Genomic DNA, 57,671 nt, shown 5'->3' on the forward strand with positions numbered 1-57,671 from the left:
TTCTGGACACCAAACAGAGAAAGCTATATTGGACTAGGTCAAATGTATCTTGAGCATCCGGAGTTTAAAAATTTCTACAATCAATTTCATCCTGATTTAGTGATGTTTTTAGTTGACGCCATGAAAATTTATGCGAAAGAACAATTGAATTAGCAGATGAAGATTTGAGAGATTCTCTACAAATTGACTCAGTGAGACTCTCTTTATTTTATCAACGTAGACAGGGCTATTTTAGCCCTGTCTGGACTTGTTTGTTGCGCGGGACACAGAAAAACGCTTTGATTACTCCTTTTTGATGCTCAATTTTTCCCTATACTGTTCTTGACAGTGCCATTATGAATCACAATAATTCGATGGATTTATCGAAAATTCAGTTGCTGCACGGATTGCCGGCCCTAACTAGGAAAAAAAATGAAAAATAAAATAGTTATGTTGGCACTAACCTCTTTACCCCTTACGTTTTCGCTCGATACTTATGCCGATGAGTACCATTTGAATGGTTTGTCGTTAAGTACTTCAGTAGGAATTCTGTCAGGTATGGCCCACGAATATGTTTATTATCCAGATACAGAGAGTAAGTTAAGCCAGCTCGATTGGCGTATAAAAAATGCGGCAATAATCAATGGGGAATTCAATTATGATTTCCTCAATTGGTTGAGCATCAATGGAAGAGGATGGACAACTCTGGCAAAAAATAAGGCGGCCATGGATGATTATGATTGGTTCAATCCAAATCAGGAAACCTGGACTGACTGGTCACATCATGATAACACGCATCTTAATTACGCGAATGAATTCGACCTGAGCTTAAGAGCCTGGTTGATGCAAAAACAAGAGTACAAGCTAGGCCTGGCGGCTGGTTATCAATGGAACTCCTTTAGTTGGCGGGCAATGGGGGGGTGTTACCAATATAACAATGGGGCCTATACCGGTTGTTTTTCTAGCGATCAGCCTGGAATTGGATACCAACAAAAATTCACTACGCCCTATGTGGGTCTAGCCGGAAAATATTCCATCAATAATTTTGAGTTTAATGCGCTTTTAAAATTTAGCGATTGGGTGTCAGCGCGCGATCATGATGAGCATTATGCCCGCAACTTAACGTTCAATGAGCATGGGAATAACTTCACCTATTATGCTGCAACCCTCAATTCAGGCTACTTTTTAACACAAAATGCGAAAATTTTTGTTGAAGCTTCCTACAATCATTATTCTAATGGACATGCTGATACTGAAATAATTGATAACGATACAGGAGAACGCGGCTATGAAAGCAATTCAGCCGGTTTATCCAACAAAAATTATACTGTCTCTCTTGGCATGCAGTATCTTTTTTAAGTATGGCTGAATCGATTTGAATTAGCCATCATGCATTTGCAAGGACAAGTTGGGCCAAGGCCCAACTTACACTTATGGTGCTAATTGATACATCTTTCTGGAGATGTGATACGGCTAAAGACAGTTGGGACTTGATGATTTCAATCGCGAGCAATTTCTATTTTATATTAGGGTTCGGTTGTGGTTGTTGTGGCATTTCTTGGAAAACTTGACTCACAAAATAATTCATTTTTCCTGATTCAGCTTTTTTTCTAAACAACATATTAACAAAGTCATCGGCTACAAGCGGCCAATGATCTTCAGGATTGGACTCTTTCTTATTTTCTTCATCGATAAGTGCTTCATTTTCTTTTAAAAAAGCATTTACTGCTTCTTCATCATACGCTACAAGGGCTCCTGAACGAATGCTTGCAAAGCCACCCTTGGGAATTACTTTGTATTCCTTATTATCTGCAACATGCACGTATATATTTTTAATGGAATTATAAGCATATAACTCTTCATGAGTAGGATTCGGAATCATAAAAACTTTTAGCCCCTTTTTTTTCAATAATTGATAAACTTGAAATGACTCAAACCCAGAACCACGAATTGTCTCCAGTGGCAAATAACCCAATGCTTTTGTTTTACCAACCTGAGCTAAATCGCTCATTTCTGGATGGGAGAAAAAGTCATAAGATGGTGGCGGTGTAAACAGTGGCTTACTCATCGGTGCTTCATCTTGAGAACTCACTTCTTTAGAGGTTGATTCACTTTTTTTTTGTGACGAGAGTTTTTTAAAAAGTTCTTTGAATGATTTCATAACTTGCATACCGATTGATATTTATTCAAATTATATGCAAAATATTCTGATGCAGCAAAAAAGTAGATTAAAATTTCTTAAAACATACAAATCATTACTCAAACTTGAGGATCGAGTTTTACTTTAATTTGGTTCAAGATCAAGTTACATCAAGCATAGACAAATTAAGTATTCATAATAAACCGATCGATCTAATACAAATCCCGGAGAAAAGTACTCTTTCTACTTTGCAGGATCTTAAGTTATTTCCTCAGGGGGCACTCGCTATTCCACGATATATTTATCAGCTCATGGACACGGGGAATTAGATTATTGTGTTTTAGACAAGCGGACAGAGGATGCAAATCTATATGAATTAGATGAAGTTGCCGCATATTTCTCAAAGATATTGGTGGATCAAGAATTTAAAAATCCTGACATCAAGCCGCGGTTAACTTTGGTGATGAGTGTGCGTGAGGGGCTAGGTTTTGCAAAGAAATTACAGCAAATGTTATTGTAAAACTATGGGATATACATTGATGTGATTGCTAATGAAAATGTGATACATGAACAGTTTGAATATAATGCAATTAGCAATTAAGCGAATATTTCTCATAAAGAAACCTCTATCAAAGGATCTGGTAGAGAGCATAAGAGACAGCATAGTAAAGTATTATTGGTAATTGATGCTTACGAATTGAAATGAAGAACCCGAAGAATTGATAAAGAAGAAGTTATTGAAATCAGAGGTGATGTCGAATATCGATCACTGAAAGCAGAGTATGCTGCATTACTCATAGAGGCATCGGTTTTTGGTATAGACAGCGCTCTAGATAATTTAGAAAAAGTGCAAGAACAAATAGATAGTATAAAATCGCCTAACTAGGGTGTGTTGACAATTAACAACACGACCTAATAAAAATAAGATAAATAACTAGGAATAGAATACCTATAAAGAAATAAACTACTTTTTTAGGCATTCTGATATCTTTTACTAATACCCATAAAAATGCCTTCTTTAAAGGGCCCTAAATACCATGCTGAGCAGGGACGTTGCCAAACTGGTTTTTCGAGAACGCCCACCTGTCGTAAACAGCTGTCTTCCACAAAGACTGTCAATAAAAGGTTTGTTGGTCAGTTGTTACCAGTCTTTTATCTATCTCTATCGTTGGTTTCATCCGTTTACGACAGAATGGGCATTGCATTTTCATGGCTTCCCTCTATTTCGTTCAGGCTATCATTGGGAAATAGCCTGAAATCCTGCTTCATCAATTATAGTTTTAGCAAATTGAGCAATTAATTGATGGATGGGCCCTGTTGGGTGAACATGATCCCAGAATAGATATCCAGAACACGAATTAGAGTTTGCATTAAGTCGGCGTAGGGTTTGTTCCTGATACCCCACTAACAGAGCTTCTTTTAGAACGGGGTTAGAAAGAATAGCTTGCTTCTTCTTTTCATCCAGCACTAAATGATGTTGTTTGGCTTGAGTTTTTAAATAGTTGTCCAAAAGCTCAGTATTATTAGCCATCGCTCTTAATGAAAACCCTCCAGAGTAACAAGGCTGGGTGATATTGGTGACATTGAATTGATTTGGCTCACTGATTAATTGATTAAATAGAGAGTACACATCAAAATAAGCAATATTCACATTAGGGTATCGTTCTTTTAGTTGATTGTATTTAGCTAAAAGTTTTTCATTATGCTTGTTGGTTAATTCACTTAACAAGGCCTGATTATTGTTCTGGGCTGCTTCAGGTGTTTTCCCTAAATCGGGAATATTAACCATTAAAACCATTACCGCTCCGTTATTAATCAGGGATTCAATATCAGTCCCAATGGCATCAACGACAGAACTAGTGATATCTTCTACATTAGTAGGACCATTAAGGTAGTTGTTACTGCCAATCCAGACTATATATAGAGTAGTATCCTTATTGGTGTATTGATGTAGATAAAGATAATCATTGATTTCCGCATCAAGGGTGTAAGGTAAATTTTCTTTGTAAGATAGAACAGCCCCAGCACCTCCGACAGCAAAATCTTGAAAGTTATCGCTTGAGCCGTTGGGGAAATAGTATTGATAAAGATTTTCAACCCAGACAGGGCCATTGCTGAAGCGTCCTTGATAATAAGGCGGAGACTTAGGAATAAAATGAGCCATGTAGGTGTATAGATTTCCATTATCTGACAAGCTATCTCCAAAAACGGTTATAGTATCAAATTTGTAACTGTAGGAATTGATGGATAACGCTAAAAGCACCAAGAGAATAATCGTTTTTTTTATCAATTTCGTTCTCCGTAATAGCTAAATAATAATTTAGTATATAGAATAATTATTACTGTAATATTAAGAGCCAAAAGGATAAGTTATATTTTCATATTGATTTACAATGCACACAGTAATGGCTGTATGCGCATTAGATTAAGTGATACTCGGTCCTCAAGTTTTTAATTTGACATGTCAGATAAAATTAATTAAGTAGCCCTCCCATATTTCAAAGAGTCTGTTGGCTCTAATCGAATTGGAGTTCTATTACTAAGGTGTTTACTATAGGGAGCAAGTAGAATCACTTTTTTAATTTGTTCCGTGCACTGCTCTAACTCATCACAAGGGTCGTGACAATAAATAAGCTGACTAATGAACTGAACAATAGCATCAAAACGCATCTTTTTAAGGCCAATAAAATGCGCGCAAATCTAACAGAGTGTGTTGATTTATCAGAGAGTTATAGTAGTTGTCAAATTAAAAAAACTTGAGGATTGAGTAAAAGGTGTTCTGCTGACTATAATTTAAACTATGTTCAACCGAGGAGTAATTGTAATGCCTAAACATAAAAAGAAATTACTTCAAGATACGTTTCTCCAGAATGGTGAGGTTCAAGGATATAAATTTCAAGAGGATGATTACGCCAATCAAATGGCTTATCTTTTTGGCGGTGATAAAGGAGAAAAAGCCGCAAAAAAAATATTAGACGATGCGAATGCGCAATTCCCAAATCCATTAGACCTTTTAAAGAAAAAGAAATTTATCGAAGATCAGGTAAAACAAAGAGCCACTGAGGTTGATAGCGGTTTTCATGCTGGAATAAAAAACATTTTTGAGGGCTTAAAGAATATAGATCATCCAGTCAAGGGTGAGGAAGCAGGGAAGGAGGCAATGCTCAGTCTCATGAAGGGTCTTGGATTAAATGTCGATGATGATAATGTGCAGACTCATTATTCACCCGGGCCACCTCAGGTTTTCCAAGTTACTTGGGTCAATCGTCCCACTGAAAATCTCGCAAAAGAAGACTCTAATGTAAATAAGCTTGCCCAATGTTACTCAGAATGTTTGTCACCGAAGACAGGAGAAAAACAAGAGTTCGATACTGCTTGGCAAACCCATAAAGCCCATGCGTTGCAGGGTGGACCAAAAATCGAAAAATCCGAATTTCTAAGTCAGGCTGATCAATCGTTTGAAGCTCACTTAGATTCCCTAAAAAATCCAATAAAACAAACTGCACCTCAAGAAGAAGTGGTCAGCGATTCTAGATTAACCCATCATTAATCGATGGAATATTGGCTCCTAAGTTCACTAGAGGCCTAGATGCTCATAGTCGCTGGGTTAAGAAGAGTTCACCATGTTGCTGTTAAGTTTAGAATCCTCTCTCCCATTCGGGGGAGAGGGGCAGGGTTGAGGGTATCCTCAACTCTCATTGGCCCTGATGGGCAACTTCTCCCCAAGGGGAGAAGTGATTTTCCTTTTGTGTTACATATTCGCCATGGTGACAACAAAATTTGGAATATTAGGCGAACCAACTCCAACGCCATCGTTCCAAAATTGATCTTCAGGCTCAAGAGTAAGCGCTGAATCCCAGCCAAACGTTTTATTCTTAATGCTAAATGCCGATGCGGGAGCAGGAATCCCCTGGATCGTTGTCGATGGTGGCGGGGTTGCGCCACTTATTATAAGCGATGGTGGAATAATCAGATTAATTGCTCTATTTGAAAGTAAAACATCATTCATCTGATACAAATAAGGTGCTGCATGGCCTATAGGTGTTCCTTTATTCAATAGGCTTCGTGCTTGATTGACTAAAATTAAAGTTGCCGAAAATAAAGGACACGCTAAACTGGTGCCCCCATCCTGCACGGTTACGTCATCGGCAATAATCAGTAAACCTGTTTGCGGATCGCCCAACATGGCGATATCAGGTAGCGCACGATGCTTTCCGTAATTATTAATTACTCCATAACCACCAGCCGTATAGTTGCTAATGGAGTTCTGCCAAGTCACTGGTCCATAAAAGCGGCTAATGCCCCCACCGGTACCCCCATCAAAGGCATAGCTCCCACTATCGTTTTTCACTGATCCCCAGACTGTTTCAAATGCATAACGGTAATTTGTATCTACAAATAAAGCAGTCGCCCCAACTGCAGTGACGTAAGCCGAGCTGGAAGGATAATCAACTGTTGGTGAGGGAGGGCGGGGTGGGGTGCATTTTTTTTCGGTGATGTAGGTATTGTCACCACAATCGCCAGAAGAAAAGTTAACACTGATTCCCGCCGCCGCGGCTAATTCCAAGGTGTGTTCGAACGAAGGATCCAAAGTTTCTTCGCCACTCCAACTATTAGAAATCACATAAGCATTAGAAAAACCTGCAATGGTAAATTTATTCTTAATCAGCGTGTGAATCACATCCGTTAATATGCTCTTTTGATCCTTACCTAACACCAAAACGGTATTATCTCCAGGTGCTATTGTATGGGATGATTCAATGTCTAGGGCGATTTCATTACTAAAAGAGGATGCATTAGGGCATTTTGTAAAGGGCGTGCCATCCGGATTAATGATCGCAAAATTTTTCGCTGCTCCTGAGGTTACGAAAGGCTTGATATTATTCGCATTAAAATATTTATTGGCATCATGTAAAATTTGATGGGGCGTATTCGTGCCACATGCATCAACGACAACTAAAGTTTGCCCCGTTCCATCGAGACGTTTGCCATTAATGCGTGGGATGTTTTTCAAATTGTAAGTTTTTTGCAAATTGGCTCCTGTAAAGCCTTGCAATGAAATGTCTGTAGGAATTGCAAAGGGAACAAAAGAATTCCAGATAAAATTTAAATCATGAACTTCTTTAGCGTCATGTTGAAGATTTTCTATGTTTGAGTGAAATTGTGGAATAGTACTAAGGCCAGTAATTTCAGTAATATATTGAGCAATCTCCCGATTCAGTTGGGGAGGGTTTGTATTTGCATGAATGGTTTCGTTTTGATATTGATAATAGTTCATTTGTACATGAAGAGCTTGCTCAATTTGCGCCACGGTTCCTGTGACACGCACGCTGTGGTTAACCACTTTTGTTTGCATCCCTTGAGAAGAAAAAAATTGTTGTACCGTCTTTTCTGCTTCTTTGCTTGGTGCAAACTCTTGTTCATAAAGGTTTGCACTTAAAAATTGATGATAACGGGGGCTATTGGGATCATAAACCTCTTGAACAAGCCTATCTAATTCTGCCTTATTCCGTAATTTTAACCAGACAATAAATGAAATTTTTTTCTCAGAGGGCACTGGTTTTATCCAGGTTGCCTGCTTGAGTAAATGTAACCCTGGATTGGGTAAACTCAATAAATCATTTTCTGGTTTTGCATAGGGAGTTGATGTGACAAAATTCAATGACAATAAAAGAACTACTGCTTTTTTAAGTTTTAACATAATGATCTCCCTATGTTACCCGAAGAAAAATAAACTAGTGATTGGGCTGGATGTGATAAATCCCAAGTCATCGCCAGTGGTCAAGGAGAAAACATGACCGTTTTGTGTCCCGGCGTGCATCAAGCTTGCATCCGAATTAACAAACAAGGTGTACGTTATTTGGGACAAAAGGGTCCAAGTTGGATTTGGATCCGTCAAACTGTTGGCGAAATAGGCATATTCAAAATTGATGGTTCCAGGGGGTAAAGTACTGTTCGTTGAAGTTTGTCGTGTATTGACATAAAGTTGACCATTCACCGCAAAAACATTTTGCACTGGTACAGGAACACTCGATTCGGGACCACGGATTTGATTCCAGTTCGTTCCATTATCCGTTGAATAATAGACATTCCCATCATTGCTTCCTACATAAATCGAAGAAGAGCTCAAGAATATGCTGTTTATGGGACCGGTACCTGGATTTGTTGTGGTTGCAGTCCATGTCACTCCATTGTTACTTGAATAATAAACTTTTCCTTCTTGAGTTCCGGTATAAATTCTGGAAGCAGTGGTAACAAAAACACTATTTACTGATGAAGTCCCTGGTGCATTTGTCGCAGTCCAGGAAGTACCATTATTGGTTGAGTAATATACTTTACCATCTGCGCTGCCTACATATAAAGCGCTTGGTGTTGCAAAGACACTATTCACCGCATTACCTGTCGATGGCACAGAGGTCGCAGTCCAAGTTAAACCATTATCAGTAGAAAAGTAAACGAAACCTTTTGCAGTTCCTGAATATATTGTGCCGACACGTGTAAAAGTTACTTCCACGGTATGATTGTCATCAATATTGGCGAAGGTAAATGTCGTTCCCCCTTTTTGGGCGCTACCGCCGTCGACTACCCATTCATCCACTTGATAACCGGTGTTAGGGGTTGCTGTAAAAGTCACACTGCTTCCTGCAATAACGGTTTGTGGGGTATTGGGATTAATTGCCCCATTGGCACCAGCACTTGGTGTAATCATATAGGTTGTGATTGGAATGAGAGTAATGTTTAAAATGTTAGCTAAAGCAGGTTGATAGCACTCCAGTACTCCTCCTTGCTCACAGACAACAGGGCCCTCTTTAATATTATTTTGTAATGCGCTCCCATTGACGAACAAATTAAGCGTACAGGATTGATGGCCTTGCAATGTAAATGGATTAGGACAATTTCCCGCTGAAGTAACCTGAGTAATCCCCGTAATGGACTTCATAGACAAGGTATGTGTTCGGCGAGATTGATTGGTAATCGTGTACTTAATCGTTGCCGATCCAATTGATGTGACCGAAACTGTTGGTGGATAATTAGGATCAGGTGTGAAAGTCCATACGGGTTTAACTGCATGACTTAGTGTAAAGAATAAAAAAGCAATCACCGCGATGAACAGCTGGGGCAAAGTCATTTTAAATCGTTGCATCTTCAAATCCATTTTCAGGTACATTTTTAGTGAACTTTATCTTAAATTGAATACTTAATAGAGATCAATAAGATAGAGGGATAAAAATACTTTTTTTTCAATGGGTTAAAAAATGAAAAATCATACACAGATTCTCAATTGGGCCACTGATTATCTACTCTCTAAAGGATATTCCTTAACTCGTTCACCCGAAATTGTATTAGAAACACCTTGGTCTAATGTGATTCGATTTCCAACTTCAAAAGGCAATGTCTATTTAAAACAGCCGGCACTCTTAATCGCTCAAGAGCCAAAAATCACACAACTATTGGCCACTCAATTTCACGCCAATGTACCGATTGTGATCGCAATGAACGAAGAGCTGCATTGTTTTTTGATGCATGATGCTGGGCAATCACTGCGTGACTATCTAAAAAATGAATTTCAGCCGGTTCTATTACGTCAAGCCATTAGGCAATATACCGCGATGCAGCGAACGACAGAAAATCATCTAGAATCTTTATTTGCCCTGAGAGTCCCTGATTGGCGATTGGATAAATTACCCCAACTCTATGAGTATCTAATCAACCAGATAGCTTTTTTAAAAGCTGAGGGTATGAACGACAACGAACTGCAAACTTTGCACGATTTAAGACCACAAATCGCATCAGAAATTGAATCTTTATCCCGGTTTCAGATTCCTGAAACTCTAGTTCAATCTGATTTTCACACGAACAATATTTTGATTCATCCGAAAACCAAAAAATTAACTTTCATTGATTTGGGAGAGATAGTTGTCACCCATCCATTTTTTTCCTTACATCCTTTTCTGCGTCAAGCCATCATGCACCATGGCCTAGACGAGCTCGATCAAACCTATCATCAACTTCAAGAAACGTGTTTCGAAAACTGGCTGGACTTGGCATCAAAAAAACAGCTATTTGAAGGATTTATGTTAGCCAAAAAATTATGGCCCATTTATTCCGCGCTTGTTTTTTATCGTATCCTACATAGCGTGGATCGACAGTCCTTTAAATTGTTTTACGCCAATAGACCTAATCGACTTACAGGCTTTTTTAGAGAATATACGGCAGCTAGTGGTGCTTAGGTTTATCTGATCTTGGGGCTGAAGAATTAAATAAATTTTAATATGTGACGTTTGTCAAAATTATTGGTAATGTGGAAGGCTTTTAAAAGTAGGAAAAAATTTTACATATTTTCATGTTGCTAAAAGTAATAGTACTGACGGTGAAAATTACCGAAAACCCGAAGTAACTATTTATGGCAGGAGCTAGATAGACTATAGGAGTAGTAAATGAAAAAAATCACTATAAAAGAAGCCCTAGATAACTATGATAACAGTAAGGGTTATAGAAGAACCTATATCAAAGAAGAGCCTCATATTAAAGAATTGCGAAGTTTTTATGAGGACTTGGAGGAGGACGATTTATCTCCTTCCTCGTTACTTAAATTAGCGCTGGTTTTAATTGGTAAAAATACACGAACTGAAGAGAGCGCAAGCGGTAAAACATTCGAAGGACTGGTTAACAAACTAGGAGGATATGAAGCACTTGACACTTTATACGCTGCAAAACAATTAACTGAAGATAATGTCGTATTTTTGGAAAGACACCCCAATGAAGCGAAAGCTTTAGCCCCTTTCATCGTATCTATCGCTAAGAACCCAATAGGCGCCGATTTAAAAAAGATAATTTCTATAGCCGAAAAAATAAAAAGTCCACAAGAATTAATGGCTGTCTTTAAAGAGTTGGCATTAGTTGCACACTCTAATTTTACCATTAATATTTTATATCTATTAAATCAACACAATTTAAATACTGATGAGGTAATGCCCCTACTCAAAGGATCTGAGCAACATTTGATAATTATTTACCAAATACTGGAAACATTGGCAATAAATCCATCGCTGATTACTCTACCTAATCTGATTAATATTTTAAAAATACAACACCATTATTATCTCCATGCTTTATTAAAAATCCTGCCGCCAGATCAGGAAACCCTGGATAGCTTATTTCAATCAGGCGTTTCCTATACCTTGGGACAATATTGTTTGATTGAAGAACTCGTTACCCAATTTAAAAACGCAAGTTGGGATCTTCACCCCTATTTAGGGATCATTCTAAGTGGGAAAATCAATGGCGGGGCAGTAAAAAAAGCCATAACAGAATTAATTGAATTGAAAGTAAATTCTGAACTTTTACCCCTAATCATACCTACTATTTTTAACAACTCTCATGAAAGTGCCCAATTAATGGAGGCGTTGAAAACACTGCATAAAGAGGGTTTAGATGAAGGTTTTCTTAAAATTGCATTTGCAATACCTAAATTTTCCAACGAGCTTGCGGCAGCTCTTGTGATGCTGCAAAAAGCAAAATGTTTTAATGAGGCAACAAAAGTATATATTGGTTTAAGTCCAGAATATGCTTTGGGTTTGGCTCAATTTTGGATTCAATTCTCGAATGCAAGATGCGTCGACTTATCCCATCGCGCCGCGATGTTGAAACAACCACAATGTGCTTCCTATACTGCTGAAGTGATCGAGTTTTTACAACAACATAAACTTCATGATGAAAAGAATATTATTGCTGTTTGTAAAGCAAAATTAACGAGTAAAGCATTGCTTAATTTGTTGAATCTTATGCTTGAAGCAAAAATTTTAAATCAGGACAGTTTAGATATCCTCTTGCCAAGATTATCTTGGGTTAAAACCTTGCATCATGGGGCGCAGTGTCTGGCGAATGGTGATAAATTAAATGCATTGAATTTTGATTCCCTGGTTTCTGATCCTATTAATGCAGTTGCCTTAGCGGGAAATTTAGGGGGGAAACTTTATCCTAAAGACAAACCTTCCTTTAAAAATCCCGGAGCTCAGGATTTTGCCACCATTCGTAGAAATACCTTAGTATTGTGTCAAGGTTATCGACAAGGGCTTTTTTCCACCGGAATGTCTTCTGAGCAGAGACAGGATTTCGAAACGAAGCGTGGTAAGACTGTCGAGCAAGCACAAAAAGAGGTTTTAGTAAAAATTGCTCAATATACAGGTAACCATGCATTAGAAGGGGCAACCGAACACAACATTGCTCAAGAAACTTATTCCTCCATTTTAAAAAACAGATAAATAGTCGTTATTAGACGCTCCATATATATCAGCCGCTCACAGAGGTGAGCGGTTTCTATCTGAAGATCCCCCACAATATGGAACAATTTTAGTCTTAACCCAGCACCTATCGTCCCCGCACACCCTAAGCCGCGTTCAATGAGACCAGTTGCGCCGTTCTTGTGCGATTAACCTGCTTTAAATAGACATTCAGGATAAGAATTTTCGTTTGGTTATTTCAATCCTACTATTTTTATAGTAGGATCTACTAAAAAAATAGTAGAGAATGCTCTATTTCGTTACTGGAGAGGAAAATGTCCGTAAAAAAAGTATCGTCAGCCCATGATCGTCTGCTTACAGAAGTAGAGCTTGAATTAATGAATATTATTTGGAGTCTTAATAAAGTAACGATTAAAGAGGTTGTGTCGCATCTGTCACAACAAAGGCCTTTAGCTTACACCACCGTGGCGACGGTGGTAAAAGTGCTTGAACAAAAAGGGTTTCTTGAATGCCAAAAAAACTCCTATGCCCATGTGTTTGTGCCAATTGTTACAAAATCTGACTATGAAAATACCTGTCTTGATCATCTTGTTGCAAATGTTTTTGATGGAGAGCCTGTTGCTCTTGTCCAAAGACTCTTGATGGCCAAAAAATTACAACACGATGACCTGCAAGCCATAGAGGAGGCACTGAAACAATTAACCCCGGACGCCCAAAAAGAAGGGGTGGAATAATGTTATTCATAGAAATTTATTTGAGTATTCATTGCTTACTCTTAATCAGCTCATACTTTATCGGGGGGCGTTGGTTAGCAAAACAGCCTTCTTTCAAACTGAAACTGGCCCGTTTTTTATTAGTCAGCTGTGTGGTTTCTCCATTAATTGTTCATTGTGTGAACTTTAATCAAATGCCGGAGCGCCTTGGCGCTGTTTCATTTGATACGCTGCAAGAATATATGAATCAGCCAATTTTAAAGCAAGAACCGGCAAAACGCGTCAACGAATCTGCAGCTGCGTTACCCCTGGAAAATGTTAGTTATTGCCAGCTGTTTTATTTAATATTAGGTTTCATTATCTTATTTCGTGGTTATCACCTATTATCAGGTTTGGGTAGCTTACGCGCATTGTTGGATGAAGCAATTCATTATCGACGCTCTGGAAAACTGATCATTAAAGTCTCTGCTCGCTGCCATATTCCTTTTTCAGTGTTTTTATTAAACAAAGCTTATATTGTATTGCCCGTATCCTTATTCTCTTCTCCCAAAAATGTGAGCATTGCGATTGCGCATGAAGGGCAACACCATCGTAATGGAGATTGCCTATGGTCCTATTTTATTGAAACCTTGCGCATTATCTTCTTTGGAAATCCTGGTGTTACTCGATGGCATAACGCTTTAAATGAATTACAAGAATTTTCATGTGATGAAGTACTGGTTGGCCACCCAAAAATTTCGGCACATGACTATGGCCACTGTCTGTTCCAAGTGATTCAGACAGTATCTCAAAGTTCTCAGTCATCTAATCAAGAATTTGCATGTGCGGTGGGCATGGCTTTGAACAATGAAAACGAAGACTGTACTTTCATCATAAGGAGAATTTCAATGTTACCAACTTATCCATTTAATGCATCTAAGCCGCTGTGGTTAGGGATTGCATTTGTTGGGTTATCTATTTTGGCACCCATGTGTGTGGCTTATTCAGCAGTAGGGTCCTTAAACAGTCCTAAGGTAAAAGGTGTGGATACAACTCATTTAGATCCTAAAATGCAAAACATCGCAGAGAAAGAAATTAGCGCAGCGGTCAAACGCTATCACGCAAAATCTGGGGTTATTGCTATTGCTGATCCCAATACGGGCAATATCATTGCATTTGCTGAATCAAATCAGCAGGGGCAAAACAGTTGGAGGTCACGTTTTTTTTCACCTGGCTCGACAATAAAACCTTTTATTGCAGCCGCGGCAATCGATTCTGGTACAAGTTCCGCAACCAAAAACTATGATTGTCATTCACCTTATTCCCTAAAAGGTAAAACATTTGCAAACTACAATTCTGATGTAGGTTCTGCTTCTCTAACAGAGGCGATTGCACAGTCGATTAATGTTTGCCTTATTAAGGTGTCACAAGAGACTGGAGCACCAATAATCCGAAAAAAACTTGCTGAATTTGGTTTTGATATGAATTCGTGGTGGCAAGCAAATCAGGATGACGAGGTGCAACTGGCAATGGCTTCGCTGGGTGAGAATATCCCTGTCACCATTGAGTCGTTAACAAAATCCTATGCTGTTCTTGCGAACAAAGGACGTCCATTTGCTCGAGGAGATAAACCTGTTATCTCAGAAACCACGACAAATTCAGTGAATCATATTCTTAAGTACGCCGTCGATAATGGTACAGGGAAACGTGCAGTGATTCCTGGTGTTGCCGTGGCAGGTAAGACCGGAACGGTTATCGAGAATGGGAATAAGCATCTTGCTTTATTTGCTGGGTATGCGCCAGCTGATAAACCTCGTTATGTCATGTTAATCCTGATTGAAGACGGTCATTTAAACATGAAGGGCAAGACATTGACCTCGGGCGGGGAATTAGCCGCCCCTGTATTTCATAATGTCGCGATGAATAGTCTGTATGGGGCTAGCCGATAGCTGGCTCTATGGAGCACTGTTTTTTACTTCGGTTTAGTCGTGAGCTTAATGCAGATCAGATGAGGGTTGGGCCAAGGCTCAACCTACTGGACTGCCTATACCTTTTCCTCTTGAGAGAGGAGAAAAATTTCCTAATCTAATTAAAACAATTTTGAGGTTGTGATGAAAAAAAATAGTGTATTCCTATGTATGGGGTTGTTTTTTTGCAGTCCGATTTGGGCTCAAGGTACCTGCTTCTTGGCCTATGAAAATCAAACTGTGTTAAAACATGAAGGTGATGAGTGTAATCAGCGTTATGCCCCTGAATCGACCTTTAAAATTGCATTAAGTCTTATGGGTTTTGATTCAGGAATATTAAAAGATGCCCTTCATCCTGAATGGCCTTATAAGAAAGAATATGAACTTTATCTCAATGTATGGAAATACCCTCATAACCCGCGCACTTGGATAAGAGATTCTTGTGTTTGGTATTCACAGGTATTGACACAACATTTAGGTATGAAGCGATTTAAAAATTATGTAGCGGCATTTCACTACGGCAACCAAGATGTAACCGGCGATAAAGGTCAGGACAATGGACTAACCCATGCTTGGCTTTCAAGTTCGCTTGCCATTTCGCCCACAGAGCAAAATAAGTTTCTACAAAAAATAGTCTATAAAAAACTTCCAGTGAGCAAAAAAGCGTTTACTATGACTAAAGACATTCTCTATATTCAGGAATTAGCTGGGGGTTGGAAACTGTATGGAAAAACAGGAACTGGTCGACAATTAACGGCAGATAAAAGCAAGAAGCTTCCTTTACAACATGGATGGTTCGTAGGGTGGATTGAAAAGGATGGTCGCGTAGTTACTTTTGTGAACCATATTGCTGACAGCAAAGAAAAAGCGACTTTTGCGAGTTTTAGAGCGAGAAATGACGCACTTATCAAATTACATTACTTGATTAATGAGCTGGAAAAATAAGAGATCCATGTCGAAATGCTCGTGCAGAGGACCACTGCGTTGTCGGTAAAGTGCACCTATGAGACTAACACTCCGGTTCTGCGCTGTGTTCCTCTGAGCATTTGTTTCTTCGCAGCGCGTTTCAAAGGAGGTCTAATGACTCGAAAAGTTGAAAAAAATGCTTGACCCTATTGTTGCTATATACCTTACCTTTGTATTTAAGGAGGGAACATTATGACCCAATGGTTCGTTAAAGACATAAGCAAATTAACCGGTGTTTCAGTACAAACCCTGCACCATTATGACCGTACAGGGTTACTTAAACCTTCATTGCGACGTGCCAATGGGTATCGTGTTTACTCCGAAAAGGATTTATTGAAGTTGCAACAAATTATTGCTTTGAAATTTTTTGGTTTTGAGTTGTCACAAATCAAAACCTTACTCAATGAAGAGCATAGCGTGCTGAAACATTTTAACAGCCAAGCCCAAGTCTTAGAACACAAAGCAGCTGCTTTACTTGAGGGTGCCAAAACGTTGAGAAGCATAATTGACTCTGTTGACAACCATCAATCGATTCCTTGGGAAACCATTATTCAACTTATTGAGGTATATAGAATGACAGCGCATCTTGAGCATGATTGGGTTAAAGAAATATTTACCCCCGATGAATTAAAGCAGTATGTAGCGTTTGAACAAGAAATGAAAGCCAATGTGACACCGGAACAACAAGCCGCTTTTGAAAAGAATTGGAATCAGCTGGTGGATGAGGTGAGCCATCATCTTAAGCACGATCCCAACTCAAAAATAGGGGTTGAGTTAGGAAAAAAACTTATGGATTGGGTTAATGGAGTATACGGTACAAAATATGCCCATTTAAGAACCAAAAAATTTGAAAAAGGTTTTGGGGAGGGAAAAGGTCTTGATGAGGTGGGTTTGACACCAGAAATTGTATCATGGATGGATAAAGCGATGGATGCATACTGGCGAGAGCGAATTTATGGCATTCTTCAACAGGTAGGAAAAACCTCTTCTTCAACCCTGTTAACACTTTGGAATGAAGTATTGGTTGATATGTATGGAGATGAGACTGCACGCCAAACAGGCATATATGACCTTCTTTTTAAGGACGATAAGGTTAGTCCAGAGGCAAAAGCTTGGCTTAAAAGTATCATCAATCCTTAAAAATTGCTCCCCTAGTAATCGCTTATGCGCAGTTCGGTTTGAACGAAGTGTTTTGCAGGGGCTCTGCATCGAGAGGTGATTTTTAAATCCTCTTAGCGATACAATGAGTATGCCGGATCAGTAATAGTACCGATCCGGTGACTTTATGAATAAAAGTGGAGCGTTGACTTATTTTTTTGATTCATGAAAGAAATTGCACATTTCGTCCATAAATGCTTGATGCACTTGTTTTTTCTCCATTTTATTTTTCCAACGGTGATGATTTCCTTCGGCAACTATTTTAGCCAATTTCTCCATACGATCATTTTGAGTTTTTAAAATGTATGCTTTAATTTTGTCTTTTAATAGCTCTTCCCATGCCTCATCAGCAAGTTCTAAAAAATAATTTGATTGCATCTCTTCTCCATCGGCATGATCACAATGGCCATGTTCTCCATGATGGTGTTCTTCATGCATATAATGACAAGGACAATGGCATTGTTCTTGAGTGCATCCATAGCTTCCCATATTTTCTCCTTTCAGATTTTTTCAAAATTTAAACCATCGTACTACATAAAAAGACAACCTATCTAAAATAAATGGCAACTCAATTCATTGCAAGGGGGGGTAAGCGGGCATTAACTAACCTAACGAAGTTGGATAAGCATGCCGTCTAATTTTGGATGCAGATGATTAGTTTGCTGCAATCGAGTATTTTTAGATATCACAATTACTTTGTGTTCTTAACAAGAAATCCTAATAACTATTAAATTTAAATAGGTAGATTTTTTGAAACTACTTAACAAGGCACGAAGGACTACTCATTTTGAAATGAATCATCAGTTTTTAAAACCATCGCTGGTTATCTCCTATTTCCTATACATTTTGAATTAGTCTTTGTTGCTCTGCCTCATCATGAGATTCTTGCGAGGGATTTATGTCTTTTGACAAGGCACTGGATGCCAATCCTACTGAAACGATACCTGAATAGATCAACAAAAGTAAAAACGAAGCAATACACATATTTTCTTGAGAAGAAACATTGCATTCTTGCTTATCAAACATTAAAGCAATTGCGAGTCCAAATCGAGCTAAAGCGATAAGTCCCTGGAGTAAATGCAAAAGCTTTTCTGAAACATGGGAGTCACTATGGGAAATCGCATAAATGGAACCTATTGTTTGTGCCACGGTGCCGGGTATAACAATTGAGGGGGCATAGGACTCCACGGTTGTAGTAAGTATCTGAATAATACTATTAGAAACTTGTACATTATGGTGAACAGTTGAAGTCTGTTTCGAACCACTAAAAAATCTGGGCATGTTTTTTCCTTAAAATCATGAGTTACGACATTACTATACTCTTCATCAAGAGATCATCAAGCGCTGCTTGTTAGATTCAAATTTATCTTAACCAGGAATCAATATACATTAGTTGTCGGTTGGCCAAGGCCCAAGCAACATCAACTCAGCAAATCTCACCGAGAAAACCTCTAATTGCAGATGAGCTCAGGCTGATTACTAGATAGAAATTGAACCCATAATTCATCAATTAATCAAAAATCACATTGTTTTGTGATTAAAAAACCATCACTTGAGATGACTATTGAATTATTGTTTATGCGCACGATGATAAAAATGTATGTATAAAAATGGTTTTTGAATTTATTGCGCAGACATCAATGAAAGGAAAACAATTCTGCGACCCGGGTTTGCTAATTAGGTGCATCATGGAGTATTAGCGGCATCACATTTGAGTTAATTGACGTTTGTAAAAATATATAATAGGGTATTCAAGCTGCATGACGTTATGGATCAAATTGTTAAGGATAATTATGCGTTTACCTAAAATACTCTGTATTAGCTTTGCATTACCTATTGTTTGTTCTGCAGGGACAATGGGCAATGTAAGTCCTTCTAAACTTTGGTCTGTCCCTATTCAAGGAGGCTTTTTTGGAGCATCTCAGGGCAAAGATCAACATATTGATATTGATGGGTTGATAGGTAACCAATATACCTTGGATAACAATTCTCAAATTAGTGGACTTGTTGGTGTTGGGTTTTATTTTAATGGCCCTTCTTACCATTGGTTTCAGCTTTCATATGGAGTCGACGCTTTTTATTTAGGTCAAACCAAAGTACGAGGTGATATTATTCAAGAGGACTTGTTTACTAACTTTTCTTATCAATACAGTATTCAAAACGTCCCTGTTTATGCTGCCGCTAAGGCACTTATATCGACGAACAACCCAAAGTACAATATTACGGTTGACGCAGGAATAGGTCCCAATTTTATGTGGACTTCTGGCTATCATGAAACACCATTAGAAGACTTTGCAATCCCTGATAATGCATTTGAGGGGACCTCTACAACCCATTTTTCTGTAATGGCTGGAGCCGGTATTCGTTTAAACAATATTATTGGTCCAATGCCTGTTGAATGTGGTTACCATTTCTTTTATTTAGGTAAAGGTCATTTAAATGCGGTTAATGATCAATATCTCGATAATTTATCTACTGGCGATACCTATGCCAATGCACTGGTGTGCGCAGTAACACTATAATTCTTTGGATGTTGCATGATAAAAAAGATACCTATTCCTCCCTAAGAGGGCGAAACATCATCTTATCCAGTATAAACGCAACTCCAATGTTGGTTTTTTCAGGGAACACAACTGTCTAAAATTATTTAATTCGAGACAGTTGCTCTGTTTGCGCTGTGTTAGGCTAATTTCATTGCAGCCAAAGTAGGTTCTTCCAGTTGAGTCTCTTCTTTTTTTAAGTTTAAAAGATCTTTTCCTAATTGATCGCGTCTCACTTTAATATCCCAAATTTTGCGATGAGTTCCATTATCTATTTCTCTTTTAATCACATCAATTTGTTCTTTAGTGAGTTCCCCGGTATAACGATAGTAAGCGTAAAGTTGGGCACATATCTCCTCAATTTTTTCTTCATCACTTAATTTTTCATTCTCAGGTTGTAGATGAAAATCAATCACACAACATAATGTGGCACGCACCTTGTTAAAATGAAGCCCCGATAAAAATGCACGATAAGCAGCACTGTTGCGAACAAATAAAGGAATAAGGGGGTTTTCTAAACTCCAGAAACCATCAAGTCTGACAACATGAATCGGGGTTTTATTCATCAATGCAAGTTTGGCTGCCCCAGTGTAGACTCTGGGTGGTTCTTGGCCTATTCTTGCGAAATTACCTTGAGGGAAAAGGGCGACGCAGCCATTTTCATCAAGTGCTTTACTTGCCAGTTCTAGCGAGCCAGCATTAGCAGTTCGTCCATTATTGCTTTTAGCATGTGCATCTACTGGTATCGTGTTAAACATTTTCAAAAAAGAGGCAACACCAGGCACAGAATTAAAAGATGTGGTGGCAAAAAATCGAGGTGGTGTCCCCTTCATTTTGGAGGCAACAACAACGGCTTCCCAACCAGTTCGATGTGGACCTATCGCAATGAGTTTATTTTCAGTTTCTTTATTGGTAATTTCTAAATCATCACTTTTGGTATGCATCATACGCATCATAAGCACTAAAAGACCGGCTATTATGCGTGCAAAACGATTGTCATAGTTCAGGCGATTATTGGACTCAGCGTATCGCGCAAGTGCGCAAGTTGCTACAGCAAGACCGGTGAGTAGGAACAATATAGTATAAGCACTTGATATAGGCTCATCAGAACTATTGCATTGATCTAAATGGCTATACATGAAAATTACTCCTTTAAAATCAGATACGAATTGTATTCTATGATTCGTTAATTGAATCACACTCCGTTAAGTATTTTGGCATTGCTGTGCGTCAATGAATCAATAGAGCTCGCTTTGGCCAAGATTTGCTATAGTACCTTTAAAATGGATGTTGTCAATTAAATGCTGATGCAACTGATTGAATACTTAACTGATCGATTCAAGTCAGTTGCTCCTTGTTTGATCCAGCAGGACAGCAATTTTCAATTGCAGGCGAATAAAAGTTCTTCTTCTTCAATGGGCGTAATTTCATCACAGAACTGATCAATATTTTTACCTAAATTATTTAATTGTTCTGTCATAGGATTTTTTTGTGAAGAATAGATTCCATAAGAAAAACCACCAACACATAGAGCAGGAATTCCAATACTTGCGAGAGCGACTACAAGGTAATCGGTAAAGAAACTTGCAGAAAGATAACCAAAATACCAAGCACCGAATGCTGCACCGATGGTCAATGCGAGACTGAATAACAAGATGTACATACAAACAAGGGCAAGCTTATAATTGGCGCTGGGTAAATCAGTAGGAGTATGGATTGTAGCGGGGATGCTTAACGCATTAGTTTGTAGTTCTTTGCATGCCTCTGAAATTTTTTTTTCATGCTCGGACGACTCTTTTGCTGAAGCGTCTGCAACTAATGACATCAGATTTGTTGTATTACGAATTATCAAGTTTAACTGCTTCTTAGAATAAGAATCATCGGTTAATGAAAGAATACTTTGACATTGATCGATGATTTTAGCACCACATTTTGCGATTTTTTTGAGATCTAGAGTATCTTTTTTCTTTTTTTGGGGTTTTAAAAACCAATATTTGGATAATCGAATTTCTACATCATCTTTCATAGGTAAACTCCTTATTTTTAAATATCCAAACAGAGTAAAATTGAGTCAAACGACCAACTTAATCCATTAACAAGCTGCTTGATACTACAACAAAAGAAGATGATCCAATCTGGATTATCCTGTTGTCAACATCCCACAAGAAATTCCTGTGACCGTTTTTCTTAAAAGAGGCAAATCCTTTCTTTTCATCGCCTCGATTTGAATGAGATTCAAAGGATGAACCAGAGTTGATCTTAATTGAATGCTTTCCCCAAGCCAGGGTTGATGAAAACAAAAATCTTGCTCACCCGTTATCTGATGGAAAAATAAGATGGTTGACTCGAGTTCTGATTGAAAAGGGTTGAGGTATTCATTGGATCCAGTCAATTGGTCCAAATATTGTTCCCAGATGGGGAGGTACACTTTAGAAAGCGTTACGCCTAATTGTTTTACAAAGGCTGCCAAAAGAGCATTTTCCTTATAAAGCACCTTAAGTCTATTTTTTCCAGATGCATTGAGCTCTAACCAAGTAGACCCAATCCCCCACCAAGTCGGGAAAAGAAGTCGGGTTTGAGTCCAGCATAGGATCCATGGGATGGCTCGAAGTTTTCTTTGATCGGGTCCTGATTTTCGTTTGTTCGGACGAGATCCAATCTTCAGTTCGTTTAAAAAATGATAAGGTGAGGCCTGTTCAATGGTTGGCCAAAACCATTCGCTTTGTATCAGTTCTTTATATTTCTGACTGACTTTGGCCGAAAATAATAATAATTCTTCGGGATAATTATTATCTGTGTTCTTCTCTTTGTGTGAATAGATATCTAGAAATTTATCAATCTGGCTTTTAAGTATGGAACTGGAACCAAAAAGTCGGGCAACCATTTCACCTTGAATGGTCACTTTGTAATTACTCATCATTTCCTTGGACCAAGAAGCAGTTTGTTCCTTGATATCTCCGCCTCCTCGTTCAATGCTGCCACCCGATCCATGAAAAAATATAGGCCGAAGATTTTTATTTTCCAAGGTAGTCTGAATACGTCCTAGGCTTTTCGCAATCATAAGTCGGGAAGGCAATACTCCGTTTTCTTTAGACGAGTCGGAATAGCCCAGCATGACCTCATAATTTCCATCCCACTGTTGCAGATGCTTCTGTCGAATATCTTCAGTGATTGAATCATTTAATATGGTATCTGCGCTGGTAAGCGCGAGTTGATTTTCAAACAAGGGCACAACAGGTAAGGCGTAGCTTTTAAACACTTGCTTTACCAGTTTAATTCCATTTTTTATATCCTCAGCAGACTCAACCATGCTGAGAATAAAACCGCGTATATAGTTTTTGGGATCAGTCCCCTGAGTTATAGAATAGACTTGTTCAAGCATTTTGGTTATCGTTGTTTTTTTTATGCTGTTTAAGCTTTCTTTTACTACAGCTGAATCTTCTCTGAGCTCTAATGGTATGACCAAAGTCGGGTAGAGCTGAAAAATACTGGAGATTATGGAAAATTGTTCGAGCTCGAAATTTAAAAACTGAAAGGTGTCTGTTTGTATCCCAGTTAATTCCTTTTTGAATGCAGCTACTGTTTCATGATCTCTTGGTTTTATTTTCTTAAGGTGGTTCGCTTTTTTGATAACCTGATTGAGCTGATTTTCTAAGACTTTATTTTCATTTAATGCGGTTGAGAGTTTGACCGTTTCCAGTACTTCTTTGAGGCACGCCTGGATATAATCGATAAAAAAAGATCGGGAAAGTTCGAGGCTTTTAACCATTATTTTTTCATTAACCCCTGAGTGCCCATCTTTATCACCTCCTACCCAAGTGCGTAATTGAATAGGGACACCCTTAGTTAAAAAAGAATGATACAGTTTGATGTTGTAAGGATTGAGTGCGTATTGATAGATATATTGAGCCTCATCTTCGACGCTTGGTTTTTCATAAAAGGAAATATTAATCTGCAGTGCGATTTTAAGCATTTGATCAAGATAAGACTCATTCATCAAATAAGGGGATTTAAGTACTTCGACAAGATAGTCACGAATCGCTTTAAACAGCGTTAAAAATTCATTGGTGCGAGCTTCTGTCGGATGTGCTGTTAAGACATAATGAATTCCCTGAGGTTTGTCCGCGTAGATTTTTTCTTTTCTTTGATCAATACGAAAAATGCGGTAGGCATTCTCGCAGGCATTAATGAGCTCCATCATGAGAGAAAAACCATGAGCTATTTGATAAAGCTGCGTACTATCAAGCTTGGAAAGCTCCATTTGAAGACTAGAAAGAGCAGTTCTAAGTGAAAATGCCTCATTCCCAATGGTGTTTTGCATGGATAGTCGCATGTGCTCAATTCGTTCGAATGTTTCTTTTCCATAAACTTCTGCAATGGCGTTCCCTAAACGAGTAAGGGACCAGGAAACCATATGACCTAGTTCTCTTGGTAGATGGGAGATATTTTGTTTCATCGAAAACTCCGATTTCTAAAAGGTGTTCTGAATGTCTTGGGGTGATTTTCCCTGGTTTATCGAAAAAATCATCATTGACGCACGCAGATCATGCATACCTGAACCTTCTGCTCGTGATCTAACGCCGATTAGACACCTTTATACGCTTTTTTCAGTTTGGTAATTTACGGAAGCTAACTGATAGGCGGTTCCAACTATTAATAGCAATAATTGCCATAGTAAGATCAATGAGCTCCTTTTCACTGAAACAAGTTAAGGCTTCCTGATAAACATCATCAGGAACATGAGTTTCTGATAATAAAGTCACTGCTTCAGTCCAAGCTAAAGCGGCTCGCTCACGAGTTGTGAAAAACGGAGATTCTCTCCATACGACCACTGAATGGAGACGGCGTTCAGACTCACCTTCTTTTTTTGCTTCAGTACTGTGTAGATCAACACAATAGACACAGCCGTTAATTTGAGAGGCACGTAACTTAACCAGATTGAGAAGGGTCTTTTCTAATCCACAACGATTAACGTACTGTTCAACACCTAACATAGTCTGAATCGCATCAGGTGCTGCCTTATAAAGATCAATTCGTGAGTCCATTATGATTCTCCCTAAATTTTTAATCTTATTTATAGCATGTCCTTGCATTTTCTAGTACAAAGTTGAATGTATTTTGTGAGCTCAACGCACGCATCACTTTATTTGCTATTCATCCATAAAGAGAAGAAATAATTTTTGAAAGTGCTCCATAGGATTAGCGGAGAACATGCTGTTGCCACAATCGCTCTACACCACGCTTCTGATTCAACATCAATCACTTTTTTTAATTCGTGGCGTTAAAACCGCTAAAACAAAAGCAACGAGAAACAAAACGGGGACATCACCATATAGATGAGCAAAATGGTTAGGGTAGTACAATGCTTGGACGGTCATGATGAATCCATGTACCACACTGGACCAGACGGTAAACCAAATTAAACTTAAATGCTGAGTAGGATTTTTTGCTGCCAGGATTAAAAATACGCCTAATGTTGCATAAATTCCCAATATCATTTGTAAATAGACGTTTTGGCCAACATGATGCCAAGCCCATCCAGAAGGCCATAAAAGGGTTAATGGATATAGAGCAAAAATAAAAAGTAGTCCGATGATAACCAAAATAACGCGAAGTATTTTATAATCGTTTTTGGTGTCCATGATTAAGCTCCATTCCAAAATACGTCCTCATGTTTTAATTATAGCAAGTCCGGATGAAGCAACGTCTTATCAAGTGATCATTTGTTCGATTAAACTGATTTACCCCGCTCAGATGGACCTGAATGAGGTTCATCAGGCTCTGGTTGATCCCGTTTTAAAAAAGACCGCCTCGATTAATTTGTCAGCTGAGGAGTCGTCTAAAAAAGTTTTGGGACGTTTCTGAGTCACTTTCTTTAAAACCCGCTTCGATCTGATTTTTTAAATCATCGAGAACAAAGGGATTTATTGACGCTACACTATAATCCTCTATGAGAATTGGCTCGGGAGCCAAATTGCTATTCCTAAATTTTGTTATGATTCATAAAAATCCTCAACCTATAATAGGCTATCGTGATGCCTTAGCGTTACAATGAGTACGATACGCAAAAGGTGTGTTCTCCCTCCGGTAGAGAAAATAATATGATCCAAATTGAAAAAGTAAGCGGTGAGTTGGCTCAAACTTTGTGTCAAACAATTACCAAAGATTTGCCTGAATACTTTGGTCTACCAGAGGCCAATGAGCACTATGCAATAGGTGTGAAAACACGTACGAATTTTGCAGCGAAAAAAGGGGCTAGCTATATTGGTCTTGTTTCGATTGATTCTCCTTATCCTGATAATGCCACTATTTATTGGATGGGTGTAAGACGGGACTTTCATCGTCAAGGTGTGGGTAAGCAATTAATCGAAGCAGCTTGTCATTTTGCTAATACGCAAGGGGCAACGACTATAACAGTTGAAACATTAAGTCCTTCTCAAGCGGAAGAGAATTATCTTAAAACATACCTATTCTATCAAGCCGTTGGTTTTAACGCTCTTTTTGATTTAAAACCTGCTGGCTATGAATGGAAGATGGTCTATATGGTGAAAAAGATTAAGCCTTTAACCGTAAGCCAACACTCCATTGTTATAAAGGTACTGGAACTATCTGATATCCCTATTCTGGTCGATGCTTTTCAAAAGGCAAATTGGCAAAAACCTGCATCATTGTTTAAGGCGTATTATCAAGAACAACAGCACTCTGAGCGAGTGATATGGCTCGCTTATTTTCAAGACCAGATTGCTGGCTACGTTACTCTAAAATGGATATCACAATATGAACCTTTTGCTCAGCAAAAAATCCCAGAAATTATGGATTTGAATGTATTACCTTCTTTTCGCAAGCTTGGAATAGGAAGTGCTTTACTAACTGTTGCTGAAGAACAGGCAGCGAATCGGCATGATCGAGTAGGCATTGGTGTTGGATTATATGGAGGCTCTGATGGGGGATATGGACAAGCCCAACGTCTATATGTAAATCGAAGTTACATTCCTGATGGTTTAGGGGTAACTTATAACTATAAGCCAACAGTTCCCGGGCAAACATACCCCCTGGATGATGATTTAATTTTATGGTTTACCAAATATCTAAAATAAAACAGCATTATCTTTGTCCCTTGCTAAAACAAAGAACTATTACTACAAAGCCAGAATGGTTAACGAAATTTCTAGTTTTGTCGAAAATTTGAGTTTAATTAGCTCTAGCAAGCATAGGCTGGGTTGAAAAGCCCAGCTAATGCTGGGCGCCAATAAAAAAATAATCTTCATAGATCATGTTTATAGCAAGTACCTATTTTTAAAAGCTGCTTATGAATCAGTTATCTCCTATGATAAAATTATAATCAATTTTTTATGGTTATCAATGAGGATTGAGGGTGTTTAATACATTTCATAGATCTGGAGTAAACGTATTTGATGAAAAAAAATATGAAATAGCTAAAGATTTTTTTCTGCGAGCAATTAATAAAAATCCAGAAGTAGCAGAAAGCTATTTTTATTTAGGAAAATGTTTCTTTTTTTGTGATGAAAAACAACAAGCTATTCCTCCTTTAAAAAGATTCATTGAATTGAGGCAAAGTAATTCAGATGAAGTTGCCAACGTTGCTTATGCATTCGACTTATTAGGCCAATGTTATGAAGGGGAAAACAGGGACACGGCTGCACTCAAATGTTACGAGACGGCAACTAAAATTTATCCCTCTGGTGCTTCTGCGTGGAATAACATGGGTTTGTTTTATATGAAATCCGCTCAGCATTATCTTGAGGCAGACTCGACCAATAGCGCGAAGCTGTTTAAAGGCGCATATGCTTTTATCAAAAAAGCCTTGGAAATATGCAGTAACAACCCTTTATTTTTACACAGTCTAGCCAGTTGGTATGAACAATACGTTGAAGTTCTTGAACGAGTGGTTGAAGACGAAGAGACTGTTCAGAAGAATATAGCAAGCAGTTTTAATGATGCGATAGACTATTACCGAAAAGCATTATCAGCATGTACCGAACAAGACTTGGCATTAAGAAACATTATTTTATCCAACCTAACCGAATGTCTCGCGCAATATGGTCATCATTTGTATCAAAATAAAGAGTATAAAAAGGCGCAAGAAACTTATTTGGAAGCACTTTCTCTTGATCCAGAACATCTTGTCGTGATGAATCAAATTGGAATGACGCTTTCTAAACAGGAGAATTACTTAGAGGCACGACAATATTTTTCTGCGATTTTGGATAAAACAGAGGATAAACAAGAAATTGCGGATGCTTATTTAAATATTGCTTGTACCTATCGCTTAGAGAAAGAGTGGGATAAGGCGTCAAAGGCACTAAGTGACGCTAAGAAATTTGCTCCTGAGGACGCGTCTATTGCCGAAGAAGAAATAAAGTTGAATTTATCAAAATCAGCGGCTCTTCTTGTATCTACACCTCAAACCCTATTCGGCAACTCAAATCCTGACTCTCGAATTGTAGGGCGTGTTGACAATTTATCCCCACCGGCTACGTGCCGCGACTTGTTCGCGGCATCCAGGAAATGGTCAAGTTAAAGATGAACTTAATTCATTGCTCTAATCGATTGATGAATAAGAGCAAACTCATAATATATCGATTTCAATATCAAGTATAAAACGAGTTTGCAATGGCTAGACTGATGCTCCGTGATGAGCTATGGTCTAAGCTAAAGGAGATAATGCTACAACATCAGATATATGACAAACCTAATCTTCGTATGATGGTTGAGACAATGTTATATCGCATGCGTGTAGGCTGCCCTTGACGAGACCTACCTAAAGAGTTTGGATTTTGGAATTCTGCCTATCAACAATTCAATCGTTGGTCCTCAAAGAACAAGTTGATGATGATTTTCAAAGCGCTCATACAACATCCTGATCTTGAATGGGAATTTATTGATGGCAGTATCGTTCGTGCCCATCAACATAGCTCAGGCGCCATAGGAAAGAAACATCAAGCAATAGGGAAATCCGTTGGTGGTAATACAACAAAAATTCATAGGGCAGTTGATGCTTGCCGCCTTCCGATTGAATTTCAATTGACTGGCGGAGAGGTACATGATGCTAAAGCAGCTTCAGGCCTCATTGAAACACTCCCTAAAGCTGATTACACCATTGCAGACAAAGGATATGATAGCGAGGAAATTCGAGATCAGATTAGGCAAAAATCATCTACTCCAATGATTCCTTGGAAGACGAACTCTAAAACTGGGAATGCTGATATTGATTGGGGTCTATACAAATATCGTCATCTAGTTGAAAACGTATTTGCGCGACTTAAACATTTTCGAGCTGTTGCCACAAGAGATGATGAATTGAAGAGAAATGATGCGTCAATGCTCGCAATGGCTTGTTCCTATATTTGGCTGCCAATGTAATCCGTGAAATTTAGGTGATATCATCGCATTGAGTCCAACACTCTGATCAAAACAAGGAAGCAAAATGAAGTCATTTTGTGTCTATATTATGGCAAGCAAGCGAAATGGTACACTATACGCTGGTTCAACATCAGATTTAATTAAACGAGTATGGGAACATAAAAACAGCCTGATTCCGGGATTTACAGCTAAATACAATGTACATCTATTGGTTTAGTATGAGGTCCATGAAACCTATATAGAAGCTGCTCGACGTGAGAAACGATTCAAAAATTGGCCCAGGCAGTGGAAGTTAAATTTGATTGAGAACCTAAATACAGAATGGCATGATCTTTATGAAGAAATTTGCCACTGATTAAGATCGGCTGGTTGCCGCCAACACGTCGCGGCACGTAGGCGGTGAGGATGAATTGTCAACACGCCCTAATCAGCGTCATGTTTTTCGGTTGGTTGAATGTAAGCTATGCAGATGAGCAATCGTGCAATACCAAATACGATTACTGTATGAGCTCATGTGAAACTCAATATAACCAGTGTACTACTCATAATGATGAGTCCTACTGCAAGGAGCAGTACCAACCCTGTATCCAAGGCTGTAGTAATACTCGAGACAGCTGCTTATCTCAGTAAACCTAAAGGGACGTAAAATGAAAAGCATACAGTTAAATATTTTATGGTTCCTGGTTATTGGACTTAACATGAATGGTTATTCGTCTCCAGAAGATACAATGCTTATTAAATCATCTAAACAACTGGCCGCTAATTGCCCAAATAATTGTACATCATGCTGGGAACAATGCACCAAAGACGATGATTGTGTTGTCGGTCAAAGCTGTATCGCAACTGCTTGCGGAAATCGATGTGTTAAAAAAGCTGCGGATTAGCAAGTATTTTGTCGGGATAAGCGGCATAGCCGTCATGATTAAGGAAGATATTAGGTTACATTTCTCCCTCACCCGAGCCCTCTCCCCCAAAGATGGAGAGGGGATAATAGTTTATTAAATCAAATGCTCTTCTGGTCTTAAGGTAAGAACCTCATATCCCTTGTCAGTGACTAAAATGGTATGTTCCCATTGTGCGGATAATTTGTGATCTTTGGTGACCACCGTCCAACCATCGCCTAACGTTTTGACTTCTTTACGACCTAAATTGAGCATTGGTTCAATGGTAAACGTCATTCCTGCGTGTAATCGTAATCCGGTATTCGGTTTGCCAAAATGCATGACCTCTGGTTCTTCCCACATAGAACGACCAATTCCATGACCACCATATTCACGCACCACTGAATATCCATGTTGTTCTGCATGCGTTTGGATTATGTTTCCTATATCACCCAGCTGAGTTCCTGGACGGACTATTGAAATCGCTTTATAGAGACACTCCTGGGCAACCGCTACTAATTTTTTAGCGAAAGGTTTCACAGTGCCCACGAGAAACATTTTGCTGGTATCACCGATATAACCGTCTTTTTGTACTGTAACGTCAATATTAAGGATATCGCCATTTTTAAGTATTTTATCAGAAGGGATGCCATGACAGACCACATGATTTATGGAGGTGCAAATGCATGCAGGAAATCCATAGTGGTTTAATGTTGAGGGAATTGCTTCCAAATCGTTAGTGATGTATTGACGGCAAATTTCCTCAAGTTGACTCGTACTGATCCCAGCAACCACATAAGTTTCTATCATTTGAAGGACAGAGGATGCTAGATTACTGGCAACCCGTATTTTTTCTATTTCTTCAGGCGTCTTCACTAACATCGCGTATCTCACCTAATGATGCTTGATTGATTAAAATTTTGAGAATTTCAGAGTAAGTAATGGATGGATTTTCTTCTGCCAGCTTTCCTATTCGAATCCAATATTCTGCTTGAGAGTTAATTGATCGACTCATGGCTCTTGCCATCAGTTTTGTTGCTTCATGTAATTCATCAGAAATTTTGACTATACCCATATTGTTCTCCAAAAAAAATGGAGAATATAGTATTTTGATATAAATTGCTATATTTTATATTGAAATGTAACTTTCGAGAGAATGAATGTATTTATTTTTGTTAAATCTCTAGGGAAAGGTAGCTCCCTGCGTTTTACCATGCTGGGTTGTCGCATCATAATTTATATCCCAGATATTATGTTGCTTCACGATACCTTGAGCTGTATTTTCAATAGTGGATTGCAACTGCTCGCAAGAAAGCATTGGAGGGATGGCTAATAAGGCGTTTTCTATCTCAGTAGCCACTTCTTTTCCATTATTTGCGTGCCCCTCTTCATGTTGACTCAAATGAGTAAGATAATTCTCCCATTTTAATTGGCTCTCAGCACTGCCGTGCTCTTTATCTTCCCATTCAGGTAAGACAGTCACAATATTAGCCGTTACCTTTACTTCTGTAAGATAGCAAGGATTTTTGCTGGGATTATCATAATGCCATTTATAGTTCCAATTAATTTGCCAAGTTGTTTTTGCATCATAGCGTTTATCTGAGAAAAAAGGCCCTAACTTATTCAGCTGATTGCGCAAATCTTGTTCCGTGGTTCCAAGTATTTTATAGAAAGTCTGGGTGGTATAGACCGTAGGGATCGCAAAAATTTTTCCATTAAAGGCTGCAAAATAAATGATAATAAAAGCCAATTTTCTCATTGTTTCATACCTTATAATTGAATGAGCAACCTTCGCTGCGTCTAGCCCTAACCCAAAATCATCTGTGCCATTTGCTGCCATGGGTCATCCTATTTTATAGGATTTTCCTTAAAATACGATTAACCCAAATAAAACAAGTGCTGTGGAGAGGCTTTCTCGTGATGTCATTTTGCATGGTTCGGTGGTTAGGTATGTTTCGTTAAGAATGGACATTTATAAATTTTTCTTAACCTCTAATTCAGTTTATGATGCCAACATAACAAAATTATTATTCATAATTAAAGTCATTTAATAAGGTAGTCCAATATGTCTTATTCCGATCTATTGAAACGTATTTGGGAGTCAGTTTACGATCCCAATTTCGATGTCGCTTCAACAGTAAAACAATTTTTTCATCCTGAATATGAGCAATGCATTAATGGGGTAATAATGAACCGTAATGATTATATTGCTCATGTCATCGAGCAAAAGCAGAATATGAAAATAAATGACATTGAGTATAAACACCTCATGGAAGCAGGCAATGAAGTATTTGCCCTCTATTATCCTAAAGGAGTCAATCTGAATAATTTAGCCATTGAAGCGGAAGTGATCGCTTATTTTTTATTTAAAGAACAGCAATTGCTCAAAATACATGGGCAAGTCAGATTGATTAAAGGAGATTTAGCGGATGCTGATATGTAAAATTCTTTGATTTAATATATGAATTAAGGAACCCATAATGTAAAGAATTAACAGCAAAGTGTAGCACGTGTAAATCGGGTTTGGCCTGACAATGTGCTAGAGCGAGGCAAGCTACCCCAAATACTGTTGAGTCACCGGACATGCACCCTACAAAAACCTTTTTCTAAACAAAGTAATGCGGTAAATTAACGTGAGTTTGATATAAAAGACAGTTTATATCCTACACCAATGATAAATTAGAGTGCCTGCTTGGCATAATTATTAATACAATTACTCTATTAAATCTTTACTTACTGCCTCTAAACCAAAAGCAAGAAGGTAAGCAAGAGTGAGTAGTTACAAAAGGAGCTTTCTCAATGTCAGATAAATTTTCTCACATCACCAAAGACATCAGTACTCAATTAGCTAAAATGCGTAAGGAAATGCCAGAAGTCATGTCTGGATTTTCAGCTCTTGCGCAAGCAGCCACTAAAGACGGTGTACTCGATAAAAAAACTAAAGAATTAATTGCTATGGCTCTTGCTGTTGCAAAGCAATGTGACGGTTGCATCGGATTTCATGCGCAAGCTTTAATCAAATTACAAGCAACTCGCGAAGAATTTTTAGAAACTTTAGGTATGGCTGTATACATGGGCGGTGGTCCATCTTTAATGTATGCTGCAGAAGCTTTAGAAGCCTTTGAAGAGTTCAGTAAATAGCCATTAAACGAATTAATCAAACTTCGATCTGGTCTTGAACCGACATAAAATTCATTTTGATTAAAATAATCGCCGAAGAGTTTTTTGTCGGGACAAGCTCGACCTCCATCTAATGCTGTTCTGTTGGTGGTTGTGCTGCTGAGGGTTGACCTAACGCAGCAGAAACATGAAGCATTTCATTTTTGGCTGCAGTATTTTGTTGACATGGGTAGTGTTTGCTCGCACCCAACCAGGCTACTTGTGAAACGGTCATGGAGTCTTTATCACTTTGCTGACTTGAGATTTCTTTGTAGGTTTGTTGAATCAATTCACAAAGAGTGGGTGCATTCAGTTGTACGCTTGGTGGCAAGCAAAAAATAGGATTACCTTGATTTTTTGCGATTTCATTTGCCTGAATCATTGTTTCAGCAATGCTTTCGCAGGTTATTGTCAAAACATGACGGGCCGATCGGGCCCAGGCTTGTGCTTGGGGGTCTGCTTTAATTTCCATCTGAGGGATATTATCAGCAATATTCATGTAGTTCTTTATCGTGTCAGCATGTATGCAATGACAAAGAAATAGAAAACTGATTAATAAGATACGCATATTATATCCTCTTTTTGGTTCAACCTGAGCGTTCAATTTGACTTCTATTAGGATTTAAGCATGCCCCACCGAGCAGTAACCACTTAAATGCCATGAGGCTTAATTAAACCCAGTTTAAAAGCAATTAATAAAAATATAAATAAACTTACCGAAATACTTATTCTTATGGTTAAGGCTTTAATGGTACGTTTGGAATTACCTGAATCACGAATAAGAAAAATAAGACCACTTGCTAGAGAGGCTGCGATGATAATCATGGCAAAGATGATGATAATTTTGGTGATCATTTGTTATACTCCTGAATTGCCGTCTGATTATGACTAACATTTGAACAATTAAATAATGATGCCTAGTTTAACCTGTTTTAATTTTCGTTTCACCCCAAGCTGGCCAATGTTGCTTCTTGCTGTCGTATTTTTTTCTTTGTTTCTTCGCCTTGGTTTTTGGCAAATTAATCGCGCTGATGAAAAAACAAAAATGATTCTTGCACAAAAGACACAAGAAAGGCAAAAACCAGTTCTCTGGTCCTCAAAGAAAAAATTGCCTTTACAATATGAGCGCATTGTATTGAAAGGGAAATATTTGTCACAAATATTCTTATTGGATAATCAGCATCATAACCATCAATTTGGTTACGATGTACTAACTCCCTTGGAGTTATCTGATGGCACCCTCGTAATAATTGATCGAGGATGGGTTCCTGGTGAGTTAACCCGCCGAGTTCTTCCAAATATTCAAATTCCTAAAGGAGTAATAGAATTACAGGGTTCGGCATATTTTCCAAGTAAAAAACAATGGGTTTTAGGTCCTGCTTTAGAAGAGAGAGGGAACAAAATAATCATTTTGGAACGTGTAGATGATCAATTGATAAGTCAAATTTTGCAAAAATCGGTCTCTCCGTTTATTATTCGCCTCGACAAGCAAGATGCAAATGGATTTGTGCGTGAATGGGAGACGGTATCCATGCCTCCGCAGCGGCATTTAGCTTATGCTTTGCAGTGGTTTGTTATGGCATCAGTGGTACTAATTATATTTGTAGCATTAAATCTGAAGATAAAAAATGAGAAAACAAGTCAGTAAATATTATATTTTATTGTTGTTAGTTGTACTATTTGCCGCTCCTGGAGTAGCTGCTTATTTGTTTTTCCAGCATCCTTCTTGGTTAGGAGCTCCACGGGTCAACAAGGGGATTTTACTGAATCCACCGGTGCTTTTGGATACTTTGGAAGGAAAGTCTAAATGGCGGATCATTTTTTGGAGCCCTAAGGCTTGTGAGCAGGCATGTATGAAGCAATTGGATGTTCTGGCGCGTATTCGGCTGGCATTAGGACGTAAGTTATATCAAGTCGATCAATGGCTTCTTCTCAGTGATAAAGCACCTCCTTTATCGCAAGAACAACAAACCTATTTAAAGGATATAGATTTTAAAGTAGCGACATTATCTGCGACGGAGCTTATTGCAAAAGATACATTATTTTCACATGCAAAAGTATTTGTAGCTGATCCAGGTAATTATTTAATTCTCCGTTATGCCCCTCAGGTCAATCCTGAGGATGTTTATAAAGATTTGAAGTTGTTGTTGAATACCACAGAAAACAAGAGTGATTAATCTGATGCAGAATAAATTATTACGATATGTAGTATCATTTGCTGTGCTTTTATCTTTGTTCGTCGTGATGTTGGGTGCATATACACGCTTAACGGATGCTGGCTTAGGCTGCCCTGATTGGCCGGGTTGCTATGGACAGATGGTTCTTCCAAGTGCTAAGGAAAAATTACAGGCAGCACAGACTCAATATCCGCAAATTCCTATCGAGTCTAGAAAAGCATGGACTGAAATGGCGCATCGTTATGTCGCAGGGTCTTTAGCTTTATTGATTTTTTTTATAGGTTTTTCAGCGCTACGCAAACGTTTACAAGGTAATCATTTGATGCCTTGGCATTTGCCTACTGCTTTACTCATACTGGTTTTTTTTCAAGCTGCTTTAGGAATGTGGACCGTAACTTTAAAGTTACTGCCTGTAGTGGTTATGGGACATCTTTTAGGCGGAATCTTGATCGTTACGTGTCTAAGTCGCTTTCGATTGCAAATCAGTTCATTAAGCGGGCAGGATTTACCACAATGGCGTCCTTGGTTACGTCTTGGGGTGGTCATTGTTTTCCTACAAATCGCTTTGGGCGGTTGGGTGAGTTCAAACTATGCAGGGATCTCATGTATCGGTTTCCCCCAGTGTAATGGAGTGTGGGTGCCTGATTTGCATTTTGCCCAAGGCTTTAATTTATTTTCACCAGTAGGGGCTAATTATCAAGGAGGGTTATTAGATCATGATGTGCGGGTAACGATTCAATGGATTCATCGATTAGGGGCCGTAATCACTGCTGCTTATATCCTGGTGCTTTCTCTATTGATCCTGCGAAGAAGCAGTTTCAATTATCTCAAAATAGCAGCGGGGTTCATGCTCCTACTCATATTCGTTCAATTTACTTTAGGGATCTTGAATGTAATCTATCTCCTCCCAATCAGTGTGGCGGTAGCTCATAATGGCGTTGCGGCGCTTTTACTGGCAACGGTATTTAGTACTCTTCATTTTACGCGTAAGGGGCAAAATGATGCACGTTGATCATGTAGTTCAACCCTCGTCAGCTGCTTGGCGTGATTATCTTGAGTTATGTAAACCTCGAGTTGTATTGCTTATGCTGTTGACTGTAGTTGTAGGCATGTACTTGGCAGCACCGGGTTGGGTTAGCTTATCCTTATTATGTTTTTCATTACTTGGTATTGGATTGTGTGCCGGCAGTGCCGCCGCAATTAATCATTTAGTGGATAAGCGAATCGATGCCATTATGGCTCGAACTAAAAAAAGACCTGTGGCCAGTGGCCAAGTCTCAGTGCATCAAGCCTTATGGTTTGCTGTAATCATGGGAACTCTTGGCTTGACCGTTTTGGTTGTTTTTGTAAATCAATTAACCGCCTTACTGACATTTATTACATTGATTGGCTATGCCGGTGTTTATACTGGCTATTTAAAAAGAGCCACCTCACAAAACATAGTCATTGGCGGATTAGCCGGAGCTGCTCCACCGCTACTTGGTTGGACGGCGGTCACCAATCAATTGGATCCTCAAGCTTTATTGTTGGTATTAATTATTTTTATTTGGACACCGCCCCATTTTTGGGCTTTAGCGATTTATCGCTATGAAGAGTACCAACATGCGCAAATTCCGATGTTACCAGTGACACATGGTATCGAGTTTACAAAACTCAATGTTTATTTATATACCATTTTATTATTGGTTGTAAGTATGCTGCCTTTTGTTATCGGGATGAGTGGTTTGTTTTATTTAATAGGGGCCTTAGTGCTTGGTGGACGATTTTTGTTTTGGTCTCACAAGTTATATCGTACCGATAAGCCCGTTGTTGCGATGCAAACCTTTAGATTTTCAATAGTTTATTTGATGTTGTTGTTTGTTTTTTTATTGATTGATCATTATTTATAAGGAATGTGTATGAAATAAGTCCCATGCCACAATGCAAATGCCTAGTCATTTGAGTGACGTGTTGTGAGACTTATTTCCTGTATGTTCCTATAAGGGGGTAAAATGAGTTTAAAGGCTAAAAGTGTTACCTTTACTGTAGTTGTTTTGCTGGCTCTTGCAGGATTATTCTCAGGAATTTTTGTAGGTCAACATTTCCATTTTAAGAAAAAAATTGATGTGACCACATTTCATGGTACATACCTTGAAAATCCAAGACCTGTGAATCGGTTTCAATTGACAGGAATTGATGAAAAACCATTCGATAATAAAAGTTTAAAAGGAAAATGGACTTTAATGTTTTTTGGTTTTACAAACTGCGGTTATGTTTGTCCAACGACAATGGCGGAATTGACTAAAATGTATCATATCCTTGAAGACAAAGGTGTGAAGAATTTACCTCGTATCGTGATGATCTCTATCGATCCAGAGCGTGACAGCTCTGAGAAACTACGTGGTTATGTGACGTCATTCCATCCAAATTTTTATGGAGCACGTGGCGATGAAGAGTCTATTAAATCAATGACTCGAGAGATGGGTATCGCCTATGCGAAGGTGGTTGAAAAGGGAGTTGATGATGCAACCAATTATGATATTCAGCATAGCGGTGCTTTAATGCTATTTAATCCGCAAGGAGAACTTAATGCATTTTTTACTACGCCACATCATGCTGATTTATTAGCAAAAGATTACCTGTTATTGGTTTCCTAATTGGGGAATTTTTTATAAATATATTTTTTTTATTTCCAATGTGATTTTTACAATTTTAGACTAGGCTTTATTTAGATGAGTCTGTCATAAATAAATTTTCAACATGGAACTTTAATAATAAAAATAAAAGTTGAGGAAAGCGTTTTTCATGAAAATTGCAATATTAGCCACTAATCCACATTTGTACTCTCACAAGCGTTTGAAGGAGGAGGGTGAGGCTGCTGGTCATGAAATTAAAATAATTAATCCACTCTATTGTTACATGAATGTCGCCGCTTCTTGTCCAAAGGTTCATTATCGAGGTGGCTCTCCCTTGCCTCATTTTGATGCCGTGATTCCCAGAATTGGTGCATCGAATACTTATTACGGAACAGCAGTCTTACGTCATATGGAAACGATGGGCATGTATACTTTAAACGAGTCCATAGCTATTGCACGCTCTCGAGATAAATTCCGTTCGTTACAGTTATTAGCGCGAAAAGGTATTCCTATGCCATTAACGAGCTTTGCTCAATCACCTGATGATACTGAGGATTTAGTACGCATGGTTGGGGGGGCACCTTTAGTAATTAAATTATTGGAGGGAACACAAGGCAAAGGAGTAATCCTAGCTGATAGCCATCAATCTGCCGTAAGCATCATTAATGCATTTAAAGAAATGCATGCCAATATTTTGGTACAAGAATTCATTGAGGAATCCCGCGGAGTTGATATCCGTTGCTTTGTTGTAGGGGAGAAAGTAGTTGCTGCTGTGAAACGACAGGCAAAAGATGGCGAGTTTCGTGCGAATGTGCATCAAGGCGGAAAGGCAATCAAAGTAAAATTATCACCTCAAGAACGTGCAATTGCAGTCAGCGCCGCTAAAACAATGGGTTTAAAAGTAGCTGGTGTTGATTTAATTCGCTCGAATCATGGACCGTTGGTTTTGGAAATTAATTCTTCACCTGGCCTTGAAGGAGTAGAAAAAGCTACTGGCATTAATATTGCTGGAAAAGTTATTGAATATATTGAAAAACATGCAAAACCGATCACTGCTACTGATCGATTTCACGGTTAGTTGTCGCCACATTTTTCCCAGAGTCTTTATTTTTTCCAAGAGGTTTGGTTATAAACGGAAAGGGATTTTTAATTTGAGCCTGGTTGCAAGCACCAGGCTACTGATTAAGCTACAGAACCATTGTTCTTAACACGGGTAATTTTATTTAACTTCAGTTTGCTTTCAACTTTTTTGCCCCGCCAAATCACTGAGAAGGCAATAAGAGAAGCGATAAATAGAAACGTCATCACGCCAGTAAAACCATTCATGAATATTTTATTGAACAATTGATGGGTTAAATCATTTTCTGAAAGTTGTAATGAATGAGTTGGATTGGCAATGAATTCTTGCAAAGTGGAAATTTGTGTTTCACCTAGGCCGTTTGAGTTGTCTTTAGTTAGCGAAGATAGAGAATGATTGGTTACAAAATTATAAATAACAATTGCCAGAGATAAGCCTATAGAGCCACCGATATTAAATAAAGTAACCATAGATCCTGTTGCAACACTTGCACGTTCAGGGCCTACTGCGGTTTGGGCTGCAATGATTGAGACAGTATTACCCAATGCCCACATGCTGCCAAGGCATATAAATGCAAAAATAATGTAGAATACTGAGGCATTACCGGTAAAAAATACTTGTAATAAGGTTGCGAAACACCCTAAGAACAACCCTAGCAAAATAGTATGCAACAATCCGAGATTATGAATTAGTTTTCCTACAAAAAAAGCAATTAAAAACACAGAGACAGGTATGGCGAATAAAACAAAGCCAGATAATTGTGCCGATTGCTCTTTTATAATTTGTAAATACAGGGGATCAAAAAATAAAGTAACGGCGCTTAATATACCGGCTAAAAAGACAAGAATAGCTCCGGCTGAAAAGAGTAAATTGGAATAATCTTTAAAGTCAATCAGAGGATTAGGATGATTATTTTCAGCCTTGACCAATAAACTGCTCATGATCAAAGTCACTGCAAAACAGGTTAAAGTGATTGGTGCGCTCCAACCATAGCTTTGGGTATAAATTAAACCCAATACGATGCTACCCAAAGTGAATGCAAGTAAGAGCATCCCTTTTATATCTAAAGCAATCAGTTGGGAATTAGTTTGCGATTCTGAAACAGATTTGAAACAAAAAATATACCCTAATAAGCAGATAGGAATATTGATGAAGAAAATCCATCTCCATCCCAGATATGTCACGATAAGACCGCCCAAAAGCGGACCCAAGGCTAATGCAATACCTCCTATGCTGCCAAACCAAGCTACGGCTTTACCACGCTCTTGTTCAGGGAAAAATTGGGGGAGTAATGAAAGCCCTAAAGGAAATATAATTGCAGCACCGACTCCCTGCAATAACCGACCGAAAATCAACCAATGAATGTGAGAGGAAACGCCGGCGATGATCGATGCAATGACAAAAATCGCTCCCCCCAGATATAAGCAACGTCGACGACCATACAAATCACCAAATCCCCCCATTAGCGTCGCTAAAACGCATAATGCCAGAAAGTAAATATTCATGACCCATTGCATGGATACTAGGTTTGCTTGTAATTCATGTTGGATGGTGGGTAATGCGACATTGACTACGGTATAATCGAGATAACATCCGAAAGACAGTAGGGCAATTCCCATAAATGCATACCATTTATGTTGATAATTATCGACTTTGCTGGTTGTAGACACGTTTCATCCCAAGAGTATGTTTAAAAAAAGGCTATAAAAGATAATTTTTAGCCATTGTATGCGGGAAAATTGTAAATTAATATCTATTTTAAAACAAATGAATTTTTTAATAGATGAATGTGGCAACATCCGTGTTGTATTTATTTTATCCTGGGTATCCTAAAAAGCTCGGGAATGTATGTTTAATTTTCGGAGTATTTAACCAAATCCTTAATAAATGACGAACAGTTTGATTTTCAGGGTGATCAAAAGTTGTTCGTCCATGGAGAATTTCTTCATTGTTAATAAAAATTATGCTGCCTGGCTTTACTTTTGTCTCAAATGCAATATCTTCTCGTAGTGAAATTTGATCGAATAATTCCATCGCTTCAATTTGTTGCGATGTAAAGCGTGGTAGCTCGGGGAATTTTTTTTGCGCATCGTTATAAAATGGTTGATGATATTGACAACGCAATTCATCCTCATACATTGCAAATACCGGGCTTAAATCATACGGTAGTTCGCCTGCTGGTTCATTTCCACGCCGATCCGCATATACAGGTTGATATAATACCTCGAGAAGATCAGGTCTTATTTTTTGTATTTCATCATGAACAGTCCGTGAACTGGAAAGTATCGTATGACCACCAACATCAGCGGATGCAAGACAATACATTCCAAGAATAGCTCCTGCATCGGTGTGCATTGGCAGAGCATCTTTCACATAAGGACCACGCGAATCTTTGGTATCAAGAGTCATTCCTTCGATACTTTTAACATCAAATATAAGATCATTGTTTTTATTTTGGATTAAGGGAGAACCAAAGTGTGAACAAAACGCTAAAAGAAATTTTTTAATTACGTCGGCGCTGTATTTATCATTGGCAGAGGGAAATCCGGTTATGGTTATAAATCCGCGAACTTGGATTAAAGAATGCATGACTTCGTCGAATAATGGGCTAAGTTCATGGTGCATTGTATTTTTGACCGTACTGTTATCCCATGCAGAATCTTTGTTTTCCAAAATATCTAGAACTTGAGTGACCACCTTTTTTTCATGTAAAGAAAGTTCTCTAGAATTTGCAGGGCCGTCTTTAATCTCCTTGCTATACCATTTTAACGGATTTTTCATCTGCTGAGCCATCTTGGATCCTATATGCCTAGTACTTAAGTTAGTCGTTTATTTTGAGCGCATTAAAAACAAATTTATTGAATTAGTAAATAGCAAAGTGAATATTTTTAATGTTTAATGAAAAAAAAATAGTGAAATAGTACGGATAATTGATATAATCACGCCCAACTCTCAAATTGTAAATATTTTTAACTTTAAAATTAAATAGTTAGCAATTGGGAGTGCTAAAAAAATAACAATTTTCAAAAGGAAGTTCTAAATGTTTTCTGTCGAACATAAAGTTGAGGAACAATGGATCCCAGTAAACACGGAAGAATTAAATACGCATAAGGCTTCATTCAGATATTCTGATTTGGATATCGAGAGTGAAAATAAGAAAATGAATTTTGAGGGAAAGAAGGCCCTGTTATTTATTAGTGTTGGACAGGCTTATCATGAAAAAGGGAAGTTTTTAGCAACAATTGAACTCGTTAATAAATATCCATTTGATCGCTGCGACATTGTATTAGCTGATACGTTACAAAAGCATAATCATTACGGCAGATTGGGTGAAGAAAAAGCATACATCTTTGCTAAAGAGGCAGGTGATCTTTGGCTCGAACGAAGTGCTTTTGCACTGAGTAAATTGAATGTACCTCATAACATCATTCGTTGGGATGATTTTCTATTTCATGAAGACTATGCAGCACTTAAAGAGCGTGTAGATGCTGCCTATCGTGACAATGAAGAATATAAGGCTGCTCTTCATACGAATGTTTTGACGTATATTGAGCGCTTAACCCTGATTAATCCTTCTACGGATACCAGTACCCTATTTAATCATGGATTGAACTATCTCATAGAGGAATGTCCTATTGTAATGCCACTCTGGGCAAAAATGGGCTATGACTACATTATTTATCCTAAGCCTTTAACACCTGGCATGGCCAAAACTCGAGAACTATTTGTTACTGATGAATACAGTGATAAATGTCAGTGGATCTATCTGCGTTTTAAAAAGAAATAATGAACATCAGGCATCAGGAGGCATCCTTGTTAGGATGCCAAAATGTTAGGGAGGGCATTTTTTACCAAATATTGTTTTGTTTTAGGCGGTTTTTAAGGAATTTTTATGAAAGTTAGCCAAATCCCAATAATTGATGTTTCAGCCCTTTTTACTGCTCGTTCAATACATGATCTACACGCTTTAGCCCAGCAGTTTAAAGAAGTATATACCAATATTGGTTTCGCATATGTTATTAATCATGGGATTTCTCAACATATGTTCGAAACGATTTTTGAACAATCAAGACTATTTCACCATTTACCTGAAGAAGAAAAATTAAAAATAAAGCAAAACGAATTTTTTCGCGGGTATATGGCTATTCAAGGATCTCGTTTTAAGTTATCCACTTTAGGTGAGACGATTATACCGAATCAAAGCGCCGCATTTATATTGGGTCATGACGTGTCCGATACAGATGAAGATTATAAATTAGGTATTAATCTTGCCGGACCTAATCAGTGGCCTTCAGAACATTTATTACCTGATTTTAAGAATGTATTATTACATTATCGTGAAAATGTTTTACTTCTTTTGCGTAATTTAATTCGTGTTTTTTCCCTATCATTAAACCAGAATTATTATGAATTAGATAAATTTTTTATCAAGCCAACCACTTTCTTACGGTTGCAATATTATCCAGCACAACCCGAAGTCATTCCTGAGCATCAATATGGAATTGCACCACATACTGATTGGGGGGCATTGACTTTGTTAGCGCAAGATTCAGTTGGCGGCTTGCAAGTGAAGCAATGTGATGGTACCTGGTTGGATGTACCTCCTCTAGAGGGAGCCTTTATTTTAAATACAGGAGATATGATGCATCGCCTCAGTAACGGCGAATATATTTCAACACCACATCGGGTAATTAATGTTTCTGGGAAAGAAAGATATTCTATTCCACTATTTTTTGAACCGGATCCTCATGCGGTAATAGCACCGGTCAATACTGAGAAAAAGCCAATATTTGAACCAATGGAATATGCTGATTTCTTAATGATGCAGATTAAAAATAATTACAGCATAGGTGCCAAGGACAAAGAAGCATTAGCAGATGCGTAGCATCAACATATTGAACGCGTCAATGAAACATGGAAGTAATTTATTCAATTTTTTGGGGTTAATATGTCGAGTATATTTTTAAGCAAAAGTGATCAAGAAGTATTGTGTAATCGCTTTAATGATTTGATTCAATATGTAAAAGAGAATTTTGCATTTTATAACAACATCTACAAGAACGTTCCGGCTTCGATTAATGACTTAAGTGATCTCCGGCATTTCCCAACTCTTGATAAAAAATATCCTGGAATTTCAGTCCTTGTTGATGAGGCACTTGCCAAAAGACCCCCTGCTTATTTTGAAACCAGTGGTACTTCGGGTAATCCATTTCCTGTTATTCCTGATTTAGGTCCAGAACGCAGTCGTGAATTCGCGAATTTTATATACGAATGGCTCGCCTTAGATAAAACCGAAGTCAAAAGTGCTGTGATTGCATTGCCTTTTGAGATGAATCCTATTGGATTAAAATATTTTGCTGCGTTAAACCAGTTAGGAATTATGGCTATCCCCACTGGTGTAAAAACTCATCTGTGCTCACCTAGAAAAATGTTGGAAATTTTCGCCCGCATGAAACCTGAGCTCCTTATTGCTCGCCCATTGGAAACGCTGCGTTACGCCGAGGCAATGCGTGCACAAGGTATTGATCCAGCAAAATCTTCAATTAAAAAAATTATTTTAACAGGGGAAATTATTTCCAAAGCTAAATTTGCTCGTATCAGTAAGCTATATGGAGGAGCAACTGTTCATGGAGTTTACGGATTAACGGAACTTGATAGTGGTGGTTTAGTATCATGCAGTAAACATCAGTATCATTTACCTTCAAAACCTTATTTGATTATTGAATTATTAGAAGATGATTTTAATACACCAATAAAGAATGAGGGTGAATTAGGCAATATCGTTTTAACAAATACCCATAAAAATCATATGCCACTGTTACGTTATAAAACGGGTGATTTTGGAAAATTACAAAATGACTGTGGTTGTGAGTATTCAACTCCAGTGATCAATGCGATGGGGCGGGCTGCAGATTTAATTCAGTGCAAAACCACAGGAAACACAGCTTTTCCTATAGAAATTGAAAATATTTTATTTGAATACGATGAAATTGCCTGTGATTACCAAATTATTACTCGAGGTGGTGCCGTTGAATTGAGAATTGAATTGTTAAACAATTTAAATTCAGCACAAATTTCAGCATTAATTCAACAACTAAAAACAGATATTATGCATCAATTGTCTATTGCTGTTGAACATATCCATGTTTTTATGCCCGGTCAACTCGCCAATAAATTAGGGATTGCAAAAACTAAGGCAGGAACTCTTTACGTGTTAGACGGCTTGAGTGATGAAGAGGCTAAAGAACGGCTGGAGTTAAATTATTGTTGCGAAGAAGGGTTATAATATAATGATAAATTGGGAAAAATACCGGGAACTGTTTCCTGTTGTAAATCAACAAACCTATTTTATGACAGCTGGGGGTGGCGCTTTATCCAAACAAGCACTTCAAGCAGTGACTGATCGATACCAATCACTGGCATTGAATGGGGGAAGAGTTTTTGGTGACAACATTCAGCTGATGGAAACATGTCGAGAAAAAATTGCTCAATTGATTAATGCAGAAAAAGAGCATATTGCTTTTATCCCTAGTGTCTCATTCGGTATGAACGCATTAGCTCATTCGCTCCCCCGTAAAGACTCTGTTTTGCTTGTAAAAAATGATTTTTCTTCATCGATTTTACCTTGGGAAAATGCTGGACATTCAGTAAAATGGACTGATTCAGCTGCGGATCTTGCCGCACGATTAGACTCTGCTCAACAGGAAGATGAACGAATTTCTTCAATTGTTGCCAGTTACGTTCATTATGCCAATGGTTATAAGCTTAATTTGGAACAAATTAAGCACTTAAAAAAAGACGCACATTTTATTGTGAATGGAACTCAAGGAATTGGTGCATTCCCTATCGATGTAAAACAACAAGGAATTGATGCATTAGTTTGTTCTTGTTATAAATGGATGGGCTGTGGTGAAGGAATAGCATTTATCTATATTCATCCAGACTTCTTTAAACAGTTGACTCCCGCTTTAATCGGTTGGAGAAGTGTACAGTCTGCAATGAACTTTGATGGAAGTTGTCAATTTTATCAATCTGCCCGTGTTTTTGAATTAGGCTGGGATAATATGACTATTTTTTCCGGTTTTAATGCGGCACTTGATCTGATTGAAGAAATTGGTATTTCAAATATCGCAGCGCGTATTACATCTCTGACTGATTATTTGATAGAACGATTACATCAATTCAATCTACCTGTACTTTCAGACACCGAGATGCAATCTCGCTCAGGTATCGTGCAGTTAGGGCCTTTCCCCGAGTTAGATAAAGTCATGAAGCACTTGGAAAGCCATAATGTCTGGGTCACTCAGCGCGATGGCGGTATCAGAGTTTCCTTGCACTACTATAATAATGAACAAGATATCGATAATTTATTGAATGCACTTCAGGAGTTATAGGTCAGATAGAAAAGGTAACTTGTGAACGGTCGATTTTGAACACGATTGAATGAAAAAGTCAGTGCCTGGGCCAGCGGCTCAGGATTTTTAAGCAATCCGGAATGATTAAAACGGACCGTTCGGGGTAGTTGGCTCTTCTTGCTGATCCACATTTTCAAGTTGTTTTAAAACTTCATTATATTTCCGCTTAAAAAAGACCGTGTTGTTGCTCTTTTCAAAGAAGGTTGGATTATTTTCGAATTCTTTACTTGCTTTATCCAGTGTTTCTATAAATTCATTCACTGTATTCATTGTTCTTTTGCTGAGAATTTTTTTTGCATTATGGTCGATTTTTAGAGCAAACAGCTGATCTTCAACCTGAGCTTTCATTTGTCCGATATCTTCGTAACGATCCAAATTTTTTAATGAAAAGTTCAAAATGCCTTCTAAAAAGGCTTCTCTCGTTTTTAGGCATCTTATTTTTTCTTCATTAACAGGATTTTGAGTCATTAACTTATTAATTTTTTGATGGCCTAAAGCTATTTTTTGTTCCACTTTTTTTTGGGCTACGAGAAAATCGATTTGTGGCGATGTTGTAATTTGAGATTTTGAATGGGCTTTGCAATAGTCGATAAGACTGGGTTTAGGAGAAAGAACAGCATCAGGATCAGGTCCGTGCCCAGAAGTTAATGCTTTCCATTCTTTATAGGCCTTCTCAGAGAATAGGCGTGCCCCTTCATCGTCTTGGTTTGCAACAATCCAATTTCCTGGTTGATTGGGATCAGGTTTCAAAAGAATGAGATCATTAGTGATGCGCATATATAATTTATCTTTACTATTATTTCTAAACCAGTTTTCTGCTTTTTCAGAGAAAAGATTACCCCATCTAAACCCGCCTTTGCCATATGCCTTGGATTCTGCTAAACCGGATTTATTCAAATCTAATGCTTCTTGGTTAAAATTATCGGTTTTCCAAGCCCTTCTTGAGCCCATAAAAGCAACAACTTTTTTAAAATTAGTCTCTTCGTGACCTACCACACGTGTAAAAATATGTTTTGTATTATCTAACCTTTCAATATCCTTCAGCAGTTTTTTTCCTTTTAACGGGTCTGAAAAAGTTTCTGGAATCACAACACCTAATTCAGGGGTTAAAAATGCTGCCTCACGGACACAGTCTTTTACACCTTCCATATAATTTTTAGATTTTTTATATAAATCTTTAACACCTGTATATCCTTGATTATTGGCTAATTGGATGACTAGTTTACGCATTTGCGATACTTCACGAACAATTCCTCCATCAGCCGCTATCACATGATTTCCACTCATATCACTATAATCAGCGGCTAAAAACTCTTTTGCTTTTTCCACTGCTGCTTGTGCTGCAAAAGATTTTCCAGAGGCTGAAGGACCACCAACGACTACCACAGGACGTTCTACCCATTTTGGGCCATCAAAATGGGTGGTTGACTTGATGACTACTGCATTCCTGAATTCTTTGCTATTCATCTCTTCTTCTAATGCGAGTTGGTATAATTCCGTACCTTGTTTCCCAAAAAAATGTTCCATATCAGTGGTAGCTTCTTCAGGACGGGTCTTACGTATTGCAGGGTCATCGTTATATTGAGGGAAGGGATGATTCTGAATGTATTCTATGAATTTTTTTCTAAAAAATTGGGGATCAGAGGAAGCAGCAGGATCTATATTTAGTTTATAATCGGCTATATAAGTTTTAGCTGATGCATAGCGTTTCCCTTCATATTTTTCTATACCTTCGTATAACTGTTCTTCTCCTTCAGGGCTGATACAAAATGGACCCCGATTATCGTAATGATCAATTTGTTGTTTCAAGGAAAGTACAATTGATGCATCTATTGGTGTTTGCATAATACATATATCCCACAATTATAACTGTTTTGATTTAATTATAGCCAATATATGTATTATACGAATACAAGCTGAAGATAATATTAATGAGATGAATCACTTTTGCCAACCAACCAATCAGCGCTCACTTCAAATTCTTGTGCTAATGCATTGAGTAGTTTTTCATCAGGATTTGTGGCACCATTTAGTAATGCTTCTGCTTTAAACTTTGGAATCTTAACGAGCTTTGATAATACTTCAATACGTTCTGCACTTGATTCGGGAGCTCCAATATCATCAAGTTCTTTATTTAGTCTTTCTGAAAATCTCTTATTAAGCATCTGCTTCTCCTAATAATGATTTAGGTTAAGGTCAGTACTGCAACAACTACTCATCTAAGTCATCGCTCCAAAGCTAAGCCATAGGATGTCCGGCAGAAGCGAACTGCTACCTTATTTATTTCATATAGCATAAAAATGAGGTTTTGCAATAATATACCCAAATTTCATTGGAAATGATTCTGAAAATTCAGCACATTAAACCGTTTCGTATAAATTGCAACTTCTTTATTTAAGATAATAGCGGAGATGTAGGAAAAAAATGCAATGGTCTACGTTCCCTGGTGTTTACGTGGAACTTTGATAGCAAAAATTGTTTGATGTGGCGACTTTGAAGATAATCTTGATTTGGGTTGATCTGTACTATCTTTCAATTTAGTATTGAACCTCTAAAAGACGATTGATTTAGGATAAACATGATCGAAGAAGTCGCTGCACAATATCCTTGTGATTTAATTATATTCGGTGCATTGGGGGATCTGTCTTGTCGTAAATTATTCCCTGCTTTATATCAACTGGAATGTGCTCATTTGCTTCATGCCAATACGCGTATAATTAGTTGTGCACGTGATTCGTTAACATTAACTGAGTTCACCGTGTTAATGAAATCTAAAATGCAGACTTTTATAAGCGAGAGACTGGATGAACGAGTTTGGTCACGCCTTGTAGAGCGCATAACTTATTGCCAGATTGACTTAACGCAATCTGCAGATTTTGCAAAAATAATCGATTATGTGAATCCTCAAGAGCGAGTACCCATTTCCTATTTTGCAATTCCTCCGTCACTCTATGCTCAAACATGCCAGGGTCTTTCCAGTATAGGTTTAACAAATCAACCATCGAGGGTGGTTTTAGAAAAACCGATTGGCCATGACTTGCCTTCATCGATTGCCATTAATAATGAAGTGGCCCATTTTTTTGCTGAAAGTCAAATTTATCGAATTGATCATTATTTAGGTAAAGAAACGGTACTGAATCTTTTGGTACTCCGTTTTGCAAATGCAATTTTTTCCTCAAATTGGGATCACCAAGCTATTGATAAAGTCGAAATTACTGTGGCTGAAGAAGTTGGTGTAGAAGGACGATGGGCCTATTATGATAAATCAGGCCAAGTCAGAGACATGTTGCAAAATCATTTACTACAAATCCTATCGCTTTTAGCCATGGAGCCGCCAATGAGTCTGGATGCCGATTGTATTCGTAGTGAAAAATTAAAAGTATTAAAATCATTACGACCTATTTCAGATACTCATGTGCATGATCATACCGTACGAGCCCAATATGTGGGAAACGTGATGAGAGGTCAGCAGACACCTGGATATTTGGAGGAAGAGGGGGCTTACAAAAAGTCTACCACCGAGACTTTTGTTGCGATTAAAGCCTATATTGATAATTGGCGCTGGTCAGGTGTTCCTTTTTATTTATTGACGGGTAAAAGATTATCAAAAAAACAAAGTGAAGTAGTGATTTATTTTAAACCACAACCATATAACATTTTCAAGCAATTAAAACAGGAGCTGTCTCCTAATCAGCTCATTATTCGGCTACAACCTGATGAGGGGGTGGAGTTGCGAATGATGAATAAAGTCCCTGGCCTAAGTGAAAGCATGCAATTAAGGGACAGTAAGTTGGATTTAAATTTCAATCACCTTTTTAATTCACAAAGAATTGCAGATGCCTATGAACGGCTGTTGTTGGAAGTAATGTTAGGCCATCAATATCTGTTTGTTAGTCGTGAAGAAGTAGAGCAAGCCTGGCAATGGATTGATGAAATCAAGCAAGCATGGGAAAGACAAGATACCCCTCTCTATACTTATCCCTCAGGAACTTGGGGGCCTTTGGAAGTAATTCGTTTATACAATGGCAAAGCACATGTATGGGGTGAACAAAATGCAGTTACATAGTTTTAGTGAAGCGACTTTACTAACAGAAGACTTAGCTAACCGGCTAAAGCAAATTCTCGGTGATGCGGTCAATCTACGAGGTCATGCTTATCTAGTAGTTTCAGGTGGGAAAACGCCTATCGATTTATTTAAGGCTTTGGCAAAAACAGATATTCCCTGGAATCAAGTTACAATAACTCTGGCTGACGAACGTTGTGTTCCTGCTCATGATTCCGAGCGAAATGAGCATCTAGTTCGACAGTTTTTACTTCAGAATCACGCGTCCAAAGCTCATTTCCTGAGTTTATATAACGAAGGGCACTCGCTAGAACAAATTGAGCACCTCATCGCCTCTTTACCGACTTTTGATGCAGTAGTTTTAGGGATGGGGGAAGATGGACATACCGCATCTTTATTTCCTTGTTCGGACGAGCTTGATAGAGGATTAGATGATAATGCGGCAGCAGTACTTCGTGTTAGTCCAAAAAAAGCATCTCATCAACGAATAAGCTTATCTAAAAAAAGATTACTAAATAGTCGCGTGATTTTTTTTCATTTATTAGGTCACAAAAAACTGGCTGTGTTGCATCAAGCAATGGCAGAGCACGATCCTAGAGTTATGCCAGTCAGTGCTTTTTTAAATAATGCAGATGCCAATGTTCAGGTGTTGTATGCACCTTAAGGAAAAAACATGCACCCGGTTGTAGCTCAAGTTACTGATCGCATCCGTAAACGCAGTACACATACCAGAGATTTATATCTGAAGCATATTGAAAAATCACGTATTAAAGGGCCTCAGCGCAGTATACTGCATTGTGGCAATTTAGCGCATGGTTTTGCTGCCTGTGTGAAGCAGGATAAAGCCAACCTGAGCGGTATGACCAAAGCCAATATTGCTATTGTTTCTGCTTATAACGACATGCTTTCTGCACATCAACCTTACCTGAATTACCCCTCTTTAATTAAAGAAGCTATTTCTGAAGCAGGAGGTGTCGCACAATTTGCTGGGGGCGTTCCTGCAATGTGTGATGGAATAACCCAGGGCCAGTCAGGAATGGAGTTAAGTTTATTAAGTCGGGATGTGATCGCCATGTCTGCAGCTGTAGGGCTGTCACATAATATGTTTGATGGCGGCCTCATGCTGGGTATTTGCGATAAAATTGTGCCTGGTTTATTAATGGCCGCATTGAGTTTTGGCCATTTACCGTTCATTTTTATTCCAGCAGGTCCTATGCCTTCAGGAATATCAAATGAGGAAAAAGCACGTATCCGTCAATTATATGCGGAAGGAAAGGTAGATAAAAAAGCACTGCTTGAAGCAGAAGCAGCCTCCTATCATTCTGCAGGTACATGTACTTTTTATGGCACGGCGAATTCCAACCAGCTGATTATAGAAACAATGGGTTTGCAACTTCCCGGTTCATCATTTATCAATCCAAATACTCCATTGCGCGATGCCTTAACTCGGTATGCAGCACAGCAGATTCTTTCTTTAACCGATTTGGATGAGCACTACCTGCCCATAGGCAAGATGCTCGATGTCAAAAATATTGTTAATGGGATAGTGGCTTGGTTGGCATCTGGTGGTTCAACCAATCATACGATGCATTTGATTGCTATAGCGAGTATCGCCGGTTACTCGATCAATTGGGATGATTTTGCTCAATTATCTGCGGTTACTCCCCTAATTGCCAAAATTTATCCTAATGGATATGCAGACATTAATCATTTTCAACGAGCTGGGGGGATGGCCTATTTTATTCACACACTATTGGAAGCTCAGCTATTACATGAAGACGTTGATACGGTGATTGGGCATGGTTTGCAACGATATACGACACAGCCGATATTGGACAATGAACAATTACTTTGGGTTTCTGGGCCTTCCAGTTCGAGTGATGAACGTGTATTAATTTCAGCTAAAACTCCTTTTAAGCCCCAAGGTGGGGTGCAAGTTTTAAGTGGAAATATAGGACGGGCTGTAATCAAAACCTCTGGACTTGCCTCAGGAAAAAGTAAGATTGAAGCTCCCGCCGTAGTTTGTTCCAGTCAGGAAGAGTTTGAGGAGATGTTTCAAAAAGGGATGTTAAATCAGGATTGTGTGGTTGTAGTTCGCTTTCAAGGACCTAAAGCCTGTGGGATGCCAGAATTGCATCAATTAACACCTAAGCTCGGTGTGCTTATGGATAAAGGATATCAAGTTGCTTTAGTCACGGACGGGCGTATGTCGGGTGCTTCAGGTAAAGTTCCTGCGGCAATTCATGTTACGCCAGAAGCACTGGATAATGAGGTACTTTCTCGAGTTGAAACGGGGGATATGATTTTAATTGATGCAGACCAAGGTATATTACAATTATTAGTTTCTGAGCAGGTTTTAGGACTAAGAACCAAAGCTGTTTTGCATGAAACAGCATTCCACCTAGGCACGGGTCGAGAATTATTCACCACGTTAAGGTCACAATTTACAGGAGCTGAACAGGGCGCTTGCAGTTTGTTTCAGGGAAAAGAGTCTTGTTATGAGCGTTAATGATTTAAAATCTTATGCGATTGTTGCGGATATTGGTGGAACTTTTGCTCGTTTTAGTCGTGTCAATTTAGAAAACTTGGTCATGGATAAAATTGAAATTTATTCATGCGCTGCGTTCACCAGTCTTGAATCCGTATTATTGGCTTATAAAGAACAGCATCAATTGGAAGAAATTGATCAAGTTGCTCTTGCTATTGCTTGTCCGGTACTTGGTGACGTGCTCTGTATGACCAATACACATTGGAGTTTTTCAATCAGCGAATTAAAGCACAAGTTAAATCTGAGAGAACTGAAAGTTTTGAATGATTTTAATGCGATTGCCATGAGCCTTCCTGTTTTATCGGATCAGCAAATCATGCAGATAGGAAGAGGCAGTGCAGACCCCAATGGAGCACGAGCAGTATTAGGCGCTGGAACAGGACTTGGGGTTGCTTTCCTTGTGCCTGGTCGAGAGGGATATCTAGCCTATGCGGGAGAGGGGGGACACATCAGCTGGGGAGCCAAAACAGAACGGGAGTGGTTTATTTATTGTCATCTGAAAAAAAAATACGATCATGTCTCTTATGAGCGCTTATTGTCAGGTCAAGGTTTGGAAAATTTATATCAAGCATTGACGGCATTGCACCAAAAAGAGAAACCTCCTATTCCTGCATCTCAGATTATTACTTTGGCTTTAACACAACAATGTACTATTGCAGAAGCAGCTGTCGCACAGTTTTTCGCAATTCTGGGGGCTTATGCGGGGGACTTAGCACTAATTGTTGCCGCTTTTGGTGGTGTTTATATTGCTGGTGGTATTGTGCCACGTTTAATTTCCTTGTTGTCTGGCAGTGATTTCAGAGCGCGTTTTGAAGAAAAGGGGCGTTTTAGCGAGTTTAATGCGAAAATTCCGACCTATGTAATTACTGCCGAGCATCCAGGAATTTTAGGCGCTGCAGTTTATTTAAAACAATCGTTGCCTTGCTAGAATGAAACGGTCATTAAATTAAAGATTTCCCTTCTCTCAATAAGGGAGGAGGTGTCCGTTAGGACGATGAGGGTGTGATTGGGGTGCGCTCACCCCAGCCCCTCCCACAAGTGGGGAGGGGATTTTTTTATTACTTTAATGGTGAGTGACAATGAGCGTAACCGGAAAGCCATTTGCTATAATCCCGAGTTACACTGTTACTTTATCTAGACTATCTGACTGCAAGGAGAGGGTTCATGTCGTTTCCAAATTGGATGGTGCAACCGGAAATTGTATTCTGTTCATCACCTGTAATCCCTGTTGTTGTAATTAAAGAAATAGAACATGCGGTGCCTTTGGCTACAGCGTTATTTTCTGGCGGTATCCAGGTTCTTGAGGTTACACTGAGAACACCGATCGCTTTGGATGCGATTAAAGTACTCTCCGAAACTTTCCCAGATGCTTTAATTGGTGCCGGTACTGTAACCACCCCAGAACAATTAGAACAAGTAGCGAATTTAGGTGCAAAATTTGCACTAAGTCCTGGGAAAACACAAGAACTATTGGCTGCTGGATGTCATTCCACTATTCCTTTAATTCCTGGTATATCCAGTGTTTCCGAATTGATGGAAGGCCTTATTATGGGATATACGCATTTTAAATTTTTTCCCGCGATAGCTGCCGGAGGAGTTAATATGTTGCGTGCAATGCAAGGTCCATTTCCACAAGCAAAATTTTGCCCAACTGGTGGCATTAATGAAACAAATTTTGTGGACTTCTTAGCCCTAGACAATGTTTCTTGTGTTGGAGGCTCTTGGTTAGTACCTGAAGAAGCAATTAAAAAAGGCAACTGGTTATTAATTACTGAGTTAGCCTATGCTGTTCGTCAAAGTGTTAGAGGATGGGATTAGCTATTTTGCAGAACGTTCTTTTTAGAGTTTGTTTGCATACCGTTTATCCCAAGCAAATGAAGAAGCTCCATCCAGTAGTACCGCATTATGCTAGGAGATCCTTCGCTTTGTTTGAGGTGATGGAATTGTAAACAGACCCTAGCCGAATTTTGGAATTATCAATTCAAGGAGTTAAATATGACATGGGTTGTTGCAATTATCGGTTCGGTCGCAGGTTTTTTGTTCGGTTACGATGAGGGAATCATTGCGGGCTCTTTAGAGTTAGTCAAAAATCATTTTGAATTAAATGCAACGCATATTGGCATAATGGCCTCGGCTTTACCCTTTGGTGCTTTATTTGGCTCAATGCTCATTGGTGCAATTACTGCATCAAAAGCAGTAAAACGTTTTGGGCGTCGCACGTTGTTGGCTTTTGCAGGCATGTTGTTCTTTTTAGGGGCATTAGGTGCTGGATTCGCTGACTCCATTACAGTGCTCATTATCTCTCGACTGGTGCTTGGTTTGGCCATTGGAATGGCCTCGGTAATGGCACCTTTGTATTTGGCTGAAACTGCAACGTGTGAAACAAGAGGAGCAGTAGTTGCTATTTATCAATTAGCAATGACCTTGGGAATTGTTTGCTCTTATTCAGTCAATTACCTACTGTTGGAAAACCATGATTGGCGGGCTATGTTTGCTTCAAGTGCTTTTCCCGCTCTGGTTTTAAGTATTGGCATTTTACTCATGCCCGAATCTCCAAGATGGCTGTGCAGTGTTGGGCGACGTGATGCAGCATCTAAGGCCTTAAAAAAATTACGTAACAGTCAGTCTATCGAGCAGGAGTTAACCGATATTGAAATAACCTTAGCTAATGAACCAAAAAAAGGAAATTGGTTGCTGTTGTTTCAAAATCCTCTATTACCTGTTTTGATGCTGGGCACCATGTTGTTTTGTTTGCAACAATTAAGCGGGATCAATGTGGTGATCTATTTTGCACCTGAAATTTTTAAAAATTTAGGTATGAACAGTACTACCGGACAAATATTGGCGACCATAGGGATTGGTCTGGTTAATTTATTGGTGACAATCATTGCGATGCTTAGTGTCGATAGAATCGGTCGTCGTAAACTACTGTTGTTTGGTTTTTCCGGCATGTTCATCAGTCTGCTGGCTTTATGTGTATTTTCTTTAAATCAAGTCGCCTGGCTTTCTTATTTGTCCGTTGCGTGTCTCATTCTTTATATTTTTTCTTTTGCAGTGAGTGTCGGGCCAATACCGCATATTGCGATGGCTGAAATATTTCCCTTGCGCGTACGAGGTGCTGGTATGGGTTTCTCTGCCATGAGCAACTGGACTTTTAATACAGTTGTCATTTTTAGTTTCCCTATTTTGGAAAAAATGATGGGTATTGAATATACCTTTGCTTTGTATGCGGTGATTTGTCTTTTGGGGCTTATCTATACCTATTTTTATATGCCTGAGACAAAAAATATTAGCTTGGAACAAATTGAGAATTACATTATTTCAGGTAAGCCATTACGTTTATTAGGTCGTAAAGAGTTAGTTTCTACCGAAGATATCGGTAAAAAAGAACCCTCTTATGCAGCATCTACTTAAACGTGTTGCGGTAAATTATAAGCATTCTCTGTGATACGTCTTCCTGAGCTTGGTGAGCGATCTCTAGGAGGACGTATGAGCATGATGATAAAATCAGAGCTCCTTCGTCGTAACCGTCCAGAATGAGGGTAATCGTTCTATGAATAGGGAGGGGTTGCTTAGGAAAGAATAGTCGAGAATAAGATTAAGGTGGATTTTACCCAAGGAACAAATCAAACAGCTAGCCAGAAGATTTGTAAGACATCGCTGGCTAGTGAAGTAAGTCTTTTAAAAAGTCATTTTAATTTTGCTTGTGAGTTTATCTCTTAACTCAATAGCACGTAAAACGGCTACATAGCTCCAGGTGAGTGAAGGAGCTCCTTGTTGGATTCCCGTATTTAAATTAATTTGTTCACTTAACTTCATGCTGGGGGCATATTTTTTTATAAGTTTCAGATAATTATCGCCAACCTGAATGTGTTTCGCTATTTGTGATTCATTTATTTTATCTAAGGGCAAGCTATCGGCAAGCGTATAATAATATTCAGCCATCGTTGCTGTTAATATAAACCATGGATTTCCTATACTATCAGTTTGATATCCATCGTAGGTATCACCGGGATAACGACCGAATAAAATTTCACCTGAATGATTCTTATTAATTGGAAACATTAAATCAAACTGCTCATATAAAGCGCGAACTGTATTTTGTACATAAGTGCTATTGGGAGATAAAGCATCCCCTTCATGTAAGTTAAATAAAATGCCCAAAATTACTGATGAATCAAGTTCTAAAGTTTTTTGTGGCCCTGGATGGGGTAACAGTGTTGCTTGAATGGTTTTATGCTCCCGATCTAAATGCTGCATCAGACGAGCATTTATCATTTCTGCTTGCTGTTCATAGTAAACGGCCGCTTTATCATCATTCAGACGGCGCGCAAGAACCGCTCCTTCTTGGAGTGCTTTTTGTTGTACCATAGCAGTAAAAAAATGATGTCCTAGCACTTCTTCCCAAAGATCAAAATTTTTGTCAGACCAGTGATGAGCGGTGTATTCCAAATCCATTTTAATTACGCCCATAGAATAGGGGTCCAAGTTATTATTATAAAGATTGGTTTTTACATATTCTATTTCATTATCATCTAACAGTTCCTCGGCAAAATGAATTAAAACGGAAGCTCTTAAAGCCGGTCCGTCATTTTGTGGTCTGCCCCAGGGGCCATCAAAAGGATAGCCATCAATATAAAACTTAGGTTCTCCCAATATATCTTG

At 38.5% G+C, this 57,671-nt stretch carries 54 protein-coding genes and 3 pseudogenes (1 of these 57 running past the window's edge); 36 read left to right on the forward strand and 21 right to left on the reverse strand.

Annotated features, from left to right (window positions below):
* Positions 1–153, forward strand: a 153-nt coding sequence (locus OQJ26_RS07560; RefSeq protein ID WP_265703469.1) for a TipAS antibiotic-recognition domain-containing protein, incomplete at its 5' end; no start/stop codon positions are given.
* Between the two features lie 258 nt (positions 154–411).
* Positions 412–1,338: an omptin family outer membrane protease gene (locus OQJ26_RS07565; protein WP_265703271.1), complete on the forward strand. Its 927-nt coding sequence runs from the start codon at positions 412–414 to the stop codon at positions 1,336–1,338.
* Between the two features lie 157 nt (positions 1,339–1,495).
* Here the strand turns inward: OQJ26_RS07565 and OQJ26_RS07570 are convergent, their stop codons facing one another.
* Positions 1,496–2,140, reverse strand: a complete 645-nt coding sequence (locus OQJ26_RS07570; RefSeq protein WP_265703272.1) for a hypothetical protein — start codon at positions 2,138–2,140, stop codon at positions 1,496–1,498.
* Positions 2,141–3,156: 1,016 nt separating this feature from the next.
* On the opposite strand from OQJ26_RS07570, the gene OQJ26_RS07575 reads away from it, so the two are divergent.
* Entirely contained in the window at positions 3,157–3,375 is a 219-nt protein-coding gene (locus OQJ26_RS07575) for a hypothetical protein (protein WP_265703273.1), read from the forward strand.
* On the opposite strand, the gene OQJ26_RS07580 is transcribed toward OQJ26_RS07575, so the two are convergent.
* Complete coding sequence (locus tag OQJ26_RS07580; protein ID WP_265703274.1) at positions 3,357–4,409, reverse strand: SGNH/GDSL hydrolase family protein; 1,053 nt, start codon at positions 4,407–4,409, stop codon at positions 3,357–3,359. The genes OQJ26_RS07575 and OQJ26_RS07580 overlap by 19 nt on opposite strands.
* A 534-nt stretch (positions 4,410–4,943) precedes the next feature.
* On the opposite strand from OQJ26_RS07580, the gene OQJ26_RS07585 reads away from it, so the two are divergent.
* Positions 4,944–5,669: a hypothetical protein gene (locus OQJ26_RS07585; RefSeq protein WP_265703275.1), complete on the forward strand. Its 726-nt coding sequence runs from the start codon at positions 4,944–4,946 to the stop codon at positions 5,667–5,669.
* Between the two features lie 201 nt (positions 5,670–5,870).
* On the opposite strand, the gene OQJ26_RS07590 is transcribed toward OQJ26_RS07585, so the two are convergent.
* Together OQJ26_RS07590 and OQJ26_RS07595 are read right to left on the reverse strand one after the other, a co-directional pair.
* The gene (locus OQJ26_RS07590; protein WP_265703276.1) at positions 5,871–7,820 is read right to left on the reverse strand and encodes a S53 family peptidase; all 1,950 of its coding nucleotides are present in this window, start codon (positions 7,818–7,820) and stop codon (positions 5,871–5,873) included.
* A gap of 15 nt (positions 7,821–7,835) precedes the next feature.
* Positions 7,836–9,263 carry an InlB B-repeat-containing protein gene (locus tag OQJ26_RS07595; protein ID WP_265703277.1) on the reverse strand — a complete coding sequence of 476 codons (1,428 nt, stop codon included), beginning with the start codon at positions 9,261–9,263 and terminating at the stop codon, positions 7,836–7,838.
* Between the two features lie 112 nt (positions 9,264–9,375).
* On the opposite strand from OQJ26_RS07595, the gene OQJ26_RS07600 reads away from it, so the two are divergent.
* From OQJ26_RS07600 to OQJ26_RS07625, 6 genes are all read left to right on the forward strand, one after another.
* Entirely contained in the window at positions 9,376–10,350 is a 975-nt protein-coding gene (locus OQJ26_RS07600) for an aminoglycoside phosphotransferase family protein (protein WP_265703278.1), read from the forward strand.
* Between the two features lie 207 nt (positions 10,351–10,557).
* The gene (locus OQJ26_RS07605) at positions 10,558–12,384 is read left to right on the forward strand and encodes a hypothetical protein (protein WP_265703279.1); all 1,827 of its coding nucleotides are present in this window, start codon (positions 10,558–10,560) and stop codon (positions 12,382–12,384) included.
* Between the two features lie 293 nt (positions 12,385–12,677).
* Positions 12,678–13,097 carry a BlaI/MecI/CopY family transcriptional regulator gene (locus OQJ26_RS07610; RefSeq protein WP_265703280.1) on the forward strand — a complete coding sequence of 140 codons (420 nt, stop codon included), beginning with the start codon at positions 12,678–12,680 and terminating at the stop codon, positions 13,095–13,097.
* Positions 13,097–15,004, forward strand: coding sequence for a M56 family metallopeptidase (locus OQJ26_RS07615; protein ID WP_265703281.1), 1,908 nt, complete (start codon positions 13,097–13,099; stop codon positions 15,002–15,004). The genes OQJ26_RS07610 and OQJ26_RS07615 overlap by 1 nt, the downstream gene beginning before the upstream one ends.
* A 162-nt stretch (positions 15,005–15,166) precedes the next feature.
* Positions 15,167–15,967, forward strand: a complete 801-nt coding sequence (gene blaOXA, locus OQJ26_RS07620) for a class D beta-lactamase (protein WP_265703282.1) — start codon at positions 15,167–15,169, stop codon at positions 15,965–15,967.
* 213 nt (positions 15,968–16,180) lie between these two features.
* Positions 16,181–17,128: a MerR family transcriptional regulator gene (locus OQJ26_RS07625; protein ID WP_265703283.1), complete on the forward strand. Its 948-nt coding sequence runs from the start codon at positions 16,181–16,183 to the stop codon at positions 17,126–17,128.
* 168 nt (positions 17,129–17,296) lie between these two features.
* On the opposite strand, the gene OQJ26_RS07630 is transcribed toward OQJ26_RS07625, so the two are convergent.
* Together OQJ26_RS07630 and OQJ26_RS07635 are read right to left on the reverse strand one after the other, a co-directional pair.
* Entirely contained in the window at positions 17,297–17,635 is a 339-nt protein-coding gene (locus tag OQJ26_RS07630; RefSeq protein ID WP_265703284.1) for a hypothetical protein, read from the reverse strand.
* A gap of 348 nt (positions 17,636–17,983) precedes the next feature.
* Positions 17,984–18,427, reverse strand: coding sequence for a hypothetical protein (locus OQJ26_RS07635; protein WP_265703285.1), 444 nt, complete (start codon positions 18,425–18,427; stop codon positions 17,984–17,986).
* Between the two features lie 512 nt (positions 18,428–18,939).
* On the opposite strand from OQJ26_RS07635, the gene OQJ26_RS07640 reads away from it, so the two are divergent.
* Complete coding sequence (locus OQJ26_RS07640; RefSeq protein ID WP_265703286.1) at positions 18,940–19,668, forward strand: hypothetical protein; 729 nt, start codon at positions 18,940–18,942, stop codon at positions 19,666–19,668.
* A 158-nt stretch (positions 19,669–19,826) separates the two neighbouring features.
* Here OQJ26_RS07640 and OQJ26_RS07645 read toward each other — a convergent pair whose 3' ends face one another.
* From OQJ26_RS07645 to OQJ26_RS07665, 5 genes are all read right to left on the reverse strand, one after another.
* Entirely contained in the window at positions 19,827–20,825 is a 999-nt protein-coding gene (locus OQJ26_RS07645; protein ID WP_265703287.1) for a lysophospholipid acyltransferase family protein, read from the reverse strand.
* 242 nt (positions 20,826–21,067) lie between these two features.
* Positions 21,068–21,712: a hypothetical protein gene (locus tag OQJ26_RS07650; RefSeq protein ID WP_265703288.1), complete on the reverse strand. Its 645-nt coding sequence runs from the start codon at positions 21,710–21,712 to the stop codon at positions 21,068–21,070.
* A gap of 114 nt (positions 21,713–21,826) precedes the next feature.
* Positions 21,827–24,142 (reverse strand): phosphoenolpyruvate carboxylase, encoded by a 2,316-nt coding sequence (locus OQJ26_RS07655; protein ID WP_265703289.1) that lies wholly within the window; start codon positions 24,140–24,142, stop codon positions 21,827–21,829.
* Between the two features lie 151 nt (positions 24,143–24,293).
* On the reverse strand, positions 24,294–24,731 hold the full coding sequence (locus OQJ26_RS07660; protein ID WP_265703290.1) for a carboxymuconolactone decarboxylase family protein: 438 nt from the start codon (positions 24,729–24,731) through the stop codon (positions 24,294–24,296).
* A gap of 210 nt (positions 24,732–24,941) precedes the next feature.
* Entirely contained in the window at positions 24,942–25,328 is a 387-nt protein-coding gene (locus OQJ26_RS07665) for a DUF6632 domain-containing protein (protein ID WP_265703291.1), read from the reverse strand.
* On the opposite strand from OQJ26_RS07665, the gene OQJ26_RS07670 reads away from it, so the two are divergent.
* The 7 genes and pseudogenes from OQJ26_RS07670 (at position 25,327) to OQJ26_RS07695 (ending at position 29,954) form a co-directional block, all read left to right on the forward strand.
* Complete coding sequence (locus tag OQJ26_RS07670) at positions 25,327–25,551, forward strand: hypothetical protein (RefSeq protein WP_265703292.1); 225 nt, start codon at positions 25,327–25,329, stop codon at positions 25,549–25,551. The two genes, OQJ26_RS07665 and OQJ26_RS07670, sit on opposite strands and share 2 nt — an antisense overlap.
* A gap of 236 nt (positions 25,552–25,787) precedes the next feature.
* Positions 25,788–26,168, forward strand: a pseudogene (locus tag OQJ26_RS19385) (GNAT family N-acetyltransferase); the annotation flags it as partial.
* Between the two features lie 60 nt (positions 26,169–26,228).
* On the forward strand, positions 26,229–26,783 hold the full coding sequence (locus OQJ26_RS19390; protein ID WP_322783962.1) for a GNAT family N-acetyltransferase: 555 nt from the start codon (positions 26,229–26,231) through the stop codon (positions 26,781–26,783).
* 278 nt (positions 26,784–27,061) lie between these two features.
* Positions 27,062–28,228 (forward strand): tetratricopeptide repeat protein, encoded by a 1,167-nt coding sequence (locus OQJ26_RS07680; protein WP_265703294.1) that lies wholly within the window; start codon positions 27,062–27,064, stop codon positions 28,226–28,228.
* 92 nt (positions 28,229–28,320) lie between these two features.
* A pseudogene (locus OQJ26_RS07685) lies at positions 28,321–29,070 on the forward strand (IS5 family transposase).
* A gap of 64 nt (positions 29,071–29,134) precedes the next feature.
* Positions 29,135–29,425, forward strand: a pseudogene (locus OQJ26_RS07690) (GIY-YIG nuclease family protein).
* Between the two features lie 292 nt (positions 29,426–29,717).
* Positions 29,718–29,954 carry a hypothetical protein gene (locus OQJ26_RS07695; protein ID WP_265703295.1) on the forward strand — a complete coding sequence of 79 codons (237 nt, stop codon included), beginning with the start codon at positions 29,718–29,720 and terminating at the stop codon, positions 29,952–29,954.
* A 114-nt stretch (positions 29,955–30,068) separates the two neighbouring features.
* On the opposite strand, the gene map is transcribed toward OQJ26_RS07695, so the two are convergent.
* The 3 genes from map to OQJ26_RS07710 form a co-directional block, all read right to left on the reverse strand.
* Positions 30,069–30,833 (reverse strand): type I methionyl aminopeptidase, encoded by a 765-nt coding sequence (map, locus tag OQJ26_RS07700; protein ID WP_265703296.1) that lies wholly within the window; start codon positions 30,831–30,833, stop codon positions 30,069–30,071.
* Entirely contained in the window at positions 30,814–31,026 is a 213-nt protein-coding gene (locus OQJ26_RS07705; RefSeq protein WP_265703297.1) for a ParD-like family protein, read from the reverse strand. Before OQJ26_RS07705 ends, map begins: the two co-directional genes overlap by 20 nt.
* 108 nt (positions 31,027–31,134) lie before the next feature.
* The gene (locus OQJ26_RS07710; protein WP_265703298.1) at positions 31,135–31,791 is read right to left on the reverse strand and encodes a DUF922 domain-containing Zn-dependent protease; all 657 of its coding nucleotides are present in this window, start codon (positions 31,789–31,791) and stop codon (positions 31,135–31,137) included.
* 225 nt (positions 31,792–32,016) lie between these two features.
* On the opposite strand from OQJ26_RS07710, the gene OQJ26_RS07715 reads away from it, so the two are divergent.
* The gene (locus tag OQJ26_RS07715) at positions 32,017–32,394 is read left to right on the forward strand and encodes a hypothetical protein (protein WP_265703299.1); all 378 of its coding nucleotides are present in this window, start codon (positions 32,017–32,019) and stop codon (positions 32,392–32,394) included.
* Between the two features lie 356 nt (positions 32,395–32,750).
* Positions 32,751–33,092, forward strand: coding sequence for a carboxymuconolactone decarboxylase family protein (locus OQJ26_RS07720; RefSeq protein WP_028380892.1), 342 nt, complete (start codon positions 32,751–32,753; stop codon positions 33,090–33,092).
* A gap of 109 nt (positions 33,093–33,201) precedes the next feature.
* Here OQJ26_RS07720 and OQJ26_RS07725 read toward each other — a convergent pair whose 3' ends face one another.
* The gene (locus tag OQJ26_RS07725; protein ID WP_265703300.1) at positions 33,202–33,678 is read right to left on the reverse strand and encodes a phosphatase; all 477 of its coding nucleotides are present in this window, start codon (positions 33,676–33,678) and stop codon (positions 33,202–33,204) included.
* An 83-nt stretch (positions 33,679–33,761) separates the two neighbouring features.
* Positions 33,762–33,965: a twin transmembrane helix small protein gene (locus OQJ26_RS07730; protein WP_058477128.1), complete on the reverse strand. Its 204-nt coding sequence runs from the start codon at positions 33,963–33,965 to the stop codon at positions 33,762–33,764.
* 58 nt (positions 33,966–34,023) lie between these two features.
* Between OQJ26_RS07730 and OQJ26_RS07735 the strand changes: the two genes are divergently transcribed.
* From OQJ26_RS07735 to rimK, 6 genes are all read left to right on the forward strand, one after another.
* Positions 34,024–34,758, forward strand: coding sequence for an SURF1 family protein (locus OQJ26_RS07735; protein WP_265703470.1), 735 nt, complete (start codon positions 34,024–34,026; stop codon positions 34,756–34,758).
* Positions 34,739–35,287: a hypothetical protein gene (locus OQJ26_RS07740; RefSeq protein ID WP_265703301.1), complete on the forward strand. Its 549-nt coding sequence runs from the start codon at positions 34,739–34,741 to the stop codon at positions 35,285–35,287. The genes OQJ26_RS07735 and OQJ26_RS07740 overlap by 20 nt, the downstream gene beginning before the upstream one ends.
* A gap of 4 nt (positions 35,288–35,291) precedes the next feature.
* On the forward strand, positions 35,292–36,299 hold the full coding sequence (locus OQJ26_RS07745; RefSeq protein WP_265703302.1) for a COX15/CtaA family protein: 1,008 nt from the start codon (positions 35,292–35,294) through the stop codon (positions 36,297–36,299).
* Positions 36,289–37,176, forward strand: a complete 888-nt coding sequence (gene cyoE / locus OQJ26_RS07750; protein WP_265703471.1) for a heme o synthase — start codon at positions 36,289–36,291, stop codon at positions 37,174–37,176. The genes OQJ26_RS07745 and cyoE overlap by 11 nt, the downstream gene beginning before the upstream one ends.
* A 102-nt stretch (positions 37,177–37,278) precedes the next feature.
* Entirely contained in the window at positions 37,279–37,923 is a 645-nt protein-coding gene (locus tag OQJ26_RS07755; RefSeq protein WP_265703303.1) for an SCO family protein, read from the forward strand.
* Between the two features lie 148 nt (positions 37,924–38,071).
* Positions 38,072–38,980, forward strand: coding sequence for a 30S ribosomal protein S6--L-glutamate ligase (gene rimK, locus OQJ26_RS07760; protein ID WP_265703304.1), 909 nt, complete (start codon positions 38,072–38,074; stop codon positions 38,978–38,980).
* 104 nt (positions 38,981–39,084) lie between these two features.
* Here rimK and OQJ26_RS07765 read toward each other — a convergent pair whose 3' ends face one another.
* A complete protein-coding gene (locus tag OQJ26_RS07765; RefSeq protein ID WP_265703305.1) occupies positions 39,085–40,650 on the reverse strand; it encodes an MFS transporter in 1,566 nt (521 codons plus the stop codon).
* Between the two features lie 145 nt (positions 40,651–40,795).
* Positions 40,796–41,773, reverse strand: a complete 978-nt coding sequence (locus OQJ26_RS07770) for a TauD/TfdA family dioxygenase (protein WP_265703306.1) — start codon at positions 41,771–41,773, stop codon at positions 40,796–40,798.
* Positions 41,774–42,020: 247 nt separating this feature from the next.
* On the opposite strand from OQJ26_RS07770, the gene OQJ26_RS07775 reads away from it, so the two are divergent.
* From OQJ26_RS07775 to OQJ26_RS07790, 4 genes are all read left to right on the forward strand, one after another.
* Complete coding sequence (locus OQJ26_RS07775) at positions 42,021–42,767, forward strand: tRNA-dependent cyclodipeptide synthase (protein WP_265703307.1); 747 nt, start codon at positions 42,021–42,023, stop codon at positions 42,765–42,767.
* Between the two features lie 105 nt (positions 42,768–42,872).
* Complete coding sequence (locus OQJ26_RS07780) at positions 42,873–43,865, forward strand: isopenicillin N synthase family dioxygenase (RefSeq protein ID WP_265703308.1); 993 nt, start codon at positions 42,873–42,875, stop codon at positions 43,863–43,865.
* Positions 43,866–43,928: 63 nt separating this feature from the next.
* Positions 43,929–45,266 (forward strand): phenylacetate--CoA ligase family protein, encoded by a 1,338-nt coding sequence (locus tag OQJ26_RS07785; RefSeq protein WP_265703309.1) that lies wholly within the window; start codon positions 43,929–43,931, stop codon positions 45,264–45,266.
* Positions 45,267–45,270: 4 nt separating this feature from the next.
* The gene (locus tag OQJ26_RS07790; protein WP_265703310.1) at positions 45,271–46,374 is read left to right on the forward strand and encodes an aminotransferase class V-fold PLP-dependent enzyme; all 1,104 of its coding nucleotides are present in this window, start codon (positions 45,271–45,273) and stop codon (positions 46,372–46,374) included.
* Between the two features lie 105 nt (positions 46,375–46,479).
* On the opposite strand, the gene OQJ26_RS07795 is transcribed toward OQJ26_RS07790, so the two are convergent.
* Both OQJ26_RS07795 and OQJ26_RS07800 read right to left on the reverse strand, forming a co-directional pair.
* On the reverse strand, positions 46,480–48,240 hold the full coding sequence (locus OQJ26_RS07795; RefSeq protein WP_265703311.1) for a hypothetical protein: 1,761 nt from the start codon (positions 48,238–48,240) through the stop codon (positions 46,480–46,482).
* 83 nt (positions 48,241–48,323) lie between these two features.
* Complete coding sequence (locus tag OQJ26_RS07800; RefSeq protein ID WP_265703312.1) at positions 48,324–48,560, reverse strand: hypothetical protein; 237 nt, start codon at positions 48,558–48,560, stop codon at positions 48,324–48,326.
* A gap of 413 nt (positions 48,561–48,973) precedes the next feature.
* On the opposite strand from OQJ26_RS07800, the gene zwf reads away from it, so the two are divergent.
* From zwf to OQJ26_RS07830, 6 genes are all read left to right on the forward strand, one after another.
* Positions 48,974–50,461, forward strand: coding sequence for a glucose-6-phosphate dehydrogenase (gene zwf / locus OQJ26_RS07805; protein WP_265703313.1), 1,488 nt, complete (start codon positions 48,974–48,976; stop codon positions 50,459–50,461).
* Positions 50,448–51,122, forward strand: a complete 675-nt coding sequence (gene pgl / locus OQJ26_RS07810; RefSeq protein ID WP_265703314.1) for a 6-phosphogluconolactonase — start codon at positions 50,448–50,450, stop codon at positions 51,120–51,122. Before zwf ends, pgl begins: the two co-directional genes overlap by 14 nt.
* Before the next feature lie 9 nt (positions 51,123–51,131).
* Positions 51,132–52,967 (forward strand): phosphogluconate dehydratase, encoded by a 1,836-nt coding sequence (gene edd / locus OQJ26_RS07815; protein ID WP_265703315.1) that lies wholly within the window; start codon positions 51,132–51,134, stop codon positions 52,965–52,967.
* On the forward strand, positions 52,957–53,934 hold the full coding sequence (glk, locus tag OQJ26_RS07820; protein ID WP_265703316.1) for a glucokinase: 978 nt from the start codon (positions 52,957–52,959) through the stop codon (positions 53,932–53,934). The genes edd and glk overlap by 11 nt, the downstream gene beginning before the upstream one ends.
* A 236-nt stretch (positions 53,935–54,170) precedes the next feature.
* Entirely contained in the window at positions 54,171–54,824 is a 654-nt protein-coding gene (locus OQJ26_RS07825; RefSeq protein WP_265703317.1) for a bifunctional 4-hydroxy-2-oxoglutarate aldolase/2-dehydro-3-deoxy-phosphogluconate aldolase, read from the forward strand.
* A gap of 177 nt (positions 54,825–55,001) precedes the next feature.
* Positions 55,002–56,420 (forward strand): sugar porter family MFS transporter, encoded by a 1,419-nt coding sequence (locus OQJ26_RS07830; protein ID WP_265703318.1) that lies wholly within the window; start codon positions 55,002–55,004, stop codon positions 56,418–56,420.
* A 267-nt stretch (positions 56,421–56,687) separates the two neighbouring features.
* Here the strand turns inward: OQJ26_RS07830 and OQJ26_RS07835 are convergent, their stop codons facing one another.
* A protein-coding gene (locus tag OQJ26_RS07835; protein WP_265703319.1) for a glycoside hydrolase family 15 protein crosses the window boundary here: on the reverse strand, positions 56,688–57,671 show its 3' portion. 312 nt of this gene lie beyond the right edge of the window; 984 of the gene's 1,296 nt are visible here — the last part of the coding sequence; its start codon lies beyond the right edge, outside the window — the gene reads right to left on this strand; it ends in the stop codon at positions 56,688–56,690.

It is taken from the genome of Legionella sheltonii, from assembly GCF_026191355.1.
Classification (GTDB): Bacteria; Pseudomonadota; Gammaproteobacteria; order Legionellales; family Legionellaceae; genus Legionella; species Legionella sheltonii.

Bases quoted from the DNA above. Each gene is read 5' to 3' on its own strand.
- OQJ26_RS07565 (WP_265703271.1), top strand. From the start codon at position 412: ATGAAAAATAAAATAGTTATGTTGGCACTAACCTCTTTACCCCTTACG.
- OQJ26_RS07570 (WP_265703272.1), bottom strand. From the start codon at position 2,140: ATGAAATCATTCAAAGAACTTTTTAAAAAACTCTCGTCACAAAAAAAA.
- OQJ26_RS07575 (WP_265703273.1), top strand. From the start codon at position 3,157: ATGCTGAGCAGGGACGTTGCCAAACTGGTTTTTCGAGAACGCCCACCT.
- OQJ26_RS07585 (WP_265703275.1), top strand. From the start codon at position 4,944: ATGCCTAAACATAAAAAGAAATTACTTCAAGATACGTTTCTCCAGAAT.
- OQJ26_RS07590 (WP_265703276.1), bottom strand. From the start codon at position 7,820: ATGTTAAAACTTAAAAAAGCAGTAGTTCTTTTATTGTCATTGAATTTT.
- OQJ26_RS07595 (WP_265703277.1), bottom strand. From the start codon at position 9,263: ATGCAACGATTTAAAATGACTTTGCCCCAGCTGTTCATCGCGGTGATT.
- OQJ26_RS07600 (WP_265703278.1), top strand. From the start codon at position 9,376: ATGAAAAATCATACACAGATTCTCAATTGGGCCACTGATTATCTACTC.
- OQJ26_RS07605 (WP_265703279.1), top strand. From the start codon at position 10,558: ATGAAAAAAATCACTATAAAAGAAGCCCTAGATAACTATGATAACAGT.
- OQJ26_RS07610 (WP_265703280.1), top strand. From the start codon at position 12,678: ATGTCCGTAAAAAAAGTATCGTCAGCCCATGATCGTCTGCTTACAGAA.
- OQJ26_RS07615 (WP_265703281.1), top strand. From the start codon at position 13,097: ATGTTATTCATAGAAATTTATTTGAGTATTCATTGCTTACTCTTAATC.
- blaOXA (WP_265703282.1), top strand. From the start codon at position 15,167: ATGAAAAAAAATAGTGTATTCCTATGTATGGGGTTGTTTTTTTGCAGT.
- OQJ26_RS07625 (WP_265703283.1), top strand. From the start codon at position 16,181: ATGACCCAATGGTTCGTTAAAGACATAAGCAAATTAACCGGTGTTTCA.
- OQJ26_RS07630 (WP_265703284.1), bottom strand. From the start codon at position 17,635: ATGGGAAGCTATGGATGCACTCAAGAACAATGCCATTGTCCTTGTCAT.
- OQJ26_RS07635 (WP_265703285.1), bottom strand. From the start codon at position 18,427: ATGCCCAGATTTTTTAGTGGTTCGAAACAGACTTCAACTGTTCACCAT.
- OQJ26_RS07640 (WP_265703286.1), top strand. From the start codon at position 18,940: ATGCGTTTACCTAAAATACTCTGTATTAGCTTTGCATTACCTATTGTT.
- OQJ26_RS07645 (WP_265703287.1), bottom strand. From the start codon at position 20,825: ATGTATAGCCATTTAGATCAATGCAATAGTTCTGATGAGCCTATATCA.
- OQJ26_RS07650 (WP_265703288.1), bottom strand. From the start codon at position 21,712: ATGAAAGATGATGTAGAAATTCGATTATCCAAATATTGGTTTTTAAAA.
- OQJ26_RS07655 (WP_265703289.1), bottom strand. From the start codon at position 24,142: ATGAAACAAAATATCTCCCATCTACCAAGAGAACTAGGTCATATGGTT.
- OQJ26_RS07660 (WP_265703290.1), bottom strand. From the start codon at position 24,731: ATGGACTCACGAATTGATCTTTATAAGGCAGCACCTGATGCGATTCAG.
- OQJ26_RS07670 (WP_265703292.1), top strand. From the start codon at position 25,327: ATGATTAAGCTCCATTCCAAAATACGTCCTCATGTTTTAATTATAGCA.
- OQJ26_RS07665 (WP_265703291.1), bottom strand. From the start codon at position 25,328: ATGGACACCAAAAACGATTATAAAATACTTCGCGTTATTTTGGTTATC.
- OQJ26_RS19390 (WP_322783962.1), top strand. From the start codon at position 26,229: ATGGTGAAAAAGATTAAGCCTTTAACCGTAAGCCAACACTCCATTGTT.
- OQJ26_RS07695 (WP_265703295.1), top strand. From the start codon at position 29,718: ATGAAAAGCATACAGTTAAATATTTTATGGTTCCTGGTTATTGGACTT.
- map (WP_265703296.1), bottom strand. From the start codon at position 30,833: ATGTTAGTGAAGACGCCTGAAGAAATAGAAAAAATACGGGTTGCCAGT.
- OQJ26_RS07705 (WP_265703297.1), bottom strand. From the start codon at position 31,026: ATGGGTATAGTCAAAATTTCTGATGAATTACATGAAGCAACAAAACTG.
- OQJ26_RS07710 (WP_265703298.1), bottom strand. From the start codon at position 31,791: ATGGCAGCAAATGGCACAGATGATTTTGGGTTAGGGCTAGACGCAGCG.
- OQJ26_RS07715 (WP_265703299.1), top strand. From the start codon at position 32,017: ATGTCTTATTCCGATCTATTGAAACGTATTTGGGAGTCAGTTTACGAT.
- OQJ26_RS07720 (WP_028380892.1), top strand. From the start codon at position 32,751: ATGTCAGATAAATTTTCTCACATCACCAAAGACATCAGTACTCAATTA.
- OQJ26_RS07725 (WP_265703300.1), bottom strand. From the start codon at position 33,678: ATGCGTATCTTATTAATCAGTTTTCTATTTCTTTGTCATTGCATACAT.
- OQJ26_RS07730 (WP_058477128.1), bottom strand. From the start codon at position 33,965: ATGATCACCAAAATTATCATCATCTTTGCCATGATTATCATCGCAGCC.
- OQJ26_RS07735 (WP_265703470.1), top strand. From the start codon at position 34,024: ATGCCTAGTTTAACCTGTTTTAATTTTCGTTTCACCCCAAGCTGGCCA.
- OQJ26_RS07740 (WP_265703301.1), top strand. From the start codon at position 34,739: ATGAGAAAACAAGTCAGTAAATATTATATTTTATTGTTGTTAGTTGTA.
- OQJ26_RS07745 (WP_265703302.1), top strand. From the start codon at position 35,292: ATGCAGAATAAATTATTACGATATGTAGTATCATTTGCTGTGCTTTTA.
- cyoE (WP_265703471.1), top strand. From the start codon at position 36,289: ATGCACGTTGATCATGTAGTTCAACCCTCGTCAGCTGCTTGGCGTGAT.
- OQJ26_RS07755 (WP_265703303.1), top strand. From the start codon at position 37,279: ATGAGTTTAAAGGCTAAAAGTGTTACCTTTACTGTAGTTGTTTTGCTG.
- rimK (WP_265703304.1), top strand. From the start codon at position 38,072: ATGAAAATTGCAATATTAGCCACTAATCCACATTTGTACTCTCACAAG.
- OQJ26_RS07770 (WP_265703306.1), bottom strand. From the start codon at position 41,773: ATGGCTCAGCAGATGAAAAATCCGTTAAAATGGTATAGCAAGGAGATT.
- OQJ26_RS07775 (WP_265703307.1), top strand. From the start codon at position 42,021: ATGTTTTCTGTCGAACATAAAGTTGAGGAACAATGGATCCCAGTAAAC.
- OQJ26_RS07780 (WP_265703308.1), top strand. From the start codon at position 42,873: ATGAAAGTTAGCCAAATCCCAATAATTGATGTTTCAGCCCTTTTTACT.
- OQJ26_RS07785 (WP_265703309.1), top strand. From the start codon at position 43,929: ATGTCGAGTATATTTTTAAGCAAAAGTGATCAAGAAGTATTGTGTAAT.
- OQJ26_RS07790 (WP_265703310.1), top strand. From the start codon at position 45,271: ATGATAAATTGGGAAAAATACCGGGAACTGTTTCCTGTTGTAAATCAA.
- OQJ26_RS07795 (WP_265703311.1), bottom strand. From the start codon at position 48,240: ATGCAAACACCAATAGATGCATCAATTGTACTTTCCTTGAAACAACAA.
- OQJ26_RS07800 (WP_265703312.1), bottom strand. From the start codon at position 48,560: ATGCTTAATAAGAGATTTTCAGAAAGACTAAATAAAGAACTTGATGAT.
- zwf (WP_265703313.1), top strand. From the start codon at position 48,974: ATGATCGAAGAAGTCGCTGCACAATATCCTTGTGATTTAATTATATTC.
- pgl (WP_265703314.1), top strand. From the start codon at position 50,448: ATGCAGTTACATAGTTTTAGTGAAGCGACTTTACTAACAGAAGACTTA.
- edd (WP_265703315.1), top strand. From the start codon at position 51,132: ATGCACCCGGTTGTAGCTCAAGTTACTGATCGCATCCGTAAACGCAGT.
- glk (WP_265703316.1), top strand. From the start codon at position 52,957: ATGAGCGTTAATGATTTAAAATCTTATGCGATTGTTGCGGATATTGGT.
- OQJ26_RS07825 (WP_265703317.1), top strand. From the start codon at position 54,171: ATGTCGTTTCCAAATTGGATGGTGCAACCGGAAATTGTATTCTGTTCA.
- OQJ26_RS07830 (WP_265703318.1), top strand. From the start codon at position 55,002: ATGACATGGGTTGTTGCAATTATCGGTTCGGTCGCAGGTTTTTTGTTC.